The following is a 52,698-nucleotide window of genomic DNA, read 5'->3' on the forward strand; positions in this document are numbered from 1 at the left end:
TATCGCGTTTTTGCCGATCTTGAGCGTCACCGCGGCAGCTTTCCGCGCGCCACGCGACACACGGCGGACGGCCCGAAGGAAGTCACGGTCTGGTGCTCCAACGACTATCTCGGCATGGGCCAGCACCCCAAGGTGGTCGAGGCGATGAAGAATGCCATCGATCACTGTGGCGCGGGTGCGGGAGGCACCCGGAATATCTCTGGCACCACCCACTACCACGTTCTGCTCGAGCGCGAGCTGGCTGATCTTCACGGCAAGGAAGCGGCACTGATCTTCACCTCGGGCTACGTCTCCAACTGGGCGGCGCTCGGCACGCTTGGCGCCAAGATCCCCGGCCTCATCATCTTCTCCGACGCGCTGAACCATGCGTCGATGATTGAAGGCATTCGCTACGCCAAGTGCGAGAAGGTGATCTGGAAGCACAACGACATCCATGATCTCGAAGCCAAGCTGGCGGCTGCCGATCCGAAGGCGCCGAAGCTGATCGCCTTCGAATCGGTCTATTCGATGGATGGCGATATCGCCCCGATCAAGGAGATCTGTGACCTCGCCGACAAGTACGGCGCGATGACCTATCTCGACGAAGTGCATGCCGTCGGCATGTACGGGCCGCGCGGCGGCGGCATTGCCGAACGCGAAGGGCTGATGGACCGCCTGACTGTCATCGAGGGCACGCTCGGCAAGGCGTTCGGCGTCATGGGCGGCTATATCGCCGCCTCGACGGCGCTGTGCGACTTCATCCGCTCGTTTGCGTCTGGTTTTATCTTCACGACGGCGCTGCCGCCGGCGCTTGCTGCCGGTGCGGTTGCCTCGATCCAGCATCTGAAGGTCAGCCCGTTCGAGCGGGCACGCCACCAGGATCGGGTCCGCAAGCTGAGGGCGCTGCTCGATCAGCGCGGCATCCCGCATATGCCGAACCCGAGCCACATCGTGCCTGTCATGGTCGGCGATGCGGCCAAGTGCAAGTGGATCTCCGACCTGCTGCTCGACAATTGCGGTGTCTACGTGCAGCCGATCAACTACCCGACGGTGCCGAAGAAGACCGAGCGGCTGCGCATCACCCCGACGCCGCTGCACAGCGACACCGACATCGAACACCTCGTCGAAGCGCTGCATTCGCTCTGGTCGCGCTGCGCGCTCGCGCGGCACGTGGCTTAAACTACATTTCGGAAAAAGATTGGGCCGCCGTCAGGCGGCCTTTTCGTTGAGGGCTACCAGTTCGGCAGCGAGCCTGCGAGCTTCCGCATCGGCGGCAAAGACGTCATCCATCGTCTTCGCTTCCCCTGACGCGATCATCTTGTCCATCACCGCTTCGGCAATATCGGCCATGGCAAGGAAACCGATCCGCTCTTCGACAAACGCGTGAAACGCAATTTCCTCGGCCGCATTCATGATGGCGCCCTGTAGGCCGCCGCGTTCCAGCGCGGTGCGCGCCAGTCTCAGCGCCGGGAAACGCTCTTCATCCGGCGCCTCGAAGTCGAGGCGCGAGAGCTTGGCGAAATCCAGCCGCTCGACGTTTAGTGTCGGTCGGCGCGGATAGTCGAGCGCGTAACCGATCGCCGTCCGCATATCGGGGCTGCCGAGCTGGGCGATGATCGATCCATCCGTGTAGCCGACCATCGAGTGAATGATCGACTGCGGGTGGACGATCACTTCGATCTGGTCCGGGCGAACGCCGAAGAGATGCTTCGCCTCGATCATCTCCAGCGCCTTGTTGAACATCGAGGCACTTCCGACCGAGATCTTCAGCCCCATCGACCAGTTCGGGTGGGCTCGCGCCGTAGCCGCCGTCACATTCGCCATGTCGGCGCGCGACCAGGTGCGGAACGGACCGCCCGAAGCCGTCAGGATGATCCGTTCGACGGCGTGCCGCTGGTCTTCGTCGAGAGACTGAAAGATCGCGCTGTGTTCGCTGTCGACGGGGATCAGCCGTCCGCCGCCCTTTGCCACTGCATCGACGAACAAGTCGCCGGCCGACACCAGGCATTCCTTGTTGGCGAGTGCGATCGTTGCGCCCTTGCGGGCAGCGGCCAGTGTCGGCGCGAGGCCGGCCGTGCCGACGATGGCGGCCATCACCCAATCCGCCTCGAGGTCGGCGGCCTCCGCCAGGCCTGATACGCCAGCGGCAACCGCAATGCCGCTGCCGGACAGTTCTTCCTTCAGCGAGTGATATTTGCCGTCGCTCGCGGTGACCGCAAGCTTGGCGCCTGACGATTTCGCCTGCTGCGCCAGAAGCTGGACGTTCTCGTTGCCCGTTACGACCGAGATCTCATAGCAGTCCCGCCCGCCCAACTGCTCGACAACGTCGAGCGTATTTTGTCCGATCGAGCCAGTTGAGCCAAAAATACTGAGGCGCCTCGGCGCACTTTCGCCTGCCATCATCGATGATTTCGCCAAAACTCTTGCATTGGCTCTGGCTGTACAGGGGATTGAAATGAGCGGCAAGTGTGCGGCGCAGCAGAAATCCTGCGAATCCGGGAGAGGGCGGCCGCCCTCCCTTGCCATGTCTAAGAGGGTGGCGCGAAACCAATCGGCCAGTTGCTGCGTTTCGTAGTCGAGACAGGAGGAAGGCACATGGTTTTCAAGCAACCGACGTTCTATGGCGAACCCTTCGAACCCGAGACTGGAGCTAACCAGGATGCCGCGCTCGAGGAGGCCGTAGCGAATGCCTTGGCTGTCGCTGGTGGGATTGATGCGGCTGATGTGAAGGTGACGCTTGAAGGTCGTGCGGTCGTGCTAACCGGCATGGTTTCCACGGCAGCCGAGATCGAGCGTGCAACCGCCGTCGCGCGCGCTCTCGCGGGAACGCGGCCCGTGCGCAATGATATCAAGGCAGCGTAGTTATCCCTCAGCCGGCGAAGCGTTCCATCTGGAAGGCTGCGACCCGATCTGTCTTTGGCGTCGTGATCGGGCCTGCCGATTTATAGGTGGTTGCCAGCAACAGGCCGCTGACGACAAGATATGCGAATGCAAGCAACGTCAGTTTCATACGCATGGCGAGCACTCCCTCGTTTTCCGCGAAACGCGGAACGGGTCGGAAAGTTCCGCCTCCGAGCGTCGGAAGAAAATATGGTCCGGCAAGGCTTGCACTGGCTTGCTCGACCCCTCTTGTCGTAAAGAAGATCTGGCCGCTCTCGGCGGCCCAATGTGTTCGGCAAGGGAGGTGCTTATGCGCAAAGCGATCATCGTCTGGGGCGGTTGGAGCGGCCACGAGCCTGAAGCATGTGCCCACCGCGTCGCGGACGTGTTGCGCGAGGATGGCTTTGCCGTCGAGGTGACCGGCGACCTTGGCATCTTCGGGTCAGCTGCGATCGCGGGCGCCGATCTGCTCGTGCCTGTCATCACCGGCGAGAAAATCGAGAAGGCGCACGCAGACGCGCTGCTGGAGGCTGTACGCGGTGGTCTCGGCCTCGGGGGACATCACGGCGCGCTGGCGACGTCGTTCAAGGAGAGCGCACCGTTCCGGTATGTCTCTGGGGTGACCTGGGTCTCCCATCCCGGCAACATCATCGATTTCCGCGTCAACGTGACCCGTCAGCATGATCCTGTGATGGAGGGGATTCCCGACTTCGACTATCGGTCCGAGCAGTACTACCTCCACTACGATCCGTCGGTCGAAATCCTGGCGACGACGCGCTTTTCCGGAGAGTATGATTCGGCCGCCCGCAACGTGACAATGCCCGTTGCCTTCAAGCGCCAGTTCGGACAAGGGCGTGTCTTCTATTCCGCTCTCGGCCACGTCGCGAGCGAGTTCGACCACCCCTATATGCGCCTCATTCTTCGCCGCGGCCTGTCCTGGGCCGCACGGCGCTAAGGCCGAAGACGGGTCGCCGGCAGGGCTAGATGTTCTCCGAGGTATAGATATCGAAAGGCAGGAACGATTGTCCCGGAACCGCGTCGCCCTCTGATCCTATCGAGGCTGTCATCAAGGTGATCAGATCGTTGCAGAGGTTCCTGACGGGCGTCGCGATCGCCATGGTCACCACGTCGTCGGCGAGGGCCGAGCGCGAGTCCGGTGTCAGTTCGTTGACGACGACGAGAAGCTTGCCGGCGAGACCTTCTTCGCGAACGGCGGAGATCGCGCCTTCCATGCCGCCGCCGCAGACATAGAAGCCGACGAGATCAGGGTGCTGCTTGAGGAGATTGATGGTGGCTTCGTGCGTTATCTCCGGAGTTTCGAGGTTGATCAGCGTCTCGAGAACCTCGAAATCAGGGGCATTCTCTCGAAAATACGAGCGGAAGCCGATCTCGCGCAGTTCATGTCCATGATAGCGGTGGCTGCCGACGAAGCAGGCGACCTTGCCGGGTTTCTTGGCAGCCTTTGCGATCATCCAGGCGGCCGTGCGGCCGACCTTTCGATTGTTCAGCCCGATATAACCCTGTCGCACGCCACTGGCGAGATCGGACAGAATGGAAAAGGCAGGAATGCCCCTGGCCTTCAGATCTTCAACCTCGGCCGTGACGGCCGGATAGTCCGGACCGACCAATGCGATCGCCTGGTTGCGGCTGGCGAGAAGCTTCAGCTTTTCAATGATCGCAGCAGGCGTGGACGCCGTCGCATATTCGATCTGGGCGGTTATGCGAGACGATGTGTTGGCATGCGCTGCTTGCTCGATTTCCCTGGCGAGCGTTTGGTAGAACGACTGCGTCGGACGCTGCAGAAGAAAGCCCAGCCGATGATGCGGGAGGTCCTGGAATACCCGTTGCCGGAGCAGGCCGACCGCATGGTAGCCGATAGAGGCCGCCGCGTTATAGACCCGCCGTGCCGTCTCCTCCCTAACCCGATGCCGGCCGTTCAGCACACGATCGACCGTCGCGACGCTGACGCCCGAAGCATTCGCCAGATCCTGTATTGTCGGTCGCTTCACCATTCGGTCCTTGCAAGAATCCATCATTGTGATGTGGTCGCAATGATGTCTTTTGATAGAATACATCAAGGCTGCATTGTCGCTTGATGAAAGTCAACATATTCTCGTCTGCATAGGCCGGGAGGGATGGCATGCGGGAGGTTGAGATGGCTGATCAGACGAGGAAGCGCGACTACAGCCTGCTCGGTGAAAGCGGCCGCACAGCCGTTGACACGGGATTGGCCGCCGCCGAGTGGTATCACACCGAGGTTGCGCGCAAGGACATGAAAGCGCTGATGCAGCGCTCCGACGCTCCGGCTATCCGTGACACGATCATCTGGCTGGGCGCAATGATCCTCCTTGGCGGACTTGGCGTCTACTTCTGGGGCTCGTGGCTCTGCGTGCCCTTCTTTCTGGCATATGGGGTGCTTTACGGTTCGGCATCGGATAGCCGCTGGCACGAGTGTGGTCACGGCACGGCCTTCAAGACGCGCTGGATGAACGACGCAGTCTATCAGATCGCCTGTTTCATGATCATGCGCAATCCGGTGACCTGGCGCTGGAGCCATACGCGCCATCACACCGACACTGTCATCGTCGGCCGCGATCCCGAAATTGCGGTGATGCGTCCGCCGGATCTGCTGCGGCTGATCCTGAACTTCTTCGGCATTCTCGATGTCTGGCATGCGATGGTTGACATGCTGCGCAATGCCGTCGGCGTCATCAGCGCGGAGGAGAAGACCTTCATCCCCGAGATGGAGCAACCGCGCGCGATCTTTATCGCCCGCATCTGGCTTGCTATCTATGTCGCGACGATCGCTGTCGCGATTGCGATGGGGTCCATTCTGCCGGCGCTGCTGATTGGCCTGCCCAGGCTCTATGGCGCGTGGCACCACGTGCTGACTGGACTGTTGCAGCATGGGGGCCTCGCGGACAATGTCATCGACCATCGCCTGAACAGCCGCACGGTCCATATGAACCCCATCAGCCGCTTCATCTACTGGAACATGAACTATCACGTCGAGCACCACATGTTCCCGATGGTGCCTTACCATGCGCTGCCGCGCCTGCATGCGATGATCAAGCACGACCTGCCGGCGGCAAACCCGTCGATCTGGTCCGGCTATCGCGAGATGCTCCCGGCATTCCTGCGCCAGCTGCGCAATGAGGACTATTTCCTGAAGCGCGAACTGCCGGCGACGGCGCGTCCCTATCGCGAGGAATTCCACGGCGAGCTTGCGCCGGCTGCCCAATAAACAACGCCAAGCATAAGCCTGGGAGGACAAGATGAGCGGAAATTGGATCGAGGTCTGTGCCGTCGAGGACATCGACGAAGAGGACGTGATGCGGTTCGATCACCAGGGCAGGACGTTCGCGGTCTATCGCAGCCCCGACGACGAGTTCTTCGCAACGGACGGGTTGTGCACGCACGAGCAGGTCCATCTGGCCGACGGTCTGGTCATGGACGAGATCATCGAATGTCCCAAGCATAACGGCCGTTTCAACTACAAGACGGGGCAGGCGAAGGGGGCGCCGGTTTGCGTCAACCTCGGCACCTATCCCGTGAAGGTCGAAGACGGTGCTGTCTTCATCTCGATCTGAGGAAGCTGTCATGACCCATTTCGTGATCATCGGGGCAGGGGAATGCGGCGCCCGCGCGGCATTTGCGCTGCGCGAGAAGGGATTTGACGGCGAGATCACGCTGATTGGAAGCGAGGCGCTCGCGCCGTACGAGCGGCCGCCGCTTTCGAAGGCGTCCGACCAAGGGACTGCGGAACCGAAATTCATCGCGGAGCTGGAGAGATATGCCGCAGGCGGCATCAGTCTGCTGACCGGCCTGACGGTTCAGGATCTCGATCCTGAAGCAAAGTCCGTTACGCTTTCCGATGGCCGTACCATTGCCTATGACAAGCTGTTGCTCGCGACCGGCGCCCGTGCGCGGGTGCTTCCTGATATTGCCGAGGACAGCAAGCATATCCGCTCGCTGCGCACCCATGCCGATGCGGTCGCACTTCGCAAGGCAATGGTGCCGGGGAAGCATATCGTGATCATTGGCGGCGGCTTTATCGGCCTGGAGCTTGCCGCGACGGCGCGTGCGCTCGGAACTGCCGTAACGGTCCTCGAGGGCCTGGAACGCGTGCTGAAGCGCGGCGTCCCGGAGGAAGTTGCCGGGGTGATCTGCGAACGGCATTCGCTAGAGGGCGTCGATATCCGTTGCGGGGTGGCGATAACAGGTATTGCGGAAGACGACGAAAGCGCCAAGATCCACCTGGCTGACGGCAACATGATCGGCGCGGATCTCGTGCTTATCGGCATTGGCGCCACTCCCAATACGGAGCTTGCCGCTCGCGCTGGTCTCACAATCGACAACGGCATTGCCGTCGATGAATTCCTGCGCACCTCGGCGCCTGACATCTACGCAGCCGGCGACTGCTGCTCCTTCCCCCTCGCGATCTATGGCGGCCGGCGTGTGCGGCTCGAATCCTGGCGGAATGCCCAAGAGCAGGGCGCACTCGCCGCCGCCAACATGATGGGGCTTGGCACAGCCGTTTCCGCCGTCCCCTGGTTCTGGTCCGACCAGTATGACGTAACGCTGCAGATCGCCGGCCTGGCGGAGGGCGCCGTTCAGCATTTGCGCCGCGACCTCGGCGACGGCGCTTTCATTCTCTTTCATCTCGATGAAGCCGGCAGGCTGCTTGCGGCCAGCGGCATCGGTCGCGGCAACGTGGTCGCGCGCGATATCCGGCTTGCCGAAATGCTGATTGCGGCGCGCGCGCATCCGGATCCGGCAGCGCTTGTCGCAAGCAGCGTCAAACTGAAATCCCTCCTGGCCGCCTGACCGGCTGCCGCATTCTCAAGGTATCGGCGATGGGCAAACAACTGCGACCGACTGTGCATGACCTCCTAGCGATGAAGGGCAAGCGGCAACTCAGCATGCTGCGCGTCGTGTCGCTCGAAGAGGCGGAAGCGGCCGAGGCTGCCGGCATCGACCTGATTTCCGTGCCGCCGGAACTTCTTTTCGATCCGCGGTTCCGCGATGCCGCCCCGGGGCGTTTTGCCATTCCGGGTGGCGAATACGGCCAGAGCGGCGCCACCACCGATGAGATCCTGCGCTCGGCGGTAAAGATGCGGGCGGCCTCGGCCGATGCCATCTATTGCGCCGCCAGCCTGCAGACGATCCGGCGGCTGCGCGACGAGCATATTCCGGTCTGCGGACACACGGGGCTTATCCCGTCGCATGCCACATGGACGGGCGGCTTTCGCGCGGTCGGCAAGACGGCCGAAACGGCGGCTCTTGTCTACAAGCAAGTGAAGGATCTGGAGGCCGCGGGTGCCTTCAGCGCGGAGATCGAGGTCGTGCCGGCCGAGGTAGCGGCAGCGATTTCTGAACGCACCTCCATGCTCATGATCTCCATGGGCGCCGGCAGCGGATGCGACGCCCAGTATCTCTTCTCCGAGGACGTGCTCGGCCTAAACCGCGGGAAATATCCGCGCCATGCCAAGGTCTATCGCAACCTGGCGGCCGAATATGACCGCATCCAGGCTGAACGGATCGCGGCATTCCGCGAATACGCTACCGACATCGCCAGCGGCGCCTATCCGGAGGAACGGCATCGCGTGTCTGTCGATTCGGAGGAGTTGGAAGGTTTTTTGTCACGGCTTTAGGTAGCCGGAGACCAAAAGCGTTTCTCTCCTCGTCGCCTGACTACCTCGCTGGCACGTGGAAATGATCGCCGCCAAGTGGGTCGAGAAGGCGCGCGTGACCGCCGGCAAGGCAGATCGCTGTGGCGAACCGTTGTCTCGATTGCGTCAAAGTGCTTGTTGAAGCTGGCGCAGACGTCAACGCCATATGGGTGCGGGGAGATCCGGCTCGTCTGCCGGCCATCATCACGCCCTACCACCTTGCAAGGCGCGACAACCACCCCGAGATCGCAGCCTACCTGTTGGCTCATGGCGTCATTATTCAAAAACCCGAGCCGATTTCCGCCAAGCTGGCCAACGGTGATCCGACAAAGGGCGCGGCGTTCTTTGTCTCCAACTGCGCCACGTGCCATGCAACAAAGGCGCAGAGCGGGGCCACCAGGTGGCCGGAACCTCTGGAAGGTTGTCGGGCGCGACAAGGCATCGGCGAATTTCAACCGCTACTCCCAGACCCTGTTGGCGTGGGAGGGGACCTGGACGTTCGAGGACCTCACATTTTTCTCACCGGTCCAACCCTCACAACCCCAGGCGTAAACATGGAGATTCGTGGAGCGCCTGATGAAACTGATCGACTGAACGTGATCGCATATCTGCGAACGCTCGGCGACGCGCCGGTTCCGTTGCCCTGAACTCAGAGCGGAAGCGTGCAGTCCGACACGGTTACTGAAAATAATGGTGATCCCGACGCGATTCGAACGCGTGACCCTCAGATTAGGAATGTGTTAATAAGTCCAGCGTTTGCAGGTTTTGTATGTCACCGTGCGCCATTTATGCGCCATTCGCGAAAATCGACGATGCGATTGCGTCCATCGCCTGGCGGTGATCGTCGCTCGGAAACAGGTGGCCGTAACGGTCCATAGTGACGGCAAGCGAGGAGTGCCCGGCGAAGGTCTGAACCGTCTTCGGCGCGAGGCCGGCCTCTATCCAAGTCGAGATGGCGAAGTGGCGCAAGGCATGCCAGCCGAAGGGCTCAAAGAACTTGCCCTGCTGCTTCATCGCTTCAGCGGCGCGCTTCAGCGTGGGCGTCAGAACGCGCGTGCGCATGTTCTTATGGTTCTCGAATTTTCCCTTGGAGTTGGGGAATACGAGATCGTCATCCTTCTTGAACGCGGTTTTCAGTCGCCATTCCTTCATGACCTTGACGACATGTGCGCCCAGCGGAATTTCGCGAAGGCCGGCTTTGCTCTTCGTGGTGTCTTCCTGACGCTTGGAATCCACGCGGGTTTCGATCGTCGCGGTCCCGCTCTTCAGGTCAAGATGTCGCCAGCGAAGGGCGTGGAATTCGGAGGCGCGGACACCGGATGCCGCGGCGAAGGTGAGCTTCACGGTGAAGGTGTCATCTGCGGCCTTGATGACGGCGGCGATCGCGGCCTTCGACGGCGGCGTGATCTTTTTCGCGTCTTCGTTTCGCTTGCCGACAACGCGAATGCCCTTCGCGACGTTCGCGGCCAACAGGTCGCTGGCGATCGCGTGCTGAAGTACGCGTGACAGGGTTCCAAGGATCTGACGGGTTGTGACGACGCTTACACCGGATTTTCGCACCGCGTCGCGGAACTCACCGACGTTTCTGGCGCTCAGCTGCGCGAGCTTCTTGTCGCCGATCCCGGCTTTGAACAGATCAGGCCGGCGCTTGTTCTTGCCCTTCTGTTTCGCTCGCCGCTCCTCGTCCGGAGCGATGTAGTTCCACATGTGGCCAGTGACATTGTCGAAATATTCAGGGGTGACTTTCTCACCTCGATCCTTGCGGGTGCTCAGATCCTTCTCGTAGCTTTCGCAGGCGGCCCGAAGGGTGGTTGTTGCGGCGTCAGGCCGATAGGTGCCCTTGCCGATCTGCTCTTCGATCTCCTTGCGGCGTGCTTCTGCGTCCCGCTTCCTGTCGAATTGCTCGCGATGGCGCTTTCCGTTGGCGTCCATGTAATTGAGCAGCCACGCCTCGTGAGTGCCACTTTTGTTCGCCCATTGACGTTTCCGGATTGTCGCCATGCGTTGACCCTCACATTCGAGGGCGCACGCTAGCCGCCTACGCGCTTTCCTTCAAGATCCTCCATCCATTTGGTTAGGCTGGAGCGACGAGCGGCGACTGTGCCGCCGAGCTTGAACGATGGAATGATGTCGTCGTAGACGAGACGGTATGCCTGCCGACGTGTGATGCCAAGGAAGCCAGCGATTGCGTCGGCGCCCATGAGCAGATCCCCAGGCATTGCTGGCTGCGCGATGCTCACAGCTTCACCTCACGGATTGCCGCTGCGACGAGCCGCAGCGTCTCAGGCTCAAGATTGAAGAAGCCGAGCTGACCACGGCACTGGGTCAGCGGCAGGGGGAAGGAATCGCGCAGGACAAAGCCGAACTTGCCGAAGAACCACCGGCTATCAATCTCGCGGACGCAATCGACGATGCGGGCCATGCCGACGACGCCGCCACGTGGCATAGCCATCTGACGATCATCGTCCTTGTCCAGCTCGGATTTCGAAACGCCGGCATGCACGATGAACCAGCCCCGACTCTTCGTAGGCCAATCGCGGTTCTCGACGTCCTTGCCATCGTAGAAGATGTGATGGGGGTACGGCTGCTTGATGCTGAGAGACTTGATCTCTCCTGCTGCAACGCGATCGGCGAGCTTTTGTAGATCAATCATAGTCGTTCTCCGGGCCGTATTTTTTGAGGGTTTCCGGCAAATTGTTCGTGCCCTCGCGGTTGATCTCCGCGTCCTCTGCATCCCAGCAAGGCATGCAAAGCCGGTGATAGGAACCGTATAGGCTGCTTTCGCCATAGGAATTTTGGTTGAGGACCTTCAGCTTGCATCGAGGGCAATTCTGAAGGCGGACAGGGCGATCAAATCCGTAATGATAACGGCTCATCCATCCACCTCCACAGCGGCGAGGACGGTTCGGCCTTCCTTCGTGAGCCAAGCGGTGCTGGTGTCGAAGTCGCCATCGTGGCTATAATCCAACCAACCCTTCTCGATGCAGCGATTGTAGGTATCCGAGTGCCTGTCATGGACCTCGTCGCTAGAGAACCAGTTGATCCAAGCCCATGAGCTATCACTAACATCTGTCTTGCCGCCCATTGCGTCGATGATCCGCAAGAGGGTGACTTCCTTCTGTTCGTTCGTCAGATCAGCCGGCACCACACGCTGAACGGGAGTTTGACGAGCCGCAATCATCAGATCGTAACAACCGTTGATGATAATCGTGCGATCTTCCTGGCTGACGATTGAAGACGTGCCGTCAGAGTGACGGTTTCCTGCCAGCCTTGAGAGCGCTTGGATCAATTCAGTCATATCGCCTCCTCGTAGAAAATCGCGCGCTTCGCTTGCTCGCGCCGGATCGCGTTGCGTTTTCTGGTAACCATTTCCAGATGGGCGGGGTGCGGTCGCACGCAGAGCCGGTTACGGCAGACGTGGTCCAGTTCCTTCTTTCCGGGGATGTAGCCGTGCTCGTTGGTCCACATGACGATGTGAACCGCGACCGTTTGCCCCCCCAGTGACATGCGTGGATAGCCGGCGCCGCGACCTTCTGTTCCGGACGTCGGTCCGGTCCAGATCCAGCAACCTGTCTGCTCATCGACCTGGATGCGAGACAGGACCTTTTCGCGGATATTGTCGCGGCGGCTCATCAGACCCAAAACTCCAGCTCGTGCTTGAGGTCCGAATAGATCGATGAGTAACGTTTGACCGTCGTCGGCTTCCGTGAGGCATTCGATTGCGATCTTCGCGGCGTCCAGCAGCTTCTCGACAACCTCGATCTCGCCGAAGGTGCCGTTGATGTCGGCGCCCTCGCGGCTAAAGCGCAGAAGCTCTGTCACGGCTTCCGATGCCTGGTGAGCTGCGGCGACAGCATGTAACTGCCGATCGACGTCCGACATGTTGTAAATGTCGACGGTCATGGCTTCACCATCAACTGCTGGTACCGAGCCAAGAACGTCTGCGCGGCAACCTCTGGAGACCAAGGGATGATCTCCCAGTCATACGGCTGAGCGTAATCGTCGATCCCCCAACGCTCACCCTTCCATGGCAGCAGGTCGCGGCGTTCGGTAGCAAGCATCCGCAAATCGGCGCGCTTGATTTCTACCGGGTCCGTGACGGCTACCCCGAACTTTGCGAGGATCGCTGCCTCGCATTGTTTCTCAATCGACTTGAAGGAGGGGTTCAGGGATTTCAGGGGAGCGTTCATGTCACCGCAAACAGCCTCTCCGACCTCATGCATGAGGGCTTCGAGCGCTAGCTCATTGGGGACAGACCAGCTCATCCGAACGCAATGCTCTGCAACGGAGTAGAACACGCGCTTCTGCAGAATGCGGCTGTAGCACTGGCCTGAACACCGGCCTTCAAAGGCCAGGCCATAGGCGATATCCTCGATAGTAATCGAAGAGTTCCAAGGATCTTGGAAATCGAAATACGCGCCAGATCCAAGAAGGATCGTGGGCCCGATCGCGCGACGAATAGTGCTATCGCGCATTTTCTCAATAGTTGCGTCTTCGGTCATGCTACTTCCCTCATCCAAACTTCAAACTCGGCGCGCAGATCCAGCCAGCGCTTGCGGGCGCCTGCGTCGCGGTTCAACTCTGCGCGGCTGTCGACCTTCAGGAGGTATCGGACATGCGAGGTGACACGCACGGGGTCGCCAGCATCCGGCGCTTTCTTTTTCTCAAGGAGGAAACGACGGAACGCTTGGTCGGCGCACTTCATCGCGCACTCGGCGGCGTAATCAGGCTCGCTGCGCTTCTCGCTCTGCTGCTGCCGCTCGCCGCGAGCGGATTGATCCTGCTGCTGCGGGCGTAGGCGGCGGATCTCCGCGAATGCCATATCGAGCAGGAGAAGCAGCGCGCGAACCAAAACCGGCGCCTTGATCATCAGGCGTCGGTCATCATAGCTGCAGTCGCGCGTAATGATCGCGATCGGCATAACCTCGCCCGTTGTGCGGTCTATGACGCACAGCTCGGCGCGTTGATCCTTCATGTTGTAGGATTCTGACCACTCGTCGCTAACGAGGCCGGCTAGCTCGCGAGCTTCCGGCAGTAGGGATTTTGCCAAGGCGAGATTAATCATATCGCCTCCAGTGCATTTCGAAACATTATCGGCTGCTGGTCGCGCGGGATGCGGTTCCGGCCGCGCGACATCGGATGCTTGGGCGATCCGTCCTTGTTCCTGCCGAGGCAGATAAGGCTGACGGTGTGCAGGCGAGCACGCGACATGAACCACTCGTCACGGTCAAGGTGATCGCCGCCATTGCCCCACGCGACAAGAACCGGCGTTCCCTGGTGGCGGGAAAAGGTGAGGGCGGCCTCGATGAATTCGCCGTTCTTCGGACCGACGCACATTGGTTCCGCCATCATCACGCTTGGATGCGAGGCGCGGAAGGCGTTGAGGTTGACGACGATCAGGCCGCCATAGCCCCAACGTTTCGCGAAATAGGTCAGTTCGCGCAACGTCGGATCGTCCTTCTCGTCATCGGCCGTCGACGGATTGAGCATGCAGACGACGAGGAGGCGTTTGGCCGCATCCCATGTGCGGCGCAGCTCGTAGCGGTAGCGCTTGCAGTCGGAAATGACGGCGCTCTTCTGCATTGGCTGGCTGGCGGCGAAGTCGGCGAGAAGATCGGCCATCAATCGACGCTCCTTGCTCGCATCGGCGAAATGACGAATGTCTCATCAAGGTCTGCGATCGGCATGAAGACGACGTTTGGGGGTGTGCCGCCGAAACGGATACGCACGTCCTGCGTCTTGATGCTTGATAGCGTGTCGGCGAGGACCTTGCTGTTGAAGCCGGTCGTATAGCCTTCCTCGCCAGCATACTCGATCGGGAGATGATCGACCGCAGACTCGCCATCCTTGCTGTAGAGTTCGACGCGCATCTGGCCGTCGCCAAGCGTGACCTTGATGCCGTCCTTGTCTAGCTCCGTACCGACCAACGAAACGCGCGTGACGGCGGCATTGAGCGCGGCAACCGTGGTAATAGCTTCCTGCTCAGGGTTTGACGGAATGACCTCGCGGTAATTCGGCGGGAAGGTGCCATCGATCAGCCGGGAAAACAGCGAGATGCCGCCGCATTCGACGCGCATCATGTTCCGGCCGATCTCGATGCTGGCTGGCTCTTTAGCCTCGCCGAAAAGCTTCTGGATCGCCGCGGCTGTTTTCAGGGGAAGAATGATGCCGTCGAAGACGGCTTCCGTCGTCGTGTCGATCCGTACCAACGCCATGCCGCGACCATCGGCGGCAACGAAATCGATCTTCCGGCCCTCGTCTGTCGGTCGCACGTGAATGCCGGTCAGGTAAACACGGCCGGTATCGACCTTGAGCGCGGCATAGGAGACCTTGCCGAGCGCCTGCGCAAGCAGCGTCATATCCATCTTGAAGCTCGCGCCGGTCACGGCGCTGGCGATCGACGGAAAGTCCGCTTCTGGCAGACTGGCAATCGAAAAGCTGGAGCGGCCGGACTTGATCTGCACCTGGCCGTGAAACTTGCCGGTGGTCACATCTATTTCCGCCGTCTCCGGCAGATTGCGGACGATGTCATGCAGATCCTTGGCCTTGATCGTTATCGGCATGCCGTCGCCCTCGTCGAGAAGGTCGCATGTCGTTTCGATCTCGATGTCGAGATCCGTGCCGCGAAGTGTGAGCTGGCCGGCATCCGGCCTGAGCAGGACGTTGGCCAGAACCGGGATCTTTGAACCCTTGTCGACGGCGGCAAGAACGGCGCTGAGCGCGGGCAGGAGCTGGCTGCGATGGACGCGGAAGAAGAGGTCAGCCACGGGCGATACCCCCCCCCTGTACCCAATCTGGCGATAAGGTCCAGTTGGGCTTGTGGCGGGCGCAGCTGCGGGAACTCGCGATGAAGCAGATCCATCGCGGCGATCACGTCGCGTTCGGCTAGCAGGCGATAGAGCTGCGGCAGCCAACTGTTGCTGTCGACGACGATGCTCTCGCGGAAAAGCGCATCTATGTCGATGTCGCTGAGTTCATCGGCATAGATATGGAATGTGTGTGTGAACACCAGGTCATCGAGACCGTCTGTGTCCAGCCCCTCGCGACTGACCCAATTGAGGATATCATCGTCTTGCGTCTCAGCGAAATTGACGGTGACCCGTTCAGCGATTTGCGCCATGCGCGCCTCCAATGGTGGGTTTGGCGGCGATCGCAGCGACATGCATCGATACACGCGGCAGGGAGAGCTGACGAAGCTGGAAGGAGTTGCCTCCCATGTAGAAATCACGGATGAAGGTGGTTCGATCGTCGCGGAACCGGATGTCTCCATTGCGTGGCGTACGCGGTGGCGGGGCGCGGTTCAGCGCTTCGGCCAAGCGCGCGGCGCTGGTACGAACCTCGATCAGCCCATAGCGAGCGAGATGCATCCGGAGGGCACGGATACCGACCTCGTATGTCTCGGCAATGTGCTCGATGGTCATGCCTGCGGCCAGATGGGCGGCAAGTGTCTCCCGGTCGGGAACCTTTCGTCTGTGGTGCAGCATTGAATCAGTCTCCATTGACCTGCAGCCATTGGCGCACGGCGCGCGAGAGATCGCGGTCGCGGTTCGAACTGCAGAGATTGATGATGTTGAGGACGGCGGGGAGGAGATCGCGCAGCGTATCGCCATCCACGAGGGCGTCGCCTGGACCAAGGGCATCGTCGTTGACGATCCGCATTGCGGCATTCGTCAGCGCCTTGTTGACAACGGCCAGCCTGTCGGATGCCCCGAGAACCTGCCTGAGCTGGTAATCCGGCATCTCGCGGTTTTCCAGCTTGCTTGCCAGCCTGAGGCGCTGCGTATCGGGTGCGGGAAAGCGAGTGACCGTCATCGTCAGATCCTGCTCGCCAGTTCGGAGGCGCGCTCGGCTGCACACAGGACAGCCCAGACCGCCTGCAGGTTCCAGTAGACGAGCACAGCGATGATGATCTTCAGCCAGAAGATATCGCGACGACGGTTCGCCACGACTTCTTCAGCCGGTATGCACATTGCCTTGATCTTGAAATGTTGCATGGTACCGAAACTCCATCCGTTTCTGTTTCCGCTTGCCGCAAGGGGTGGCACGACAAGCGGAAACCGGAAGCGGATGTCAGGCCGCGACAGGCATCCCGCGCTGCTTAAGCTGCTCGGCGACCCACGGGGCGTTGCGTTCCTGGCTTTCCCTGCTGACGCCGGCGGCGACGAGCTGGATATCGGTCATCGCGCCGCGCTCTTCGGCGAGCCGCAGCATATGCAAGCGGTCGCGGCGATCGTCGGCGGTGATTTTGTTCTTCTGCATGACTTAGTCTCTCCTTCGCCTCCCGGCATACGCCGCTGCTCAGGGAGGAGGAGAGAGCAGCGGCGCGCGCCCGGACGGGCGATCCGGCTTTGGGAGGAGGAGTAGACCGGACGATGTACGGATAGCGGTAATTTTACCGATACGCAAGCCTATAGCGGTAAAAAAACCTATACGAACTATGCAATATGCAGTAGTCGGCGGACGCAGCTATGCCGCAGCGGTTGTTTCACCGCTTATTGGTAGCCTACTTATGAAGTTATTTTTCCGCGTTACCGCTCGCCGAGAATGGCGGTCAACTTAGAAAGCAACAGGAGAGCATCCCTGCGCTCGGTGTCGCTGAGAGACAAGACCGAGCGGAGGAGATTTTCGATTTCAAGCATGGGTGTAGGCGCGAAGGACGCCTCGAGCCTAGAAACGATCTCGCTGTTCATGCTACGACCACTATCCACACGCGAGTGTGCGAGCTTCTTGTAAAGCTCAGTTGTAAGGCGCAAATTGTGCCGGGGATCTTCGGACTGTGGCATTAATGCCTTATGGAGGAAATTACGAATTGTGAAAATGGAGCAAAAATGGTGCGAATGTGCCATGGATGTGCCATGATCACCCGCCGTTAATATTTACGGTTGACGAGCGCGGTGGGAATATGTTCCTATTATGTTCACCAAGTGAGGGTTGCAAAGCGAGCGATGCAGGAAAATAGTATGGGGGATTTCAGTGTCGATCGGCGGTCCCTGCTGAAGGGGATGGGGACGATGGTCGCCGTGGCAGCAGCCGGGAATGCGGTTGCTGCGCGGGAGATCGATGATCCGTTGAAACGGGTCGATCAGGCCGCGCAACTCCTGGCAAATTGTCTCGAGGATCTTCATGGCGGATCCTGGAGTGTGCAGATCAATCACGAGACGATGTTCGTGGCCGTCTCTCGGGACTTTTCATAGTTTCGTAATTGGAACTCGGCGAAGTCAGCTATGCGGAGTTGAACCTCGGGGCTGGCTTCTCTCGCGGCGACAAACATATCCCACAGACGGCGCATGGATGGCGGCAGTTCCTGCGTTCCACAGTCGGTGCCTTCAAGCAACCAGGCAGCTGTCGTCTGCAATACTGGCGCAAGTTGCTGAAGCGTGGAACTTGAAACGCCGGCATGCAGGTCGCCGCGCTTGACCGCACGCTGCAGGTTGCGGATCGCATCTTTGCTGAGCTTGGCCTGCAATGACGCATTTGTAGCGTCCAGTCCGACGACCTTCAGGCGGGCTTCAATTCTCTCTAAAATATCCTTTAACATGGGCGGTATTTTGACCGATATGGAAAATCTTGGCCAACGGTAAGAAAACCGTTGACTCTAGCGGTTAAATTACCGCTTATACGCTCATGTTTGAGATTCATCATCTTATCAATCTGGCTGAGATCTACGCCCGTTCGGAGGCTGTCGAGGAAAAGACGGTCAGTAACCGCGTGTTTGGTGACAGCAAGAAGCTGACGGCCATGCGGTCTGGTGGAGATATCACTGTTGGGCGCTTCAATGCTGCCGTCCGGTGGTTTTCGGCCAATTGGCCAGAGGGCGTGACCTGGCCGGACGGCATTCCCCGGCCAGAATGCGCCAAGGAGGCCGCATGACAGTTCCCCCGCGCAGCATGTGGAGTGTCTGCGCCACTTCGCGCCGGGCTGGCGGACCTCCACTGTCCGGCGCGTCTTCTCTTTGCAGTGCAGTTCGATCGTTCGTCCAGCCATGCGGCCCTCCGTGATTTGCTGACGAACCACCAATAGGGCGCGTCCGCGCGCCGATCATCGAATCCATTTCCGTTTTTGTTTCCTTGATTCTTCGAGGGGGTTTTCGTGCGCACTATTTCCGAGGTCGAGACACGGTCGATCAAATCCGCAACCGATGCGGCTTATACGTTGGGCGGCGGCGTCACCGCCTTTCCGGCACTGACGCGCGTCAACGTATCGACGCTGTCGAAATACGCATCGTTCAACGACGAGTTCGCTGACAGCGTCATTCCCTGCGATGTCGCCGTCGAGGCCGACCGCCGCGCCAAAAGCCCGGTGATCACATCAGCCATGGCGCGGGCTCTCGGCTTCCGCCTAGTGCCCGACGAAGAACGCCCTGCAGACCCTTCCCCGATCACGGAGATGGACGCGATCCGCGTGATGTCGGAAGCAAGCGACGTTCTGAAGGCGATCACCGAGGCGCGCGAGGACGGACGCGTTGATGCGCTCGAACGGAAGCGGATCGCCAAGGAGCTGCGCGAGCTGATCCGCGCCGCCGAGGGTGCCCTCGCCAAGGTGGAGGGGGGGCGATGATGGACGCCAAGATCGGAACAGAGGGCCGCGCCCTTCTTCGTCGTATCCGCATCCTCAGCGATCAGCACCTGGCCGCCGATGAAGCCAACCGTGAACTCTTGCTGTCGCTGATCGCACGCGGTCACGTCAGGCGCTGCGGTCCCGCTCATTCGCGGCTGACGCTCACCGCTAAGGGCAATACGCACCTCGACCGCCTCATGAGGTGCGAGTGATGAATATTCTCGTGCCGTCCACGCCACATCAGTGCATGCAGGCCTTCGACAACCTGCCAGAGCCGCTCCGGATCGCCATTGCCGGGGCGGCTTTCGCCTATGACCCGCGTGAGATCGCAGAGCGTATCGCCAAGGGTCGCCGTCCAGAAACCATCCTGCGCGGCATTGTCCGCTTTGAGCGGAGGGTAAACCGATGAGCGCACCGATGAAGTCTGGCGAGCGGGCGCGTGCGATCCTCGACGAAGCGCTCAGGGCCGGCGTGTATCGAAGCACCGTTGGCGCCGAGCGTCAGGCTTGCGCAGCGCTGAACGTCAAGCGCCTCCTGTCTCGCGACAAAGGTGATGCCGACACCTGGTATCCGACTGACCTCGCGAGAAAACAGGTGGCAAAAGCCAATCCGTCGCCAGACCAGAATGATCAGGCCGCGAAGCCAGGTGTAACCATTCGACGCATCGACAGCATCGATAGCGACGGTCGCCTGCGCATCGTCGATCGCGCAACGGTTGAGGTGATAAAGGCATCGATCCGGGAGCGCGGGCTGCAAACGCCGATAACCGTTCAGGGTACGATTGACGACGCACGCGTGAAACTAGGCGCCGGCAAGCATCGCCTTGAGGCAATGCGGGAACTTGGCGAGACGTGGATTGAATGCTTTCATCGGGACGTTGACGATCTCGATCGCGAGCTTTGGGAGATCGACGAAAATCTTTGCCGCGCTGAGCTGACGCCAGCCGATCGTGCACTGTTTGTAGCGCGTCGCAAGGAGATCTACCTGCTTAAGCATCCGGAGACGGGTGCTGGCGGAGATCGGAAATCAAAACGACAAGCTGTCGGTTTGATCGAGGCGCCGACAACGTTCGCCGTGGCGACTGCAGTAGCCACCGGTCGCGACCGCCGCACGGTGGAGCGCGACGCGTCGCGCGGCGAAAAGATCGTGGATATGGCGCTTCATCTCATTCGGGGCACGCGTCTCGACAGCGGCGCGTTTCTCGATCGCCTTAAGCATGTCGCCGAGGACAAGCAGGTCTTGTATGCCGAGGCTGCACTTGCCGATGAAAAGAGGAAGGCGGCGGAGGTAAAAGAGAACCGCCGCAGGCAGCAGGAAGTTCGGCACGCGGTTCGCCTTGCTCATATGGCGCACGTCGCGAGCAGCGGAGCTGCGACTGCAGGCAAGGTGGGCCACAAGTTCCCGATCATTTACGCTGATCCTCCATGGAAGTTTTCAACGCGTTCCGAAGTGACGGGTGGGGATCGGAGCGCATCGAATCACTATCCAACCATGACGACGCACGAGATCTGTGCGCTGTGGGAACAGATCGGATCGCCGGCAAAACAGGATGCCGTCCTTTTTCTATGGGCAACAAACCCAATGCTTCCTGATGGACTGCAGGTCATGTCGGCTTGGGGGTTCACCTATGTTCATCATTGGATCTGGGACAAGGAAATTGCCGGGAACGGATATTGGGGCAGGGATCGCCACGAACTGCTGTTGATCGGGCGTCGCGGCAATCCGGCAGCGCCCCTGCCTGGTAGTCAGCCACACACCGTCCATCGGGAGGCCAAAGGACGCCATAGCGCCAAGCCTGCGTTCTTCGCGGAGACGATCGAGCGGCTGTATCCGGATATGCCGCGCCTAGAAATGTTCTGCCGCGATCCTCGCCCAGGCTGGACCGCTTGGGGATTTGAGGCGGCGGCGGAAAGCGAGGTGGCTTGATGTTCGCCATCGCCACCCTGCCGTTCGTCGACCAAGCGATTCTGGCGGCATCGCCGGTTGCTGTCGGTGTATCCGGCGGCAAGGACAGCCAGGCGGCGGCACTCGCGACGTTCCGGCACCTCGATCAATGCGGACACGACGGCCCGAGGGTTCTCGTCCATGCCGATCTCGGAGTGGTCGAGTGGAAAAACAGCCTGCGCATCTGCGAGGAGCTTGCCGCCCATCTTGGTTGCGAGCTTCTGGTTGTCCGCCGAAAGGCCGGCGACCTGATGGATCGGTGGGAGGCGCGCTGGCGCTCCAGCATTGATCGGTACGCGGCGCTTGAAACCGTCACCCTGGTTCCTTGCTGGTCAACTCCACGCATGAGGTTCTGCACGTCGGAACTAAAGACGCACGTCATCCAAGCCGAGCTGAAGCGGCGCTACAAGGGCCAGACAGTTATCAACGTGACGGGTGTCCGTCGTGAGGAAAGCGCTACGCGATCCAAGGCGACGGTTGCTGACCAGGGCGCGGCCAACGACAATTTCATAAACTGGCGACCAATCGTCGATTGGTCCGTGCAGGAAGTTTTCAGCACCATCGATGCCAGCGGTCTCGCACCTCATCCCGCCTACCGCGATAACGGCATGAGCCGAGTGTCCTGCATGTTTTGCATCATGTCGAACATTGCGGACTTGACGGCAGCTGCTGCTCAATCCGAGAGCCATGATCTTTATCGGAGGATGGTGAGACTCGAATGCGACAGTAGCTTCGCGTTCCAAGGTTCGCGATGGCTCGGCGACGTGGCGCCGCAACTGCTGACGCCGGATCTCCGAGAGCGCCTTGTTGTGGCTAAATCCACGGCTCTGTGGCGCAAGCAGGCGGAGGACCGGATCACCGACGGGATGTTGTACGTCAAGGGGTGGCCAACCCGCATGCTTACCGATGCGGAGGCAATCATCCTGGCCGGCGTCAGATCGGAGATCGGCGCCCTCTTCGACATTGAGTGTTCCTTCCTCGATCGCGACAGCATCCATGATCGCTACGCGGACCTGATGCGTCAGAGGGAGGCGGCATGATCGATTTCCCGCCTGATATCGACGACTGCACCACGGACGCGGAGCGCGCTCGCTGGCTGCTTACGGCGTCGATCGATCAGCTGATACGCGATCAAAACTTTATCCGCTTCGCGCTTCGTGCCGCACGCTTTCAAGCGGGCCTTGCCTACCTCGATGCCGAGTTTTCGCACATGCGCGAGCCTCGGCGCGAGGACGGCTGGCCGCTGAATGGTGTTGCCATCGCGGTCGCGCGGGGACGGCTCAACCGAATTGCCAGCGGCCTGCCGCCGCTCAACATGGGGACATAGAGGGTGTTTCAGGAGCGAATATTCGAAGGGATGTCCGTCGACGACATCCACGCGTTCGCCGAAAGCAAGGGCTGGGGCGATCCGATTATCATTGATAGCTTCGCAGGCGGCGGCGGCGCGTCCACCGGTATCGAAATGGCGCTTGGCCGATCACCGGACTACGCGATCAACCACGACGCCGATGCGCTGGCGCTGCACGCGGCAAACCATCCCGACACGATCCACCTGTCGGAGAACGTCTACAGGATAGATCCGCTGGTTCACCTGCGCGGCAAGCACATAGGCCTCGCCTGGTTCTCTCCGGACTGCAAGCACTTCTCGAAGGCGAAGGGCGGAAAGCCGGTCGCGCGCAACATCCGCGATCTCTGCTGGATCATTCCCGGCTGGATCGAGCGCATCCAGAAGAGTGGCGGCAAAGTCGATATCGTCATCATGGAGAACGTCGAGGAGTTCAAGGACTACGGCCCTCTGATCCAGACCGATCGCGGCGAGATGCCGGACCCGGATCGCAAGGGCGAGACCTTCCAGAAGTGGTGCCGCACGTTGCGTCGCCTCGGCGCCAAGATCCAGATGCGCGAGCTGCGTGGCCGTGATTACGGCGCGCCGACGATCCGCAAGCGTCTCTTTATCATCATGCGCTTCGATGGACAGAAGATCGTCTGGCCAAAGCCGACGCATGGCGCGTCCGACGATCATGACGTGATTGCCGGCCGCAAGTTGCCTTGGCCGATCGTCGCCGACTGCATCGATTGGAGCATTCCATGCCCATCGATCTTCGATACGTCGGAGGAGATCTGGCAGAAGCACGGTGTTCGCGCTGTCCGGCCGTTGGCCCGCAACTCCCACGCTCGCATTGCGCGCGGAATGGATCGCTTCGTCATCCGGGCTAAGCGACCGTTCCTTGTGAGCCTCACGCACGGCGCGCGGATCGCACCGGTGTTGACCTATGCGCAACAGGGTGGCGCGAACCGCCCGATCCACGGGCAGGCGCGCACGATTACGGCCAGCGACAAGGATCAGAATTCCGTCATGTGTGCCTGGATGGCGCAGCATAACAACGATAACCGGCGCATCGGTGGGGTGAATCCCGGCCGGGCAGTCGACGAAGCTGCCTCGACGATCACGCAATCAGGCAGTCATCAGCAGGTGGTTTCTGCATACATCGCGCGGCAGTTCGGCACATCGACAGGGCACGGTGTCGATGTGCCGTCTGCGACGATCATGGCGGACGGTCAAGGCAAGAGCCAGCTGATTATGCCTTACCTGCAGTCCTACTATGGGACCGGCGAAGGTTCGCGCGAGGACGAGGCGATGCGCACGGCGACCGTAAAGGCGCGCCATGGTCATGTTGAGGCAATCATCGGCGTTCCGCCATTTACCGATGCTCAGGCGGCAAGGGCTCGCCAGGTCGCGGATTTCATGCGCGCTCACGGTCTCTGGGACGATCGCGAATTCGTCACCGTAGAGGTGGACGGCATGACCTTCGTCATCGTCGATATCGGCATGCGGATGCTGACGCCGCGCGAGCTTTACAACGCGCAGGGATTCCCGCCCGACTACAAGATAGACGGCCACTTCGACCAAGCGAGGATCGGCCATAACGGCGGGCCGAGGTGGGTGCCATTCTCGAAATCCGTGCAGGTCTCATGCGTTGGAAACAGCGTCTGTCCGCCTGTGGCGCGGGCACTCGTGGGCGCGAACTGCAATCACCTTGCGGTAACCGGAAGGAGGGTTGCGGCGTAATGGAATGGCAGCACGAGGTATACCGATCCGTCTACGTCTGCGGTGGCGTGAAGATCGGCGCGATTTATCCACCATGGCATGGCACCACGCAGTGGCGCTGGCGCGTCTGGATCGCAAGCAGCACGCATCCGCAGAATGGCAGGAGCGAGAGCAAAGAGCACGCCATGCGGCAGGTGGAAGGGCGCTTTAATGCGTTCCTGATGACGGCACGTCTGCGGCCGGAAGGCGGTGTGGCGTGAGTATCATGATCATGAGCCGCCTGTTCAAGATGAACCTTGGCGGCTGCAATCGAAAGCTGCTGGCGGTGCGCCTGGCTGACTTCGCCGATGACGAAGGACGCGGCATCTATCCCGGCATCAAGCGGCTTTCTGACGAGACGGAACTGTCGGAACGCACCATCCAGCGCCTCCTCGCGGAATTCGTGCAGGAAGGCATCCTCGTCGTTGTTCGCGAGGCTACGGGACGACCAGGCGTTACCACCGCCTACGACTTCGATCTTGCAAAGCTCTTCACCTACAAGGCCGGTTCGACGGGTGACGGCGTGTCACCCGTCACCGACGACAGAGGGGTGACAAATGAGCAGGAGACGGGTGACACCGGCGACGTAGACGGGTGTCAGGGTGTCACCCGAACCGTAATAGAACCACCATTAGAACCATCATCCGAGAGAGAGGGCGCGCGAGCTGGTTCGGGAGAAGGTCAATCGGCGGTCATCGAGGATCGTCGCAAGGTCGATCGCGATTTCAAGCTATGGTATCGCCACTGGCCAACGTCGCTCAGCGACAGCGAGCCTGCAGCCCGGAAGGCGTGGGATGCGCTCAGCGCCGATGAGCGTGCATCCTGCATCCAGCGCACGCCAGCGTTCATCAACGCGGTGAAGGCGATCAAGGGCAAGTTCACGTTCTCCAGCGTCTACCTGTCGTCAAAAGCATGGGAAAAGCTCGACGATCCGAAATCCGAAGTGGCGTTGCCGGCGGTCCATAATCCGTTCAGCCGAGCTTGGATGGCCGGGTTGCTGGCGGAGCTGCTGAAGGCACCGAGCCAGAATATGCCGGTTCCCACGACGTTCCAGCAGCAGCAGCTAAGGGCTGGCGGCGATGCTGCCGAGGCGGTGCGCCGGGATCGCCTGCAGAAATACGGCTGGCCTCGTGTGAACACGATGTTCACGCAGGCTTACGACCGCAAGGGCGTCACGGTGCGCCCCGATCTCGCCGCCCTCTCGGAGGCGTTTGGGCGAGTCGACACGGCTCTTCTGCAGCGTTGGCAAGCTGCCTTCGAGCGTCGTGGGTGGCCCTGGCTACCGAACACCGGTCACGAGTGGTTCTTCTTCCCGGCTGGTGAGCCGGAGCAGGCGATAACTGACTTCAACGACGCAATTGCAAGGGAACGGGGCAATGACGATGCAGCGTAAGATCACCGGAAAGAAGATCAGCTACCGCCCCATGATCGAGGCAGAGTTGTCTCCGGATGAGAAAGAGCGCGCCTACTGGCGATCGACCCGAGCAGATCGAGTCGCGCGAATCATATCGGCACGTCTGCATGCCGCATCGAGAATCATCATCAAAAGGAAGCCAAAAATGGCAAAGTGGTACTGCCTGCGTGTTGAAAGCGGCCGGGAAGAGGCTGTGGAAAAATATCTGCAGGATGCAAATGTTGAAGCGTTTATGCCGTCGGAAAAGATCATTCGCGTTCACAAGGGGCAGAAATCCGAGGTCACGCGCCCCTTCTTTCCATCCTATATGCTGGTGAGGATCGTTCCCTCCGGAGAAGCTTTTCACGGCTTGAAGAGTGTCAAGCATGTGATCGATATCGTCGGGAATGATAAAGGCTACCATGTGGTCCGCGACCAACATGTTGAGGTTTTGAAAGCACTTAAGTCTGAAGCTGATATCCCTCGCGTTGCGACGGACAAGACCATGCAGGAGGGCGATAGAGCAGAGATTATCTTTGGACCGTTCGCTGGTTTTGATTGCACTCTTCTGGCGGTCAAGTGGTGCCTGAAGGCCAGAGCAAGAGTACTGATCAATACGGACGGGCGATCCTTCGAGATCGACAGCATGCCCCTTGCGTTTCTCAAGAAGCTGTGAGAGTCATTCTGTCACTGGACGAGCCAGATCAGCGGACCCTCCGATCCCCGGCACCTTGATGTCGGGCAGAGCAGGCCAAGAGCCTCAGGGAACACCGCTACCGGCCCCAGCCTTGATTGCCTCACTGTCGAGGCGCTGATTCAGGGCAAGTGCTACCGCTATGAGATGAGGCGACCGATTGGTCGCCTTTTTGCTTCTAGGGTTATGATGTCGACGAGGAGAGCGAAATGTTTGATCGGCTGATCAAGGCGGCAGTTGATGTCGCCACTATTCCTGTCTCCGTTGCGGTAGACGTAGTAACCCTCGGCGGTGCGCTTATAGACAGGCCAGAGCCATATACAGTTTCAAAGGCGAAGAGGCTGGTAAAAGACGCGGGAGAAGTCGTTAAGGCCCTGGCCGAATGACTGCAGAACTTCGTTTCGACGCGAACGAAATTCTCAACCTGTCACGTGCAATCCGGGCATTGCCGGAAGGCATCAAGACGAAGGCCATGGCGAGCGCCATGCGGCGCATGCGGGAGATGGCTCGCAGCCGCATCGTTAAGCGATCGGCAGAGCACACGAGACTTCCACAAGGCGTCGTTCGAAAGGCGACAACGGCGCGGTTCAATGCCGGTGGCAATACGCAGGACGTCATCGTCAAATCCGGTTGGGTGCCGCTCTACAAGCTCGGAGCTACCCAAACCTCGCGCGGTGTCAGAGTTCGAGCGCGAGGCTCATATGCTGGCGCCTTCCTCGCTGAAATGGACAGCGGGCATAGAGCAGTGGCGATGAGGGTTTCGGACAGGCGCTTGCCGATACGTGAGCTGTTCGGCCCGAACCCTGCACATGCCATCACAAACAATCCAGACGTCTACCTCGACGTATTGGTTGAGATCATACAGGAGCACCTTGCTCCTCGCGTGCTGCACGAGATCGATCGTCTGCTCCCTCGGTAAGGACCGGTCGCGCGGGTCGGCCCTTCGAACCACCCCCCCCGACCCCACCCCCTCACGGGTCCTCCCTCGGGCCTGCCCCTTAGCGGGCCGGGACGACCCCGAAATTTCGCTAGTCACGCAGGTCAAAAAACTGACCTGACAACCCTGACTCGGCCTGACAAGACCTGACGAACCATGACCGATCTCTTCGAACCAATGGCAGCGACAGCGTCGGGAAGCGATGGCGTCTGGCTGACGATCGCCGAGCTGGCGAAGCGCAAAGGCATCAGCCGTCAGTCTGCGTCAGAGCGGATCAATCGGCTTGAGCAAGATGGCCTGATCGCAACCCGCCATGTCGGACGATCCAGAATGGTCGAACTGGCGACCTTTGATCGCGTCGTTGGCCAGACCGGAAATGCATTTCGCGAGCAAGGGGTGCAGACGAAGCGGGAAACGACTGAGCCGCAATCATCTGCCTCGGCGCCGCCCGTCAGTGCCGCGCTGCGCGATGCCCAGACAGAGCGCGCGCAGTATGAGTCGAAGCTGAAGGCGCTCGACTATGCCGAACGGACCGGTGCCTTAGTGCCGATCAAGGGGGAGCATGGTGTCGAGACGGCTTTGGTGAAAGCCACGGAGGCAATCCTCCGCGAGATGAATGCGCCTCTCAACTGGGTCAACGAGATCCTTGAGACGGTGCGCGAGGGTGAGCCTGCGTTGCGTCGGCTTCTGCGCCGGAAGATCCATGAGCAGCGCGAAGCGATCGCCGCCAGGCTGACCGCCGTTGCCGGTGAGGCAGCGGAAGGGGAGCGGTCGGGCGTGCAGGTGGATCTCGACTTCGGGGGCGAGGAATGAAGGTCACGATGAAGCGGTCGGCGGTTGCAATCGTCGCCGGCATCCTCGCGAGCGGTATCGTGCCTCCGCCTCAGTTGTCGGCAGCAGAGTGGGCACGGAAGAACCTGGTCGTTCCAGATGGGCCACGGGCTGGTGAATTGTGGGACGACAGTCTAACGCCCTACATCGCCGAACCGTTGGAAATGTGCGCGACCGAAAGCGGCGTCAACGAGATTGCTGTTCGCAAATCGGCACAGACTGGCTTCACCACGTTGATGATCGCCGCGATAGGTCATCTGATCGCGACAGATCCATGCCGCGCCATGATCGTCCAGCCGACGTCTGGCGCGCTGAAGGAATTCAACGCTGAAAAGCTTGATGTCGCTATTACCGGTTCTGCGGCGCTCAACAAGCTCGTCAAGGAGCAGGCATCCCGTTCTGGGGATGGTTCGACTGCTGTTCGAAAGAAGTTTCGGGGCGGCTCCCTAAAGCTTGCGATAGCCAGCTCGGCCGCCGACCTGCGTTCCTCGACGATCAAGAAAGCCTTTCTTGACGAGATCGACGAATACCCTGACGATCTTGACGGACAGGGCGACCCGTTCGGGATGGTCGAAGCACGTCAGGAATCCTTCCTGATGTCAGGTGAGTGGCTGCGGGTCTACGTCTCGACGCCGACCATAAAGGGCGGATCGAAGATCGACGGCTACTTTGAGGGCGGCGATCAGCGTTACTGGTATATGCCGTGCCCTGGCTGCGGCGAGAAATTCAAGTTCGTCTTCGACCGGAAGTACTTCCGCTTTAATGACGAGTTTCCGCATGAGCCCCACTACGCGACGCCCTGCTGCGGCGCGATTGTCGAGGCTTACGAAAAGGTCTCGCTCATGAAAAGGGGAGGGTGGGTTCCGGAGGCTTCGCGACCAGGCGCTTATCCTTCCTATCATTTTGATGCCCTGACATCGCCGTTCGTGCCGTGGGAGAAGATCGCTGCTCGTTTCGTTGAGGCGAACCAAGATCCGCTGAAGCTGAAGACCTTCAACAATCTCACACTCGGGCTTTCGTTCGATATGAAGGGCGACGCACCCGACCATGTTCGTTTGATGGAGCGGCGTGAGGAGGACGTAGTTCGTGGCCGTATTCCGGCGATGGGCCTCGTCTTCGTAGGCACTGCTGACGTGCAGCTCAACGGCATCTACTATCTGTTCAAGGCCTACGGCCCCGATAGGCAATCATGGCGCGTTGATGCTGGGTTCATCGAGGGTGCGACCGACGATCCGCATGCTGGCGCGTTCCTCAAGCTTGAGGAGCTGCGCACGAAGCAATGGCCAGACGCCTACGGCCGGCGCCGTGCCGTCGATCTGTTTGGCATCGACTCCGGCTATCGCAGCCACGTTGTGTACACATGGGTTCGCGGCAAGGCCGCCACCTTTGCGCTTAAGGGTCTCGATGGTTGGTCGAGGCCACCAATTGGCCAGCCGTCATCTGTCGATATCGACTTCAATGGCCAGCGCATTCGCAATGGCGCGATGGTGTGGGGTGTCGGCACATGGTCGCTGAAGGGCGGCTTCTACGCCAACCTTCACAAGCAGGGGATTGCTGCCGGTCAGCCGGCTGACCCGCCTGGTTACTGTCACTTCGGAAGCTGGATGGACGAGGTCTATTTCCGCCAGATAACCTCGGAATATCTGGGGACGGAAAAGATCAAGGGGCGAACCCGCCGGATCTGGATGCCACGAGCAGGCGAGCAGAACCATTTCCTTGACTGCGAGATCTATGGCGATGCCCTTGGCGACTATCTGGGCATCTCCCGCATGACGCCTGACGAATGGCGTGAACTCGCAAGTATGAGGGGGCTCCCGGATGGCGTAGTAGATGCGGACATGTTCGCACCCGCACCGCTGCTGGCTGCAAAGCATGTGGCGATCCAGCAAGAGCACGTGCAGATATCTGAAGCAGTCGATCGCCGCACACCTCCGCCAGAGACTGAGGGCGGTTGGTACAACTCCAATGACTCCTTCTGGGATCGGTAAATATGGCGTGGACGCAAACAGATCTGGACACCATCAACGCCGCTATCGCGACGGGCGCCAAGCGCGTTCGGTTCCAGACACACGAAGTCGAATATCAGAGCCTGAAGGACATGCTGACAGCGCGCGATCTCATCAAGGCAGAGGTCTTGGGGGCCGACGATCGCGGCGGTGCGATCTTTGTTGAGTATGGGGGCGGCTACTGATGAACGTCCTCGACAAGGTCATATCGTTTTTCGATCCGGTTTCGGGTGTTAATCGTGCTGCGGCTCGTCAGCTGCTGCGATCGTCTGAAAAGCGCGAATACGCGGCTGCTCAGTTCGGTCGGCGCAACAAGGCGTGGCGCGGTCGCGGCACGTCAGCAACGACCGAGGTGGCAGGTGCACTCACTACATTGCGCGATCGCGCTCGCGACTTCGTACGCAACGGATGGGCCGGACAGCGAATCCTCGATGTTCTGACGTCTCATGTTATCGGCACGGGAATAATGACTGTCCCTAATACCGGGAACGATCGTGCCGACAATCGCTATCGACTCCTTCGAGAGGAGTGGGAGGAGCGTTCGGATATCGAGGGCGTCCTTGATTATGGTGGTCAGCAGTCGCTCGTTTTGAGGTCCATGGCCGAAGGCGGTGACAGCGTCTTGCGGATGTTGCCAATCAGTCTCGCGGATGCAGGCTCCAGCATTCCATTGCGACTTCAGGGACTCGAAGGCGACCTTATCGATACGTCGCGGGATAGCCTGCTTGGCCGGGAAAGCAATGTCCGGTTAGGTGTCCAGATTGGCGATTGGAACTTGCGAGAAGGCCTCTACCTCCACTCAACGCATCCCGGAGACGGGGGAGTCCCGTTCGGAAGTGAAGGATCGAAGCTCGTAGCGTGGAATGACCTTTGCCACCTGTATCGCCCTCTGCGCCTCGGCCAGCTGCGCGGTATTTCTTGGTTCGCACCCATCCTTCTGAACGCGAAAGAAATTCAGGATCTGATGGAGGCCGCCATCGTTCAGCAGCGAACGCAGGCGAGCTTTGCTGGCTTTCTCAGGCGCGCTGCAGGTGCAAGCAATCCGCTGGTACCGAAGAGGGAAGAGGATGGAACGAAGGTCACTCGCATCGAGCCAGGCCAGATACAGGATATTGGCGAGTCCGAAATCACATTTGCCAATCCCTCCTCACAGTCAGTCTTTGGCGAAGCCTATAAAGCAGGACTGTGGGCAATGGCTGCGGGCGCAGGCATTTCGTATGACCAGCTGACCGGCGACCTTACTCAAGCGAACTACTCCTCGCTGCGGGCGGGAAAGATCGAGTTTCGGCGACTAGTCGAGCAAATCCAGTGGCAGATCTTCGTTCCGATGGTTTGTCGAAAGGTTGATCGACGCTTCGCCGAGTACGCTCTCATGTCTGGCAAGCTGCCTTCCCGCAAGGAAGGCTACCGAGTCGACCATGTGATGCCGGCAGTTGAACCGATCGATCCGAAGAAGGATCTGGAAGCTGACATTCTTGCCGTGCGTGCGGGGCGCATGTCGCCACAGACTTTCATCTCGGCCTGGGGTCATGACTGGCGAAAGGTCGTCAGCGACTTCGACGCCTTCTTCAAGTTCGCGGATGCGAACAACGTACCTCTAGATATCGACCCAAGGCGGCCGGCGAACGGCGCCAGAACCAACGCCGCACCAACGGCGGAAGGAGCGCAGAGTGACTAACATCATCCGCCTGCCGCAGCTCAGCCGCAATGCCGAGGTGAGGGCCGCATCGTTCAACGAGGCTGATAACACGATCGATGTTGTGTGGACGACGGGTGCTGCGGTTCGCCGTGTCAACTGGATCGATGGCGAGTTCGACGAAGAGCTTGTCGTCTCGCCGTCGGCCATCCGCCTCGATCGTCTTAATGCTGGCGCGCCGTTTCTCGACACGCATGGCACATGGAGCCTTGCCGATGTCATCGGCTCGGTAGTGAAGGGTTCTGCCCGAATCGAGGGTGGCGTTGGCGTCGCCAAGATCCGGCTTTCCACCGCAGCCGACGCGATCGACCGCGTGGCGAAAATCAAGGAAGGCAGCGTCACCAACATCTCGGTCGGCTACCGCATCCATGCGGTCGAAAAGACCGAGCGCGAAGGCCGCATCCCGGTGCATCGGGTGATCGATTGGGAGCCGTGGGAAATCTCCGCCGTTCCAATCCCTGCCGATCCCGGGGCGCAGATCCGGAGCGGCAAGGATGAAGGCGCGCTCTTCGCCTGCCGTGTAGATCCCGATCTTTCGACAGCAAACAGAATTCGCCGCATGCGCATGGAGATGCAGATGCGGCAACAGCAATTGGCAGGCTAGCGCAGGCTACCGCCATAAACCGCCTCGGCGGTCGCCCATCTGACGCCTTTGGGCAAGGCCCTTTCAAGGAAAATATCCATGAAGATGAAAACCGTACTGGCGGTAGCCTGCACGCTCGCTACCGCATTTGTGATGAGCTTCGGGCTCGTCTCCGAAGCCTTTGCAGCAATGCCACACGCTCCCGTCCATCTGGCCGCGTCGTTGGTCGACGCGGTTCGGGAATTTGGCCCGCACCTGGCGATCCCGCTCGTTGTCATGCGAGCCAATCTCGCCGATCTGCAGAAGCGCGCGACGGACAAGATCGCGGAGCTGAAGGACGATACGGCGCCCGATGCTGCCCGAACTATTCAGGCGGATCACAAGAAACTGCTCGACGAAATCGATGCGCTGCAAGGCGATATCCGCAAGGCCGAGCAGGACGAAGCTGTAACGCCTCCTGCCAATCCGACCGCCAACGTGGATGGTGCTCGCGCAGCTGACATCTACGACATCGGAACGCGTGCCGGAATGACCAATGAGGCCATCCAAGCTGCCCTCCGCAATGGCACTGCTGTTGACGCCTTCCGCGCACAGGCCTTCGACCACATGACCGCGCAGTCTGCCCGCACACCGACCAGCGGCGTTCACGTTATTCGGGACGAAGCCGAGACCCGTCGTTCCGGTTTGACGACGGCCCTGGCATTCCGTCTTGGCGGCATTGATCAGCCGACCGGCGACCAGGCTGCGCAGGCCCGTGGCTTCATGGACAACCATGACGTCGTCGAATTTGCAGCTGCGGCCATGGGCTATCGCGGTATGCTTCGCACCGTACGCGAGCGGGAAGAAATGCTGGAGCGCGCATTCCACGCGACCAGCGATTTCCCGGCAATCTTCTCCAGCGCCATCAACACGCTCCTTGAGCGTCGCTATGCGCTGGCACAGCCGACCTATCGCCGCATCTCCCGTCGGCGCGACTTCGTCGACTTCCGTCCGCACTACGCCGTATCAGTCGGTGAATTCCCGATGCTCGAAAAGATGACCGAGTCGGGCGAGATCAAGTTCGGCACGTTTGGCGAAGGCAAGGAAACGATTGCCGTCCTGCCATATGCGAAGGGCATTCGGGTTAGCCGTCAGATGATGGTCAATGACCGCCTGAACGCGATCGGCGAACTGCTCGGCGGATATGGACGGACCGTGGCGCGGTTCGAGGAAATCACCTTCTATGCGATGATGCTTTCCGCGAATACGAAGCTGTCCGACGGGCAGGTCGTGTTCCATGCAAGCCATAACAACCTGGCAGCTTCCGGTTCGGCGATCACCGTCGCTAGCATCGGCGTCGGCAAGGCCGCCATGCGCAAGCAGAAGAACCTCGACGGCGCGACGATGAATGTCCAGCCTTCTATCCTGCTGGTCTCCCCAGACAAGGAAACCGAGGCGCTTCAGTACCTGTCGCCGATCAATGCCAACGACTCCATCAAGGTCAACCCGCATGTCGGCACGCTTGAGCCAGTCGTCGCGGCCGAACTGAGCGGAAACGCCTGGTATCTGTTCGCCAGCCCAGACGAAGCCGCCGTCTACCAGTGGGGTCTCCTGGATGGCTATAGCGCGCCCCGCATTCGCTTCGACGAACCGTTCGGTACTCAGGGACAGGCTATGACTGTCGAGCACGACTTCGGTGTTGGCGCGATCGAATTCCGAGGCGCTTACAAGGATCCGGGCGCTTGAGGCCGGATCAAACCTAAGCTTCTCCTTCATCGCCTCATCGAGGCATCCCTGAAATCAAGAGGATTCAGACATGAAGAACTTCGTCCAGCCGGGGAAGTCTATCGACGTCGCCGCGCCCGCCGGTGGCGTTATTTCCGGCAACATCGTCATCATCGGTTCGTTGATCGGCGTTGCTGCAGCCACAGCAGCTCAAGGCGAATCGGTGGCACTCTCCACCGAGGGCGTCTTTGATCTGGCGAAGGTTTCGGCCCTCGCCATCTCAGTTGGCGACAAGGTGTATTGGGACGCTGCTGCAAAGAACGTCAACAAGACGGCCTCCGGCAATACGCTCGTCGGCATTGCCGTCGCGGATGCAGCAAACCCGTCTGCAACCGTAAAGATCAAGCTCGGCGCGACCACGGTCTAAGCCGATGTCCAACATCTTCGAGCGGCTGGCGAAGGTCAGCCGCTCCACGGTCGAGCGCGTCCACGGAAAAGACGTGACGATCTTTCCCACTGCGGCGAAAGATCCGAACGCCTCCCGGCGCCTCTCGACCTCCGAGGCTTCCTATCTCTCGTCCGCCTGTTTCTATGAAAACACGCTGATCGAGAACGATGCCAAGGCACAGCCCTTGACCGGCATGGGAAGGCTCGCCAACCGAGCGCTACAGATACAGGCGTCCATTCGCCTGATTGAAGGTGCGCCGTTAAAACCCGGCTTTTTCCTCCGACGAGAGGAGGATGGAGCGATCTTTTCAATAACTCGGTTTGACCCTGATGGGCTTGGGACGGTTCTTGCCGTTCTTGCGACCGAGCAAAATTTGCCCGAGGCGTGACGTGCTGGCAGCGGAAGCTCTGAGACTTGCAGCGATCGAGATCCTGCGACCGACAGCAGCGGTCGAAGCGGGCACGGGGTTCCCAACCCTTGCTGGCCTCAACGTTCTCGATAGCCGGGAGACGGCGGTCGAGGACATCGATCGCAGCAAGCCATACACGCCGATCCTCGCCCTGCACACGACAGAGGCCGGTGTAGCGCTTCGCGGGCCGCTGTCTTCAGCGAATGACGTGAGCGCGGACACTGTCCTCGATGTCGTCGCGGAGCTGGCCGTTGTCGAGCAGGATGGTCAAGGCGAGTTTGCCTTTGCGGCTGCGACAACAGACCCAGAGGCGCGGCTCGTACTTGCCGCACTCTGTGCGCAGGTTCGTTATCTCCTCGAACGCAGCCAGTCGGGCGGCATGTGGCGCTACCTCGTGCAGCGGATCGTCAATATCGAATACCAATCGTTTGCGGCCCCCGAAATCGGTGTGCGCATCCAGCGAACGACGATGCGCTTTCACTGTGAGATCCGCGATGACGATTTCGAGGTTGTCGGTTTGCCGGAACCTCTGGCGACCATCTATGCGAAGCTGCCGGCTCAATCCTATGCGAAGGCGAAGCTTGCGGCGCTCGCCAGTCATTTTTCCCCTGACGTGCTTCCGTCGCTGGATCGCGTCACCATAGACACCGGTCCCAATTTCCCCGGTGCTCAAGTCAATTTCCCCTGATCCATCGGAGGGCGTGATGACCACTCTCTACAAGCCACGCGAGGCGGGCTTGCGCATTCCCATGCCTGGCCGCCAGGGCGACTGGCCGGCCGATGGACACCCCGTCAATTTCGCCAATCCTTACGAAGCGCGGCTCGTGAGAGATGGCGATCTAGTCCAAGTCAAAACCAAACCCGCGCCGAAGAATCCGGCCGGCGAAACCGGAGGCTCGAAATAAATGGCATCCAACATTCCTGCCAACCTGACGGCGCCGCTCTTCACCTTCGACGTGCAGAGCGGCGGTAACTTCGAAGCCGAAAACCGGCTGATCCTGCTGGGTCACGGTCTCGCTGCCGGCTTGCTCGCCGCGGACGGCATCGCGCTTTGCAATACCAAGGAAGATGCGCGCCGGCTTGCAGGTGTCGGGTCGATGCTCGAATCGATGTTCATCGCCACGCGCCGCAATGCGCCGGCGCAGGAGATCTGGATCGGGCGTGTCGCTGATACCGGCACTGCCGAAATTCGCACCATCACCGTTGGCGCTGTTCCAGCAGCTGGCGGCCAGGGTGTTCTGCAGATTGCCGGTGAAAGCATTTCGGTAGAGATCCCGGCCGGGGCGACCGCAAACGCTGTTGCTGCCTCGCTCTCCGCTGCGATCAACGCTTACTACAACCGTTTCACCGGTCGCTCCCTGCCGTTCACCGCTACGGTCACCACGAATGTGGTCACCATCACGGCCCGGCACAAAGGTACCTATGCGACTGGACTTGATATCTTTGTTCCGGTGCTCGACAGCGCGAATGCCTTTACCGGCCTCTTCACTTTCGCGACGACGACGCCAGGTGCCGGCACGCCTTCGCTCGCCAACGTGCTTGCCGCGATGAACGACGATGCGTTCGAAGTCATTGTCTCGGCTTTCGGGGACGCGACGAACCTCGCATTGCTCGACGCCTTCCTTGGCCCGGTCTCCGGTCGCTGGTCTTATGCTCAGCAGCTCTACGGGCACGCGTTCTATCCAAAGACAGATACCACTGCGAACCTTGCCACCTTCGCACTTGCTCGTGACACCTGGCATCTCACCATGGTTCCCGAGTTGGCAGGGGGCGGGAACGGTACGCCTGAATACCAGTGGGTTGCCGCGTTCGTTGGGCGCATCGCACCTTGGCTCGGCGGTGGCGCCAATGGCGACGTGTCGCGCAATCAGTCCGGCTTGGTCGTTCTGGATGTGCTTGCGCCTCGCGACCGCAATTACTGGATGGACTATGGCACGCGCGATAGCATGTTGAAGAGCGGCGTCTCGACCTGGTCAGTCAACCGCAATGGCGAGGTGATGATCGACAAGATTATCACGCACCAGCAGACCACAAATGGCGCACCGGACACGACGTTCCGTGACATTCAGGCTGTCTATCAGGTAACTTATGCCCTGAAGAAGTTCCGCGCTGATCTCGCCTACGAGCATTCGAACAAGGCATTGGCGCAGGACAATCCATCGAACCTCGACGCCATCACGACGCCGAAGGATATTCGCGCGACGCTGTTCCACTCCTACCAGTCGATGCCGGGCGTTCTCAAGAACTCAACCTCGGTACTTCCCTATATCGTCGTTTCGATCGACCAGGACAATCCGAACCGGGTCAATGCGCAGTTGCCGATGGACCGGGTCAACGCGCTCGACATCTTCGCGGGCCTCGCGAACGTCTACAGCCAGTTCACGACCTCGGCAGCGACGGCGTCACTCTGACGCCGTCTTCTCCTTCGCATCTTTCCTCAACACGTCCTTTTAGGAGGCATTCCCCATGGGTCAGAATTTCGGCGGGCGCATTACGATGCGTCTTTCCACCGGCGAGACGTTCGCACTTCGCGGCGCTCTCAACTTGAATACGGCCGGCCAGACCAACGAAGCCGTTACGAACCAGGATGGCTCGGTCGACCGAGTTGGAACGGTCAAGGATCGTCGTGCCGAGATCTCCTTCGCTGACAAGGGCATCGATTACGACGCGCTTATGAAGGCAGATCGCTTTAACGTGACCCTCATCGAGGAGTTCACCGGTGTCACGCACTATCTGACTGATTCCTTCGTGGTCGGCGATCCGCAGCAGAATCGCGTCAACGGTGAGGTTACCGGTCTGTCGGTCTCGGCCGAGAAATATAACCGGAGCAACGCCTGATGGCCGAGCGGGTTACAGTGCAGCTGTCGAAGACATACACGGTCCACGACAAGCAATTCGCCTCGATCGTCATTCGTGAGCCTCGCTACGCTGAGATCTTCATGGAGGGGCGAGGCAAGCCGCGGGAGTGGCAGCCGAGCCCGCATGGGCCGGTGCTTGTCAGCTATCCCGGCGTGGTCGACTCCTATTTGCAGAAGTTGATCGTCGAGCCTGGCTACGATTGCATCGGCGAGCTTTCAACCGTCGACGCGCTGACACTGGAAAAGGCGGTTCTCGATTTTTTTCCAGTCTAGGCGACGTCGATCAGGTCGCCGACGTTTTTGTCTTTCGTCTCGGCTGGTCGGCCGAGCGCATTGAAACAATGACGCCGAGCCAGTTGTTCTACTGGGCGCGGCGCCTCCTGGACTTCAAGGGAAGGAACAAGGCGTGACGCGTACTGTCGAAGCGCAGCTGCGGATCTCGGCCGTCGATAAGACCGGGCAGGTGTTCAAGTCTGTCGCCGGCAAGATGGGTGAGATCAATCGCCGAGCGGACGCACTCAATCGCCAGCAAGGTGCGCTCGCCAAGGGGTCGCAGGCAGCCTACGGGGCGATATTGCGATATGCCGCTCCGGCGGCGCTTGCCTACGGGGCGAAGCGAGCCGTCACGGATTTTGCAGCTGTTGAACGGCAGATGACGCGCATTGGCATCACGGCCAATGCCAGTGTTGCGGAAACCAATGCTGCCTTCACGCGGCTGCAGGATATTTCCAAGCAGGTTTCCTTGCCGGTCGACGATGCAATCACAGCCCTCGATACGCTGGTCGCCTCGGGCCTTGACCTGAAAGAAGCGATGGATTTCCTGCCGTCCGTCCTGAAGACGGCTCAGGCGTCGGGTGCGGCGACAGAGGATATTGCCAATACCGCCATCAAGGCGGCGTCTGCGCTGAAGCTCCAAACCGGGCAGATGCAGCATGCCTTCGACATCATGGTGGCGGGTGGCAAGGCCGGTCAGTTCGAATTGAAGGACATGGCGACCTATATCCCGGATCTCGCCAACTCGTTTTCATCTCTCGGCTACACGGGGGAGGATGGTCTCAAGAAGCTGGTCGCCCTCCTGCAGACGATCCGCGAAGACACGGGCTCCGCCTCGTCGGCTGCAACCTATGCGCAGAACGTTTTTGGCAAGATCTACTCGCAGGACACCGCGACGAAGTTCTCGAAGATGGGGGTCGATCTTCGGAAGGAACTCGATGCGGCGCGCAAGAACGGTGAGGATACGGTCGCGGCCTTCGTCCGGATCTCGAAGGAAGCAATCAACGGTGATCTGAGCAAGCTGCCATTGCTCTTCACCGATGAACAGTTCCGCCTCGGCATGCAGTCGTTGATGACCAGTGCCGACAGCTACGAGAAATTTCTCAAGACGGTGAACGACTCGGAGGTCGACGGAACTGTGTTTCGTGACCTGGCTCGCGTCACCGGCGATACCCAGTCGAGCATCGACAAGCTGTCGAGCAGCTGGGACAAACTGATGAACAGCATCGGCAAGGGTGTCTCCAGACCTGCCGTGCCAGTCATGGACGCCGTGTCCAAGGACGTGGACTACGGCGATGCCATTCGCTCGTCTCTTCAGCAGCAAGGGAAGGGATATTGGGCAATCGAAACGTGGATGGCCCGTAACCTGCCATTCGGATCGTTTTCTCAAAGCCGAGAAGCAGACAAACAGGCCCTTGCCGGCGGCTATGCTGACCCAGAGTTCATTCATCGGATGACGCAAGGGCCGAACGTGCCGCAGGGGCCACAGCTACCCGAGTTCCCGGGCGGAGATCGGAACATTGATCCTCGCAATCTGCCAGCGACTGGACCGGTGCCTGGTACGCGCCCTACAGCTTCGAAGCCAGCGCCGCCGTCATTGACGGAGATCTACGGGCAGTATGCGCAGAGCCGCATTGCCGGAGAGCAGGCAATCGCCAGCAACGCCAAGGCCGCGGGCATGCCAATCGGCGCATCCGGCCTCACGTCGACGCTATCGGAATTCTTCCGTATGCCGTCGAAGGACGAGCTTCGGGACGCGCTGAAGATCGACGCAACCGGTCTGAAAGAATCCGGCGACGAGGCTGCACAGAAGGTGGCGGACGGTGGCCGCGAGGCCGGTGCTTCCATCAAGGAATCGGCGGCATCGCTGACGCAAGCTGGCAACAGCGTCAGTTCGGCGATCCTGTCGGCAGTCGATCAACTGAAGGCGGCGGCATCAGCCTTCAATCGGGCGAGCAGCGTCCGTGTGCCTGTCAATGCAGACACCGGCCGCTCAATGCCTTCTCAGGCTGGCGCGCCTGGCGGCGGCGGTGGCGGCTATTAAGGAGACGAGATGCGCGATTGGGCAAAGACGTTACGGCGGGCGAGCTATCGCGGCGTCGAGTTCTGGGTCGATTACGAGGATCTGTCCCGTGGCAAGCGCCTGGCCTTGCACGAATACGCTGGCGGGCAGCAGCCGGTCGTCGAAGAGCTTGGTCTTGCCGCGTCTGCCTATGGGGTGACGATCTATCTTGTCAGCGATCTCGCGGACGTGCAGGCGAAAACGCTAGAGGCGGCTATGCTCGCCGCTGGCCCCGGATATCTAATCCTGCCGATCGATGGCGGATTGCTTGCGACGGCACAAGACTTCCGGCGTTCGCGGCGGAAGGATCAACATGGGTACATCGGGTTTGATGTGACATTCATCCCGGTCCTCGATGCCAGCGGCATCATCCTGTCGATTGGCGACGTTGCAGCCACGGTCGCCAGTTCTTTCACGGCAGCTGCTGCGCAGTTTGCGAAATTCTTCTAATAGGCGAGGCTTACGATGGCGGCGGATAGAGCAACGATCCTCTCGTGGCTGGCGGACCTTTCCGCCGCCATCGTGACTGATGCCGACGATCTCTCTGATGTCTCTGCGCGCATTGCAACCGCGCCGGATCTCGAAGCTGCAGCCTTTGCTAGCGAGGTCCTGTCTCTGATGCGGATCATCGCGGAGAGCGCGGATGAGCCAGATGATTTCGACAAGCTCGCGCAGGGCCTCTCGGTGGCTGGCGATACTGCGGACGCGGTCTCGATCATGCTGGGAATGGGGCTTGCGATTGCCGGAAGCCGTATCGAGTGGCCATCCCGGCCTTCGGCTCGCCGCGTGCGATCGAGGGTTTCTGTTGCCGGTGACACCGCGTCCTCGGCGATCGATAAGCTCGGAGGCGACGGCGCGGATCTCTACGCCTGGTCGACTTCTGTCACCGCGATTGCCTGTCGGCTGATCTCGGATATCGCCGCGAACGCCGCGCCGATCATCAAGGTTTCGACCGGCGTATCCATGCCATCCACGGTGCTTGCCTATCAGCTCTATGGCGATGCTACCCGCGCTGCCGGTCTGGTCGACATTGCAAATTCCGCAACGCCACTTGTCATGCCAACGCTTTTTGACGCTCTGGCCTCCTGATGCTCGAACACATCACGATCGACGGCTTCCCGCTGTTCAAGTCCATCACCGTCAACATGTCGGCGGAGGAGGCTGTCCGGACGGCGGAAGTCTTATTGGTGCCGCAGGGCGATGGCGTTCCTGTCGTGCCAGGGCAGTCGACATCAATCAAGGCCGGCAGGGACCTGCTGTTGACCGGCTATGTCCGGGACGTGCGGCCCTCGCATGATGCGGGCGATCGCGCTCTCAGCGTCACGATTTGCTCGCGGACCGTGGACGCAACGGAATGTTCCGTTGAGCATCCGACGGGGGAGGTTCTGAATAAGGACCTCGCTGCGATTGCGAGGGAGTTCGACAGCCTTGGTATTGGCGTCGAGAGCGACGGTTCGTTCCCCGTTGAGCCGCGGCACAAGCTTCATGTCGGCGAGACCTTGTTCTCGACGATCGAGCGCCGCTCGCGCGGCCGGGGAATTCTGATCTACGACACCCCGAAGGGAAAACTGAAGCTCGCGTCAAAGCCCGAAGGTACCCATAGGGGCGGCCTCTATTGGGGCGTCAATATCGAGCAAGCGTCTTCAGAGCTGACCGAGCGTGGCCGCTATAGCGCCGTAAAAGTGCGCGGGCAGGCGAGCGAGGGAACAAGCAAGCAACAGTTGCGAGCCGAGGCAACCGCCCGAGATGCAGGCGTTTCCCGTTCGCGGCCATTGATCCTGCCGCACGAGGGCGAAACGACGGTCGATCGTCTGAAGAAGCGCGCGGACTGGGGTGTAAAGCGTGGCACCGGTTTTGCCGCTACTGCCTCGATCACCGTCACGGGATGGCGCGATGCAGGCGGGATGATCTGGAATAGAAATTGGCTAGTCCCGGTGAAGGATAGCTGGATCGGGATCGACGGCATGATGATCATCAAGGGCGTGTCGCTTACGCAGGATAGCGAAGGGCAGGGCACTTTTGCGGTCCTGTCTCTGGCTGATCCTCGCGCCCTTGGTGGTGAGAACCCGCGCGGCAAGACGGCTGGCGCCTATTCTGCGCCTGGTGCTATCTCGGTGGAGTACGAAGACGAATGATCGGCAAGCGGATCGAACTCGACGGCAACAACGTGGAGAAGGGCGGACAGCAGTTCGTGACCGGCCGCGCCCTGAAGTCTGATGGCTACACGAACATTCATCGGATTGAGCCGCATGGCTTTTCGTCGATGCCCGTCAAGGGAGCCAAAGCGCTCCTGATTTCTCCAAACAGCGAGGCAGACCAGGCTTTCGTAGTCGGCGGGGAGCACCCCGGGTTGCGGCCGGCGGATCTACCTGGTGGTGCGACAGCCATCTATGACTCGAGCGGAAATATCATAAAGCTCATTGGAGCGGGGATCGTTGTCCAGTCGGGGGGCGTGAAGATGGTCATATCGCCGGATGGCGTGGCCATCACTGGGGGCTCGATCACCCATAACGGAAAGAACATTGGCGACACGCATATCCATGGCGGGGTCGTTGAAGGCGACAACACGACGGACGTTCCCGTCTAGGGCGGACCTTACACATGCTCAAGATCATTCCGGTGGACGACGCCGAGGAGCCCTACCGCGCGCCCGATCTCGGATGGGACGGTGTGGTTGGTGACCTTATCGTCAATCCACTTACGCACCCCGATGCCCCTGGCGACTTTCGGTCGGAGCAGGGGCTCGCCACGCAAGTCCTGATCTGCCTGATGACCGATCGGCGGGTGGAGCAAAGCGAGCTGCGAGACGGTGACGAGAACCGGGGTTGGTTCGGCGACAGTTTCGACGTCATGGATGGCGAGACACCCCTCGGCTCTCGCCTTTGGCTCCTTCGCCGCTCGGCGCTCTACCCCGGCATAGAGGTCAAGGCCGAGGACTATGCAAGGGAAGCTTTGCAGCCGCTCATCGATCAGGGCGCAGCCACAAGGGTGGACGTGACTGCCACCCCCGGTGACAACCGCCTGGATCTGTCCGTCTCGCTCTACGGGCAGAACGGATCACGGATCTACAGCTCGCAATTCGAACTACTCTGGAGACAGATTGATGGCGTGGCAAATCCGCTCGCTTCCTGAAGCTTCTGCTCGTGCGCGAGGTGCGTTCCGGAAATACATGTCGGGGACGGACTCCGCGCTCCTCAATAACTTTGTGACCGTCGTCGGCAAGGTCCTTGCCGGTATGGCTCACGAGTTTGAACTTCGCATGGCATGGCTCGCCAAACAGATGTTTCTTTCGACGGCGACGTCGGATCAATTCATCATCCAGCTTTGCTCTGACGTGGGCATCTATCGCAAGGCTGCTTCCAAGGCGATGGGGCTGTCCGTGATCGGTACCGGCGCGCCGGAGGTGACCTACCCAGCGGGCATTCGGTTCATCTCGGGCAGCAACACCTATCTTTCATCCAATCCGGCGACAGCCGATGCGCTTGGCAATGTCAGTTTCCCTGTCGTCTCGGAAGCGGTCGGAGGCGCTGCCAACCGCGACGCCGGCGGTTTGCTAGCCTTGGCGGACCCGGTGCTGTATCCGGAGCTTTCCACCGTCTGGACGGTTGGCGACGCCGGGATCGGCGGCGGAGCCGATGCCGAGAGCATCGACGAAATGAAGGCCCGTGGGCTCTACCGCAAGCAAAACCCCCCAGGCGGTGGCAAGCTGACGGACTATGAGGACATCGTTCTTTCGGTGGCCGGCGTCCTCAAGGCCTGGGCTTTTCGTGATCCCTACGCCCCAGGGTTCCTTGTCGTCCTCTTCTTGTTCAAGGGGCGGCCCAATCTGATCCCGACAGCCGGTGACGTCCTGGTCGTGCAGGCGGCGATCGACGCGAAGCGGCTTATCAGGGTCGACGACAGTGTTGCCGCAGCGCCTGTCGCCTTACCGATCGACATCACTATCAATGGCCTCAGCAGCGATACGGCTGACGTGCGTGCGGCGATTTCTGCCGGAGTGACCGACATGCTTTACGAGAGGGGCAAGCCCGGCATCGCTGGTGACACCTTCACCGTGTCCCTGTCATGGATCGATGAAGCGATCTCGGCCGCGACCGGTGAGGATCGCCACGTTCTCGCCTGGCCACTCGACGATATCACATTGACCAATGGCCAGTATCCGGTCCTCGGGGTGATCACCTATGGTGCGTGACAGTTATCAGAACGTCGTCACCACAGTCGGCGCGTCACAGGCCGGAGCGGTTGCGCTACCCGAACCCTATGATGGGCTGGCAAACCCTGAAAACGATGATCTGCTCGGCGCAACGTTGGCGATGTGGCCGACTGGCCCGGCCTGGGGCTCACCCGACGCACAGGCGATGTCGCTTTCGTCCGAGCTCGCCCTGCTGACGCGCGTCATGGTCGATAGCTTTGTCTGGCTCTATGGACGAGCTTGGCAGCTTGCGCGTCAAGCAACAGTGTCCGGCGTTGGTGAGACCTTGCCCGGCTGGGAGAAGGACTATGGGCTTCCGGAGCCTTGCTTCGTGGGCACGCAAACGACCGCGCAGCGGCTGCAAGCGCTCGCCCGCAAGGTTTCCGGCATACCGACACTGCACCCGACTGAGTTCGTGAAACTGGCGGCGGACTACGGCTTCACCATCGAGATCGAGGAGCCGGCGCTCTTCCGCTGCGGTTTTTCCGAATGTGCCAGCGGCCAGCATGTCGGAGGTTACACCGACGAAACCTATTGGATCGTCCGTGTTCCGGGGCAGGGCATCTCCTATTTCGAGGCAGGCGCCGGCCGGTGTGGCGATGACCTCCTCTTCTCTTTGGGGGAAACGGCAGAACTCCTCTGCCTGCTGCGCAAATACGCTCCCGCCTGGACCTTGCCGGTGCTCGGCGAATGGATCGGAACGGCTCCGCTCGTCGATGAGAACGGCACACCGCTGGTCGATGAATACGGCAATGAAATTCTTGTCACCCTCTAATCGCTGAGGAAACTCTCGCATGCAGTACATCCAGCCTTTCGGCAATCCAGACACCAACGCGTCCTATATCGACCGCAACAGCTCCTCCGGTCAGGCGGGCTCAGCCGTGCCGGCCGCCGCGATCGAACATCCAATGCGGGAAATTGCTGCAGTGATCGCGGCGGGCGGCTTGACCCCGTCCCGCGCCGACCTGACACAACTGTTGCAGGCGATCCAGCACCTGATCTCGGCGGCGACTGGCGGCGGCGATACCAGCAATTTCGTGCTGATGCCGCAGGCCCGTGCGCGTTTGCCGATCTTCCCTGAGGTGCTCACCTCGAACGGCATCATTCCGGTCATCTCGCCGGCGACCGGCGCGGTTCGCGTGCCCGCGGGCTATGACTTCCTGCATCGCGGCATTTATGTCACCACGACTGCGCAGACCGATTTCGCGACAGTCGCCAGCAAAACTTATCATCTGCGTTGGCGGCCATCGGACGGCTTCGTCCTCAAGGATCTGGCGGACGTGGCCTACAATCCTTCCGCGACTGCGGAAACGGCGGTCACGTTCGACTCGACCTACGATGACATGCTGGTGGCGCGTGTGGTCACCTCTGCCGGCAACGTGCCGACGATCACCAACCTGGTCAACAAGAACGTCATGACGGCGAGTGGCGAGGTATTGGGACCCGGTACATTTGGGGCAGGTGGCATCGGATGGGAAGATGCAACGATGCCATCCGCGATCGCGAACTTCACGTCGGTTCAGATCAACTTCGCCCGGAAGCCGGACGCCTATTTGTCAGCGTTCAACGACTTCTGGGTCAAGGATACGACAGTCACGGCCGATGAGCGAAATGTCGGCGTTCGTGCTCGCCACCGATACCAGGTCGAGCTGTGGGCGCAGGGGGATGTTGACATGCGCATTAGCTGGGCAGCGAGGGCTTGATCCATGGGTCTTAAGATCTCCGAACTCAATCCTACAGTGTTTCAGACGCGAGAGCACGAGCTGCCCTCCATGCATGACGGGGGAACCGTCAAGCTGACGGTCGCACAGATCCTCGATCTCATTGCCAAGGGAGATTTCATTTCGAAGTTTGGTGCCTCGGATGTGGTGTTTACTCCCGTTGGCACGATCTCAGCGGGCGATGTGCAGGCAGCATTGGCAGAGCTTGATAGTGAGAAGTTCGCGAAGGCCGGCGGCACGATGGCAGGCCCCGTCAACTACGCCAACTTCGCCATTACAAACCCTGCTGGCAAATGGCTTCGTGGCTACCTCTCGCCAGGCTTCAACCTGGCGAACAACGCGACCGACGCCACCAACGATATCGACTTCCCTGCCGGGCAGGTTGCCAGCGACGAGACGACGCCAATCCTGATGGATCATGCCGCTGGCACGGCTCAACTGGATGTCGTCTATGGCACCGGCAATGGCGGACGGTTCAGCAGCGCGGCTATCTCGGATGGAACGTGGCATTGCTTCGTTGCCTCGAACGGTTCCGCCGTCATCAGAGGCTTCTCCAAGAATCTCGACCCGACCACTGATTCAAATTATCCGGCCGGCTATACACACTACAGGCGTGTTGGCTCGGTTATCCGTTCGAGCGGGGCAATCCTGGCTTTCCGGCAGTTCGGCAACCGGTTCATGCTAACGTCATCGGTTACAGCACGTTCAAGCACGGCTGCATTCGCAGACGCAGTTTTGGCCGTAACGGCTCCAGCAGGCATCAGAACGAGGCCTATTCTAACAAATGTTGTCGCCGCAAGTACAAGCTCTGTTGTACAAATTTCGCTTGGTGACGGGGACGCGTCAGCAACTCAAATAATTTCTCAGACGACAGGTAACATATCGGCAGGCTCTTTCAACAACACTATTCTAGTTGATTGTTTCTATACGAACACATCTTCGCAAATTAGATATTTCGTCACCATAACCGGCACCGCTCTTGCCAACACTCTAAACTGCACAGGCTGGTACGACGACCGAGGGATAAATGGATGATTACTGTTTTTGTTGAGCGAGATGGCGACGGGGCCATTTGCGGCGTCTACGCATACTTTTGCGAAGGCGTCGCTGAAGAAGAGATGTGGGCTGAAGACGCGGACGTCGTTTCCTTTCTCAAGGAAACCGATCCCGGTATAACGTTCCGCTTTCCAGGCGCATCGTCCAATTAGGCGCATACGTATACACGATCGGGGCGCTGTATGATTTCTCTACGGCGTCCCTCCATCCGCTTCCAGTTCCAACCCATACGCGAGCAACGCCACTGTAAATGCTCGATCCGGCAATGATAGCGACTACCAAAGCGCCAGCCGCTTTTGAAACATTTGATGGGTCTCGAATGGCCAGAAAGCCGACAAGCAGCAGGAGAACGCTCTGCACGTACCAGTAGCGTTGAGCGCCAAGGTCGGTGATGAAAAGGTCCGTCTGCGTCTTGAACTTCGCAATGACCATGATGGTTAGCAGAAGCGATGCGCCGATGAGGAGGGATCGCTGAACGCGGTCTTTCCCGAAGAAGACGGAAGCACAGATCAGCGCGCCGACCGCCAAAGCTGCAAGGCTCCCACCTGCAGATAACTCGATAAGGCGCCCAAATAGCCACGTCACATGGTCGCCGCTAGGTTCCCTCGGGTTGGCAGGGTTCATAAGCACTTCAGCCAATTGGATTGTCCCGCCGATGATCGCTATTAAGGCGACAACGTTAATCTGTCGTTCTTTGACGAAGCTTCGAATGAGGACAAAGAGATAAATCGGCGCGAATGCGGTTGCGAACGGCCCGGAAGTTGAGGCAATCGCAGCAAAGATGCCACCTTCTATTCTCGTCACCCCATTTGGCCGGACCGCGAGCAAGAGGAGCGTGGGGGCAAGCAACCACTGAAGGTTTGTCACGCTCCCAACTGGCTCCATCCATCCGTTAGCGAGAACGAGAGATGCCCCGGCAAGAACCCCGGCAAATCCTCCGATGCCCCGCGCGATGATGGATGCCGCCCATCCAGTAAAAAACAGGACGAAAAACAGGAAGACTTCCGGTGCGTACTTCATGGGGAGCCACGACGCCACAAGGCTTATCAGCCTAGGAACGGTGTGCAGATAGCCAGCATAAGAGTCGACAAGACTATGAACGCCGTCGATCTGGGCCCGCATCAGAAATTCGTAAAGATCCTCTGCCCAGAACCGTGCCGGCCAGATATCCGGCGCACGAACGTAGAGAAGTGCAAGCGTGATAATGATTGATGCGATCCAAACCATAGAGCCGCTCTTATCAAGACACGGGTAACGGGCAAGCTCGCCGGGTTCTCCGGCCCATTCTTCCTGCGCAGTCTTCAGCATCTCATCCCTAATCCCCGTGGGTTGAGCAGGAATAGATCAGTCAACGCCAGACCGCAATCCTGCGTGGTGGCAACGATATTGGGACTCCACAATGTTCTGGAAAATCATCCGGCTCGCGCCCCTATCGTGCGCGGCCTATCCCCTCCTTGCGCCCATAGCGATGCTGGCAACGCTGCTCGCGTGGGTGCTGTCGCCGCTGATCGCCGGGATATCCATGGTGACGGGCAGCAACCAGGTTCTCTGGCTCCGGTGGTTTTACACCCACGACGCCAGCCTAGACGGCGGTATCGAGCAAGCACACGACGGCTACGACCCAAACGCCAAGGGGCTCAAGCTCTGGTGGCAGCGGGTTTGTTGGGTATGTAGAAATCCAGCCTCGAGCTTTGATGCATACGTGCTCGGCTACCCCGCTGATGGCTCCAAGGTCATTTTCGAGAGCGGCGTCTCTTACCCTCCCGTTCGCTATTGGGCCGTGATTGAACTCAAGAGCGGTCGCCGGATCTTCGGCTATCGTCACAAGGGCATCTGGTGGGGCTGGAAGCACGAGCCGATTGAAGGCCTGTACCAGATCAAGGCAAAGCCGTTCTGATCCACCCCTCCGTATTGGTGTCCCATGAAACTTATCGACCGACCATGGCGGGTGCTCACCCGCTCGCTTGCACTTTGGTGCGTTTATCTGAGCGGCCTATTGGAGATGGCTCCGTCCATTCTCCCATACCTCGATGGCTATATCCCTCGCTGGCTTTCGCTTGCCTTCCTCATGGCGGCGCCGATCGCTCGCGTCATTGATCAAGGAAATCTCAATGCCAATAAATAAGATCGTGCCGTCGAAGCGCGGCAAGGCGGCGATTTCTGCCGCGATGCTGACTGTCATCATGTCTGGATCGGCCGGCTATTTCGCCACCAAGGATCAGCCGCCTCCGCCTGCCGTGGTGCTGGCAGTCGATCATCTGATCAAGCCGTGGGAAGGCCTGGTGCTCAAGTCGCACTGGGACCCGTACGCGAAGATCTACGACATCTGCTACGGGGAGACGCAGATCAACGGCAAGCCTGTCACCGCTGGCATGTCCTTCAGCAAGGCTGAATGCGACGCCATGCTCTCGGCGCGCGTCAGCCGCGATTACTACGAGCCGCTGACAAAGTGCATTCCTGACTTTGCGATGAAGCCGGTCAGCCTGCAGGCGTCGCTTACTTCCGGAGCGTATAATTTCGGGACGTCTGCCGCATGCCGGTCGACGGCTGCCAACCTCGCTCGGGCAAACCAGTATCGCGCCGCTTGCGAGGCGCAGACGGCTTTCAACAAGGCAGGGGGCAAGATCGTCAACGGCCTCGTCAATCGGCGCGAGATGGGCGATGCGCAGCGCATCGGTGAAGCGGAACTGTGCGTTTCGGGGTTAAACTGATGGGTGCTCTTTCCAAGAAGCTCCGCAGCGCCCAGGGCGGCGGCATTCTGTTTTGGTGCCCCGGTTGCGATGGCGCCCATCGGGTGCAGGTTGGTGAAGGGCCGGGGCCACGATGGGGCTACAACAGCAACCCGGAGGCCCCGACCTTCTCACCGTCCGTTCTGGTGACCGGTCACCAACTGGTCATGGAAAATGGTCGATGGACTGGCGAATGGGTCCGCGATGCCGCCGGGAAACCGGTTCTGTCGATTTGTCATTCGTTCGTCGTCGATGGCCGAATTCAGTTCCTCGGCGATTGCACCCATGCGCTTGCTGGCCAGACGGTCGACCTGCCTGATTTCGACGGTGACTGATGGACAAGATCATCACCTACACAGCGATCGTGCTCGGCATTGTCGCCCTCGTCCTCGTCGTCATGTTGCGTATCAGCTGGAGCAACAATGACACCCTGAAGGCGGAGAAGGCTGCTATCCAACGCAAGCTGGATGAGAGCGAAGCAGACCTGAAGGTCTCGGTCGAAAACCACAACCGCATCATCTCTGAAAAGAACCGCCAGATGGCGAGCGAGCGCGAGCGCGCCGAGGCCGAGCAACGCGATGCGGTAGCGCATGCGCAGATCCTCAAGGATGTAGAATATGCAACGGACGGCACCGAATGCACTCGCAGTGATCCTGTTAGGCGCGCTCTGCGTGGGTTGTATGACTTCGAACACGATCAGGGTGGCAAAGCCCTCGATCGATTACCAGGCGCAGGACAATCCGGAAACGCAGCTGGAATGCCCGGATCCACCAGCGTCGCCAAACCCTGAGACGGCAACCGATCGCCAGACGGCTGCCTACATCGTCGGACTAAGGAGGGGCTACGGTACCTGCCATCGCTCAGTGAAGGCATACAAAGCATTCCGCAAAGGGGATTCCGTGAATGACGCCGACCGAATTTGATCCTCGTTTGCATCAGCAAATGGGGGAAGTGCTTGCAGAAGTTCGAAATCTTCGTGACGCGTTTAGGGATTCCGAGATCAAATCAGACAGAAGCCGTGCATCCATGCATCAGCGCATGGATCTCCTTGTTGACCGGGTCGGAAAAGTCGAGGGCAGCGTAGCCGCGGTGCAGGAGGACATATCCGAGATGCGGCCGGTGACCGACGACGTGAAGCGCTGGAAGCTCATGGGGCTAGGCGCGCTTGGCGTGATCGGCGTCGGAGGCATGGCCATGGGCGTGACATTTGCCGATGCTATTCGACGGGTCGCGATGGTTATTTTCGGACGATGAAGCGCGAATGGCTTGGCAAATCTTCTATTCATAGTTGATTTGTTTAGATCAACTAGAGCAGTATGGGGGCCGCATCGTAAGGGGGTTTAGATGTTCCGTACTATTCCGCTGGCGGCAGCCGTTATTCTTGCAACAACTTTTCCCAGCCAAGCAGGTCTTCAGAGTTGGTCAGTCGACAAGGAATCTGACCCGTTCTCGGGAGGCGAGAGCGTTTCTGTAAACTTCATGACGACATTTCGTTCGGGTGTTCTCGTGCTTTGCGATAGCGCCAAGAATGGTCTGAGGGTTCGTGCAATTCCGGGATTTGACTACGATCAGCGTCTAGCCGATTTCAAGCCGACGTTAAAATTTGCGTTCGATGGAAAGCTGTTGTTCACCGCTGAAGGCGAAACGGGCTCGGTCGGCAACAATCTCGCTGCCTCCGAAGTTCAGCTGGAAGGTGACCAGGCGAAGCAGTTCGTCGAGGCATTCGCTTCGGCGAAGAAGCAGATCGCGATTGATGACGGCATTGCCGACAAGCCCCATCTTCTCACCGCTAGGGGTTCCACGACCTCAGGGGCAGCGATCGTCGCATGTATCAGCAAGCAGGGCGGGCAATCCTGAATTCGCAAGACCTTGCGATGCTCCGTATACGACCATTATAAAAATGAAGAAAGGCGCGGCTCCCGGTCCGCGCCTTTCTCTGTTTTTAAGCCGCCTCGAAGAACCGAAACGACGATGGTTTTACCTAATGCCTATCCGGCTGGCTTCAGCGCTTCTTCTTCGGATTCTCTCGCTTTGGGGGAGGCTCGAACAAGTCTGGATTCCCGTTAACGTGGACCCCAGCGTCTTCGGCTGCCATGATGAAGGCGGCTCTGGCAGCCTCACCATTGGTTTGCGTTTCCAATGCTCTCAGGCATGCCTCAAGCGCACCGCGCCACGCATCGCCCTGCTGATCCTCCGGCCATCGCTGCGTCAGGATCTCGCCCAAGCCCTCGACAGTAGTCACGACGCGGTAGACACCTGGCCGCACGTCGATGTCTATCCCAAGCGCTCTGATCGGCATATCCGTAGGCGCTGGCATGGCGCACTACTCCTCAACGCTCCCGAACATCATTTCCCCGCCCTTGGCTCCGCATGTCTTGCATTTTAGCCGAGGTTGGATTTCGTCGATATACGCATGTCGCAAACTTGGCGGCAGGCTGCGCCGATCGAACTGGCGCTCCTCGCCGCAGGCATGGCACTTGACCACGATGTCGACGTGGTGCGGGACGTAGTGGATGGAGCCGGGGCTCCAGTTTGGGGTTCGCAAGAATCGCATGCGTGTGTCCTCGTAAGGATCGACAGCCGCATGTCGATTGTTATTGTTTGGTGTGCCTAACGGCTTTCATATGATGCGCGTGACGACTTCCGTCAACACATCACTATTTTGGTTGCCTTGCTCGGATGATGCGCCTCTTCACGCGTTCAATGTCGGCAACAATGTCGACCAGCTCAGTGTCTTGCGGATCTACGTCGTCACTTGAAAACGCGGGACGTGGGGGCCGGTCTAATCTAGATCTCTCTCGTCGACCTAAGCGCATTGGCGCGCCCCTTTCAAAACAAAAGCCCCGCTCGATGGCGGGGCTCATTGATGGGACATGCGTGCGTAGCGATCAGCCTACTATTTTGGATCGCTCAATGAGTGTGACTTGAGCCGCCTTAAACGGCGAATTCACGCGAACGGTGGAGTCCCGCATGATCGCGGCGACGT

At 59.9% G+C, this 52,698-nt stretch carries 72 protein-coding genes; 51 read left to right on the top strand and 21 right to left on the bottom strand.

The genetic code is table 11. The annotated features are described in order from the left end of the window. Nucleotides 1-1,158: 5-aminolevulinate synthase (hemA, locus tag AS026_RS32895; protein ID WP_062374682.1), on the top strand; the 1,158-nt coding region annotated here is incomplete at its 5' end. A gap of 30 nt (nt 1,159-1,188) precedes the next feature. Here the strand turns inward: hemA and dxr are convergent. Beyond that, entirely contained in the window at nt 1,189-2,382 is a 1,194-nt protein-coding gene (gene dxr / locus AS026_RS32900; protein WP_062374684.1) for a 1-deoxy-D-xylulose-5-phosphate reductoisomerase, read from the bottom strand. 192 nt (nt 2,383-2,574) lie between these two features. Between dxr and AS026_RS32905 the strand changes: the two genes are divergently transcribed. Beyond that, the gene (locus AS026_RS32905; protein WP_025661856.1) at nt 2,575-2,841 is read left to right on the top strand and encodes a BON domain-containing protein; all 267 of its coding nucleotides are present in this window, start codon (nt 2,575-2,577) and stop codon (nt 2,839-2,841) included. A gap of 7 nt (nt 2,842-2,848) precedes the next feature. Here AS026_RS32905 and AS026_RS42545 read toward each other — a convergent pair whose 3' ends face one another. Then, entirely contained in the window at nt 2,849-2,995 is a 147-nt protein-coding gene (locus AS026_RS42545; RefSeq protein WP_167354926.1) for a hypothetical protein, read from the bottom strand. Nucleotides 2,996-3,169: 174 nt separating this feature from the next. Here AS026_RS42545 and AS026_RS32910 point away from each other — a divergent pair, with 174 nt between their 5' ends. After that, nucleotides 3,170-3,814 (top strand): ThuA domain-containing protein, encoded by a 645-nt coding sequence (locus AS026_RS32910; protein WP_062374685.1) that lies wholly within the window; start codon nt 3,170-3,172, stop codon nt 3,812-3,814. 25 nt (nt 3,815-3,839) lie between these two features. On the opposite strand, the gene AS026_RS32915 is transcribed toward AS026_RS32910, so the two are convergent. Continuing rightward, complete coding sequence (locus AS026_RS32915; protein ID WP_082728647.1) at nt 3,840-4,871, bottom strand: LacI family DNA-binding transcriptional regulator; 1,032 nt, start codon at nt 4,869-4,871, stop codon at nt 3,840-3,842. Nucleotides 4,872-5,014: 143 nt separating this feature from the next. On the opposite strand from AS026_RS32915, the gene AS026_RS32920 reads away from it, so the two are divergent. From AS026_RS32920 to AS026_RS44320, 5 genes are all read left to right on the top strand, one after another. Then, complete coding sequence (locus tag AS026_RS32920) at nt 5,015-6,103, top strand: fatty acid desaturase family protein (protein ID WP_062374838.1); 1,089 nt, start codon at nt 5,015-5,017, stop codon at nt 6,101-6,103. Between the two features lie 31 nt (nt 6,104-6,134). Further along, nucleotides 6,135-6,449: a MocE family 2Fe-2S type ferredoxin gene (locus AS026_RS32925; protein ID WP_018857747.1), complete on the top strand. Its 315-nt coding sequence runs from the start codon at nt 6,135-6,137 to the stop codon at nt 6,447-6,449. A gap of 10 nt (nt 6,450-6,459) precedes the next feature. Beyond that, nucleotides 6,460-7,686, top strand: a complete 1,227-nt coding sequence (locus AS026_RS32930) for an NAD(P)/FAD-dependent oxidoreductase (protein ID WP_025661860.1) — start codon at nt 6,460-6,462, stop codon at nt 7,684-7,686. A 29-nt stretch (nt 7,687-7,715) separates the two neighbouring features. After that, nucleotides 7,716-8,513, top strand: a complete 798-nt coding sequence (locus tag AS026_RS32935; protein WP_062374688.1) for a 3-methyl-2-oxobutanoate hydroxymethyltransferase — start codon at nt 7,716-7,718, stop codon at nt 8,511-8,513. Nucleotides 8,514-8,632: 119 nt separating this feature from the next. Further along, nucleotides 8,633-9,178, top strand: coding sequence for a c-type cytochrome (locus AS026_RS44320; RefSeq protein ID WP_342587580.1), 546 nt, complete (start codon nt 8,633-8,635; stop codon nt 9,176-9,178). 139 nt (nt 9,179-9,317) lie between these two features. Here the strand turns inward: AS026_RS44320 and AS026_RS32945 are convergent, their stop codons facing one another. From AS026_RS32945 to AS026_RS44705, 15 genes are all read right to left on the bottom strand, one after another. Continuing rightward, nucleotides 9,318-10,532 (bottom strand): tyrosine-type recombinase/integrase, encoded by a 1,215-nt coding sequence (locus tag AS026_RS32945; protein ID WP_062374690.1) that lies wholly within the window; start codon nt 10,530-10,532, stop codon nt 9,318-9,320. A 29-nt stretch (nt 10,533-10,561) separates the two neighbouring features. Next, the gene (locus AS026_RS32950; protein ID WP_062374840.1) at nt 10,562-10,750 is read right to left on the bottom strand and encodes a helix-turn-helix transcriptional regulator; all 189 of its coding nucleotides are present in this window, start codon (nt 10,748-10,750) and stop codon (nt 10,562-10,564) included. A gap of 17 nt (nt 10,751-10,767) precedes the next feature. After that, entirely contained in the window at nt 10,768-11,184 is a 417-nt protein-coding gene (locus tag AS026_RS32955; protein WP_062374692.1) for an ASCH domain-containing protein, read from the bottom strand. Next, a complete protein-coding gene (locus tag AS026_RS32960) occupies nt 11,177-11,407 on the bottom strand; it encodes a hypothetical protein (RefSeq protein WP_062374695.1) in 231 nt (76 codons plus the stop codon). The genes AS026_RS32955 and AS026_RS32960 overlap by 8 nt, the downstream gene beginning before the upstream one ends. After that, entirely contained in the window at nt 11,404-11,829 is a 426-nt protein-coding gene (locus AS026_RS32965; protein ID WP_062374697.1) for a hypothetical protein, read from the bottom strand. The genes AS026_RS32960 and AS026_RS32965 overlap by 4 nt, the downstream gene beginning before the upstream one ends. Then, nucleotides 11,826-12,167, bottom strand: coding sequence for an HNH endonuclease signature motif containing protein (locus tag AS026_RS32970; RefSeq protein WP_062374842.1), 342 nt, complete (start codon nt 12,165-12,167; stop codon nt 11,826-11,828). Before AS026_RS32970 ends, AS026_RS32965 begins: the two co-directional genes overlap by 4 nt. Nucleotides 12,168-12,430: 263 nt before the next feature. Continuing rightward, nucleotides 12,431-13,033 carry an HD domain-containing protein gene (locus AS026_RS32975; protein WP_062374699.1) on the bottom strand — a complete coding sequence of 201 codons (603 nt, stop codon included), beginning with the start codon at nt 13,031-13,033 and terminating at the stop codon, nt 12,431-12,433. Then, the gene (locus AS026_RS32980) at nt 13,030-13,596 is read right to left on the bottom strand and encodes a hypothetical protein (protein WP_062374702.1); all 567 of its coding nucleotides are present in this window, start codon (nt 13,594-13,596) and stop codon (nt 13,030-13,032) included. The genes AS026_RS32975 and AS026_RS32980 overlap by 4 nt, the downstream gene beginning before the upstream one ends. Beyond that, entirely contained in the window at nt 13,593-14,153 is a 561-nt protein-coding gene (locus tag AS026_RS32985; RefSeq protein ID WP_062374705.1) for a DUF1643 domain-containing protein, read from the bottom strand. The genes AS026_RS32980 and AS026_RS32985 overlap by 4 nt, the downstream gene beginning before the upstream one ends. After that, entirely contained in the window at nt 14,153-15,298 is a 1,146-nt protein-coding gene (gene dnaN, locus AS026_RS32990) for a DNA polymerase III subunit beta (RefSeq protein WP_062374708.1), read from the bottom strand. Before dnaN ends, AS026_RS32985 begins: the two co-directional genes overlap by 1 nt. Nucleotides 15,299-15,634: 336 nt before the next feature. Beyond that, nucleotides 15,635-16,015, bottom strand: coding sequence for a hypothetical protein (locus AS026_RS32995; protein ID WP_062374711.1), 381 nt, complete (start codon nt 16,013-16,015; stop codon nt 15,635-15,637). A gap of 4 nt (nt 16,016-16,019) precedes the next feature. Further along, a complete protein-coding gene (locus AS026_RS33000; RefSeq protein ID WP_062374713.1) occupies nt 16,020-16,343 on the bottom strand; it encodes a hypothetical protein in 324 nt (107 codons plus the stop codon). Between the two features lie 2 nt (nt 16,344-16,345). Next, the gene (locus AS026_RS33005; protein ID WP_062374716.1) at nt 16,346-16,525 is read right to left on the bottom strand and encodes a hypothetical protein; all 180 of its coding nucleotides are present in this window, start codon (nt 16,523-16,525) and stop codon (nt 16,346-16,348) included. Between the two features lie 76 nt (nt 16,526-16,601). Further along, nucleotides 16,602-16,790: a hypothetical protein gene (locus tag AS026_RS33010; protein ID WP_062374718.1), complete on the bottom strand. Its 189-nt coding sequence runs from the start codon at nt 16,788-16,790 to the stop codon at nt 16,602-16,604. A gap of 269 nt (nt 16,791-17,059) precedes the next feature. After that, entirely contained in the window at nt 17,060-17,377 is a 318-nt protein-coding gene (locus tag AS026_RS44705) for an Arc family DNA-binding protein (protein WP_062374721.1), read from the bottom strand. A gap of 114 nt (nt 17,378-17,491) precedes the next feature. Between AS026_RS44705 and AS026_RS41820 the strand changes: the two genes are divergently transcribed. After that, complete coding sequence (locus AS026_RS41820) at nt 17,492-17,725, top strand: hypothetical protein (RefSeq protein WP_131815369.1); 234 nt, start codon at nt 17,492-17,494, stop codon at nt 17,723-17,725. Here AS026_RS41820 and AS026_RS33020 read toward each other — a convergent pair. Continuing rightward, a complete protein-coding gene (locus AS026_RS33020; protein ID WP_062374723.1) occupies nt 17,683-18,069 on the bottom strand; it encodes a hypothetical protein in 387 nt (128 codons plus the stop codon). The genes AS026_RS41820 and AS026_RS33020 overlap by 43 nt on opposite strands. 86 nt (nt 18,070-18,155) lie before the next feature. On the opposite strand from AS026_RS33020, the gene AS026_RS33025 reads away from it, so the two are divergent. The 36 genes from AS026_RS33025 to AS026_RS33195 all read left to right on the top strand — a co-directional run bounded on the left by AS026_RS33025 (nt 18,156) and on the right by AS026_RS33195 (nt 46,962). Continuing rightward, entirely contained in the window at nt 18,156-18,401 is a 246-nt protein-coding gene (locus AS026_RS33025; RefSeq protein WP_062374725.1) for a hypothetical protein, read from the top strand. Nucleotides 18,402-18,620: 219 nt separating this feature from the next. Further along, nucleotides 18,621-19,088: a phage regulatory CII family protein gene (locus tag AS026_RS33030; RefSeq protein ID WP_062374728.1), complete on the top strand. Its 468-nt coding sequence runs from the start codon at nt 18,621-18,623 to the stop codon at nt 19,086-19,088. Further along, nucleotides 19,085-19,300, top strand: a complete 216-nt coding sequence (locus AS026_RS33035) for a hypothetical protein (RefSeq protein WP_062374731.1) — start codon at nt 19,085-19,087, stop codon at nt 19,298-19,300. Before AS026_RS33030 ends, AS026_RS33035 begins: the two co-directional genes overlap by 4 nt. Beyond that, complete coding sequence (locus tag AS026_RS33040; RefSeq protein WP_062374733.1) at nt 19,300-19,497, top strand: hypothetical protein; 198 nt, start codon at nt 19,300-19,302, stop codon at nt 19,495-19,497. Before AS026_RS33035 ends, AS026_RS33040 begins: the two co-directional genes overlap by 1 nt. Beyond that, entirely contained in the window at nt 19,494-21,014 is a 1,521-nt protein-coding gene (locus AS026_RS41490) for an MT-A70 family methyltransferase (protein WP_063805959.1), read from the top strand. Before AS026_RS33040 ends, AS026_RS41490 begins: the two co-directional genes overlap by 4 nt. Then, entirely contained in the window at nt 21,014-22,072 is a 1,059-nt protein-coding gene (locus tag AS026_RS33050) for a phosphoadenosine phosphosulfate reductase domain-containing protein (protein ID WP_062374735.1), read from the top strand. Before AS026_RS41490 ends, AS026_RS33050 begins: the two co-directional genes overlap by 1 nt. Beyond that, on the top strand, nt 22,069-22,359 hold the full coding sequence (locus AS026_RS33055; protein ID WP_062374736.1) for a hypothetical protein: 291 nt from the start codon (nt 22,069-22,071) through the stop codon (nt 22,357-22,359). Before AS026_RS33050 ends, AS026_RS33055 begins: the two co-directional genes overlap by 4 nt. 30 nt (nt 22,360-22,389) lie before the next feature. Beyond that, complete coding sequence (locus AS026_RS33060) at nt 22,390-24,102, top strand: DNA cytosine methyltransferase (protein WP_100248220.1); 1,713 nt, start codon at nt 22,390-22,392, stop codon at nt 24,100-24,102. Then, complete coding sequence (locus AS026_RS33065; RefSeq protein ID WP_062374740.1) at nt 24,102-24,341, top strand: hypothetical protein; 240 nt, start codon at nt 24,102-24,104, stop codon at nt 24,339-24,341. The genes AS026_RS33060 and AS026_RS33065 overlap by 1 nt, the downstream gene beginning before the upstream one ends. Nucleotides 24,342-24,346: 5 nt before the next feature. Further along, nucleotides 24,347-25,513: a helix-turn-helix domain-containing protein gene (locus AS026_RS33070; protein ID WP_062374741.1), complete on the top strand. Its 1,167-nt coding sequence runs from the start codon at nt 24,347-24,349 to the stop codon at nt 25,511-25,513. Next, the gene (nusG, locus tag AS026_RS33075) at nt 25,497-26,189 is read left to right on the top strand and encodes a transcription termination/antitermination protein NusG (RefSeq protein ID WP_245307708.1); all 693 of its coding nucleotides are present in this window, start codon (nt 25,497-25,499) and stop codon (nt 26,187-26,189) included. The genes AS026_RS33070 and nusG overlap by 17 nt, the downstream gene beginning before the upstream one ends. 227 nt (nt 26,190-26,416) lie before the next feature. Continuing rightward, a complete protein-coding gene (locus tag AS026_RS42145; protein ID WP_160330132.1) occupies nt 26,417-26,593 on the top strand; it encodes a hypothetical protein in 177 nt (58 codons plus the stop codon). Beyond that, a complete protein-coding gene (locus AS026_RS33080; protein ID WP_062374743.1) occupies nt 26,590-27,126 on the top strand; it encodes a phage tail protein in 537 nt (178 codons plus the stop codon). Before AS026_RS42145 ends, AS026_RS33080 begins: the two co-directional genes overlap by 4 nt. Before the next feature lie 174 nt (nt 27,127-27,300). Continuing rightward, entirely contained in the window at nt 27,301-27,957 is a 657-nt protein-coding gene (locus tag AS026_RS33085; protein ID WP_062374745.1) for a winged helix-turn-helix domain-containing protein, read from the top strand. Next, nucleotides 27,954-29,963: a phage terminase large subunit family protein gene (locus AS026_RS33090; protein WP_062374748.1), complete on the top strand. Its 2,010-nt coding sequence runs from the start codon at nt 27,954-27,956 to the stop codon at nt 29,961-29,963. The genes AS026_RS33085 and AS026_RS33090 overlap by 4 nt, the downstream gene beginning before the upstream one ends. A gap of 2 nt (nt 29,964-29,965) precedes the next feature. Continuing rightward, the gene (locus AS026_RS33095) at nt 29,966-30,166 is read left to right on the top strand and encodes a phage head-tail joining protein (protein ID WP_062374750.1); all 201 of its coding nucleotides are present in this window, start codon (nt 29,966-29,968) and stop codon (nt 30,164-30,166) included. Beyond that, nucleotides 30,166-31,659 carry a phage portal protein gene (locus AS026_RS33100; RefSeq protein WP_062374752.1) on the top strand — a complete coding sequence of 498 codons (1,494 nt, stop codon included), beginning with the start codon at nt 30,166-30,168 and terminating at the stop codon, nt 31,657-31,659. Before AS026_RS33095 ends, AS026_RS33100 begins: the two co-directional genes overlap by 1 nt. After that, nucleotides 31,652-32,281, top strand: a complete 630-nt coding sequence (locus AS026_RS33105) for an HK97 family phage prohead protease (RefSeq protein WP_062374755.1) — start codon at nt 31,652-31,654, stop codon at nt 32,279-32,281. Before AS026_RS33100 ends, AS026_RS33105 begins: the two co-directional genes overlap by 8 nt. A gap of 78 nt (nt 32,282-32,359) precedes the next feature. Further along, nucleotides 32,360-33,985 carry a phage major capsid protein gene (locus tag AS026_RS33110; protein WP_062374757.1) on the top strand — a complete coding sequence of 542 codons (1,626 nt, stop codon included), beginning with the start codon at nt 32,360-32,362 and terminating at the stop codon, nt 33,983-33,985. Between the two features lie 70 nt (nt 33,986-34,055). Further along, a complete protein-coding gene (locus AS026_RS33115) occupies nt 34,056-34,391 on the top strand; it encodes a DUF2190 family protein (protein ID WP_062374760.1) in 336 nt (111 codons plus the stop codon). Between the two features lie 4 nt (nt 34,392-34,395). After that, the gene (locus AS026_RS33120) at nt 34,396-34,800 is read left to right on the top strand and encodes a hypothetical protein (protein WP_062374762.1); all 405 of its coding nucleotides are present in this window, start codon (nt 34,396-34,398) and stop codon (nt 34,798-34,800) included. A gap of 1 nt (nt 34,801) precedes the next feature. Next, nucleotides 34,802-35,509, top strand: coding sequence for a hypothetical protein (locus AS026_RS33125; RefSeq protein ID WP_062374764.1), 708 nt, complete (start codon nt 34,802-34,804; stop codon nt 35,507-35,509). Nucleotides 35,510-35,525: 16 nt separating this feature from the next. Then, nucleotides 35,526-35,726 (top strand): hypothetical protein, encoded by a 201-nt coding sequence (locus tag AS026_RS33130; RefSeq protein WP_062374767.1) that lies wholly within the window; start codon nt 35,526-35,528, stop codon nt 35,724-35,726. Further along, nucleotides 35,727-37,232 carry a hypothetical protein gene (locus AS026_RS33135; RefSeq protein ID WP_062374769.1) on the top strand — a complete coding sequence of 502 codons (1,506 nt, stop codon included), beginning with the start codon at nt 35,727-35,729 and terminating at the stop codon, nt 37,230-37,232. It abuts the gene before it with no gap. A 55-nt stretch (nt 37,233-37,287) separates the two neighbouring features. Beyond that, nucleotides 37,288-37,659, top strand: coding sequence for a phage tail tube protein (locus AS026_RS33140; protein ID WP_062374772.1), 372 nt, complete (start codon nt 37,288-37,290; stop codon nt 37,657-37,659). Continuing rightward, nucleotides 37,659-37,952, top strand: coding sequence for a hypothetical protein (locus AS026_RS33145; protein WP_062374775.1), 294 nt, complete (start codon nt 37,659-37,661; stop codon nt 37,950-37,952). The genes AS026_RS33140 and AS026_RS33145 overlap by 1 nt, the downstream gene beginning before the upstream one ends. Nucleotides 37,953-38,085: 133 nt before the next feature. Further along, nucleotides 38,086-39,996, top strand: a complete 1,911-nt coding sequence (locus AS026_RS33150) for a phage tail tape measure protein (RefSeq protein WP_062374777.1) — start codon at nt 38,086-38,088, stop codon at nt 39,994-39,996. 9 nt (nt 39,997-40,005) lie between these two features. Next, nucleotides 40,006-40,464, top strand: a complete 459-nt coding sequence (locus tag AS026_RS33155) for a DNA circularization N-terminal domain-containing protein (RefSeq protein ID WP_062374780.1) — start codon at nt 40,006-40,008, stop codon at nt 40,462-40,464. A 15-nt stretch (nt 40,465-40,479) separates the two neighbouring features. Then, complete coding sequence (locus AS026_RS33160) at nt 40,480-41,103, top strand: hypothetical protein (protein WP_062374782.1); 624 nt, start codon at nt 40,480-40,482, stop codon at nt 41,101-41,103. Further along, a complete protein-coding gene (locus AS026_RS33165) occupies nt 41,103-42,149 on the top strand; it encodes a phage baseplate assembly protein (protein WP_062374784.1) in 1,047 nt (348 codons plus the stop codon). Before AS026_RS33160 ends, AS026_RS33165 begins: the two co-directional genes overlap by 1 nt. Next, on the top strand, nt 42,146-42,601 hold the full coding sequence (locus tag AS026_RS33170) for a phage baseplate assembly protein domain-containing protein (protein ID WP_062374787.1): 456 nt from the start codon (nt 42,146-42,148) through the stop codon (nt 42,599-42,601). The genes AS026_RS33165 and AS026_RS33170 overlap by 4 nt, the downstream gene beginning before the upstream one ends. Nucleotides 42,602-42,615: 14 nt before the next feature. Beyond that, entirely contained in the window at nt 42,616-43,146 is a 531-nt protein-coding gene (locus AS026_RS33175) for a phage GP46 family protein (protein ID WP_062374789.1), read from the top strand. Then, nucleotides 43,118-44,206: a baseplate J/gp47 family protein gene (locus tag AS026_RS33180; protein ID WP_062374791.1), complete on the top strand. Its 1,089-nt coding sequence runs from the start codon at nt 43,118-43,120 to the stop codon at nt 44,204-44,206. The genes AS026_RS33175 and AS026_RS33180 overlap by 29 nt, the downstream gene beginning before the upstream one ends. Continuing rightward, nucleotides 44,196-44,981, top strand: a complete 786-nt coding sequence (locus tag AS026_RS33185; protein ID WP_062374794.1) for a putative phage tail protein — start codon at nt 44,196-44,198, stop codon at nt 44,979-44,981. The genes AS026_RS33180 and AS026_RS33185 overlap by 11 nt, the downstream gene beginning before the upstream one ends. A gap of 19 nt (nt 44,982-45,000) precedes the next feature. Continuing rightward, on the top strand, nt 45,001-45,909 hold the full coding sequence (locus AS026_RS33190) for a hypothetical protein (protein ID WP_062374796.1): 909 nt from the start codon (nt 45,001-45,003) through the stop codon (nt 45,907-45,909). 3 nt (nt 45,910-45,912) lie between these two features. Then, nucleotides 45,913-46,962 carry a hypothetical protein gene (locus AS026_RS33195; RefSeq protein ID WP_062374798.1) on the top strand — a complete coding sequence of 350 codons (1,050 nt, stop codon included), beginning with the start codon at nt 45,913-45,915 and terminating at the stop codon, nt 46,960-46,962. Nucleotides 46,963-47,079: 117 nt separating this feature from the next. On the opposite strand, the gene AS026_RS33200 is transcribed toward AS026_RS33195, so the two are convergent. Beyond that, nucleotides 47,080-48,291: a hypothetical protein gene (locus AS026_RS33200; protein ID WP_062374801.1), complete on the bottom strand. Its 1,212-nt coding sequence runs from the start codon at nt 48,289-48,291 to the stop codon at nt 47,080-47,082. A 91-nt stretch (nt 48,292-48,382) separates the two neighbouring features. Between AS026_RS33200 and AS026_RS33205 the strand changes: the two genes are divergently transcribed. The 6 genes from AS026_RS33205 to AS026_RS33235 all read left to right on the top strand — a co-directional run bounded on the left by AS026_RS33205 (nt 48,383) and on the right by AS026_RS33235 (nt 51,569). Continuing rightward, complete coding sequence (locus AS026_RS33205) at nt 48,383-48,880, top strand: DUF7338 family protein (RefSeq protein WP_062374803.1); 498 nt, start codon at nt 48,383-48,385, stop codon at nt 48,878-48,880. A 214-nt stretch (nt 48,881-49,094) separates the two neighbouring features. Beyond that, nucleotides 49,095-49,694 (top strand): lysozyme, encoded by a 600-nt coding sequence (locus tag AS026_RS33215; RefSeq protein ID WP_062374806.1) that lies wholly within the window; start codon nt 49,095-49,097, stop codon nt 49,692-49,694. Continuing rightward, entirely contained in the window at nt 49,694-50,047 is a 354-nt protein-coding gene (locus AS026_RS33220) for a ubiquitination-like system serine protease family protein (RefSeq protein ID WP_062374808.1), read from the top strand. The genes AS026_RS33215 and AS026_RS33220 overlap by 1 nt, the downstream gene beginning before the upstream one ends. Then, nucleotides 50,047-50,502: a hypothetical protein gene (locus tag AS026_RS33225; RefSeq protein WP_062374810.1), complete on the top strand. Its 456-nt coding sequence runs from the start codon at nt 50,047-50,049 to the stop codon at nt 50,500-50,502. The genes AS026_RS33220 and AS026_RS33225 overlap by 1 nt, the downstream gene beginning before the upstream one ends. Nucleotides 50,503-50,615: 113 nt before the next feature. Further along, nucleotides 50,616-50,966, top strand: coding sequence for a DUF1515 family protein (locus AS026_RS33230; RefSeq protein WP_062374812.1), 351 nt, complete (start codon nt 50,616-50,618; stop codon nt 50,964-50,966). 90 nt (nt 50,967-51,056) lie between these two features. After that, the gene (locus AS026_RS33235; protein ID WP_131815370.1) at nt 51,057-51,569 is read left to right on the top strand and encodes a hypothetical protein; all 513 of its coding nucleotides are present in this window, start codon (nt 51,057-51,059) and stop codon (nt 51,567-51,569) included. 145 nt (nt 51,570-51,714) lie between these two features. On the opposite strand, the gene AS026_RS33240 is transcribed toward AS026_RS33235, so the two are convergent. Beyond that, entirely contained in the window at nt 51,715-52,029 is a 315-nt protein-coding gene (locus tag AS026_RS33240) for a DUF982 domain-containing protein (RefSeq protein ID WP_062374816.1), read from the bottom strand. Nucleotides 52,030-52,698: the final 669 nt, after the last annotated feature.

This window comes from Rhizobium altiplani (assembly GCF_001542405.1).
GTDB classification, from domain to species: domain Bacteria; phylum Pseudomonadota; class Alphaproteobacteria; order Rhizobiales; family Rhizobiaceae; genus Rhizobium; species Rhizobium altiplani.

What these genes read in the sequence shown, in the direction of transcription:
- AS026_RS33240 (WP_062374816.1), bottom strand. Translation starts at nt 52,029, where the DNA reads ATGCCAGCGCCTACGGATATGCCGATCAGAGCGCTTGGGATAGACATC.
- AS026_RS33110 (WP_062374757.1), top strand. Translation starts at nt 32,360, where the DNA reads ATGAAGATGAAAACCGTACTGGCGGTAGCCTGCACGCTCGCTACCGCA.
- AS026_RS33215 (WP_062374806.1), top strand. Translation starts at nt 49,095, where the DNA reads ATGCCAATAAATAAGATCGTGCCGTCGAAGCGCGGCAAGGCGGCGATT.
- AS026_RS33000 (WP_062374713.1), bottom strand. Translation starts at nt 16,343, where the DNA reads ATGACGGTCACTCGCTTTCCCGCACCCGATACGCAGCGCCTCAGGCTG.
- AS026_RS32915 (WP_082728647.1), bottom strand. Translation starts at nt 4,871, where the DNA reads ATGGTGAAGCGACCGACAATACAGGATCTGGCGAATGCTTCGGGCGTC.
- AS026_RS33065 (WP_062374740.1), top strand. Translation starts at nt 24,102, where the DNA reads ATGGAATGGCAGCACGAGGTATACCGATCCGTCTACGTCTGCGGTGGC.
- AS026_RS33220 (WP_062374808.1), top strand. Translation starts at nt 49,694, where the DNA reads ATGGGTGCTCTTTCCAAGAAGCTCCGCAGCGCCCAGGGCGGCGGCATT.
- AS026_RS32925 (WP_018857747.1), top strand. Translation starts at nt 6,135, where the DNA reads ATGAGCGGAAATTGGATCGAGGTCTGTGCCGTCGAGGACATCGACGAA.
- AS026_RS33135 (WP_062374769.1), top strand. Translation starts at nt 35,727, where the DNA reads ATGGCATCCAACATTCCTGCCAACCTGACGGCGCCGCTCTTCACCTTC.
- AS026_RS33185 (WP_062374794.1), top strand. Translation starts at nt 44,196, where the DNA reads ATGGTGCGTGACAGTTATCAGAACGTCGTCACCACAGTCGGCGCGTCA.
- AS026_RS33155 (WP_062374780.1), top strand. Translation starts at nt 40,006, where the DNA reads ATGCGCGATTGGGCAAAGACGTTACGGCGGGCGAGCTATCGCGGCGTC.
- AS026_RS33020 (WP_062374723.1), bottom strand. Translation starts at nt 18,069, where the DNA reads ATGTTAAAGGATATTTTAGAGAGAATTGAAGCCCGCCTGAAGGTCGTC.
- AS026_RS32965 (WP_062374697.1), bottom strand. Translation starts at nt 11,829, where the DNA reads ATGACTGAATTGATCCAAGCGCTCTCAAGGCTGGCAGGAAACCGTCAC.
- AS026_RS32995 (WP_062374711.1), bottom strand. Translation starts at nt 16,015, where the DNA reads ATGCTGCACCACAGACGAAAGGTTCCCGACCGGGAGACACTTGCCGCC.
- AS026_RS33115 (WP_062374760.1), top strand. Translation starts at nt 34,056, where the DNA reads ATGAAGAACTTCGTCCAGCCGGGGAAGTCTATCGACGTCGCCGCGCCC.
- AS026_RS33050 (WP_062374735.1), top strand. Translation starts at nt 21,014, where the DNA reads ATGTTCGCCATCGCCACCCTGCCGTTCGTCGACCAAGCGATTCTGGCG.
- AS026_RS32910 (WP_062374685.1), top strand. Translation starts at nt 3,170, where the DNA reads ATGCGCAAAGCGATCATCGTCTGGGGCGGTTGGAGCGGCCACGAGCCT.
- AS026_RS33010 (WP_062374718.1), bottom strand. Translation starts at nt 16,790, where the DNA reads ATGCAGAAGAACAAAATCACCGCCGACGATCGCCGCGACCGCTTGCAT.
- AS026_RS33145 (WP_062374775.1), top strand. Translation starts at nt 37,659, where the DNA reads ATGGCCGAGCGGGTTACAGTGCAGCTGTCGAAGACATACACGGTCCAC.
- AS026_RS32920 (WP_062374838.1), top strand. Translation starts at nt 5,015, where the DNA reads ATGGCTGATCAGACGAGGAAGCGCGACTACAGCCTGCTCGGTGAAAGC.
- AS026_RS32955 (WP_062374692.1), bottom strand. Translation starts at nt 11,184, where the DNA reads ATGATTGATCTACAAAAGCTCGCCGATCGCGTTGCAGCAGGAGAGATC.
- AS026_RS32960 (WP_062374695.1), bottom strand. Translation starts at nt 11,407, where the DNA reads ATGAGCCGTTATCATTACGGATTTGATCGCCCTGTCCGCCTTCAGAAT.
- AS026_RS33225 (WP_062374810.1), top strand. Translation starts at nt 50,047, where the DNA reads ATGGACAAGATCATCACCTACACAGCGATCGTGCTCGGCATTGTCGCC.
- AS026_RS32980 (WP_062374702.1), bottom strand. Translation starts at nt 13,596, where the DNA reads ATGATTAATCTCGCCTTGGCAAAATCCCTACTGCCGGAAGCTCGCGAG.
- AS026_RS32905 (WP_025661856.1), top strand. Translation starts at nt 2,575, where the DNA reads ATGGTTTTCAAGCAACCGACGTTCTATGGCGAACCCTTCGAACCCGAG.
- AS026_RS33130 (WP_062374767.1), top strand. Translation starts at nt 35,526, where the DNA reads ATGACCACTCTCTACAAGCCACGCGAGGCGGGCTTGCGCATTCCCATG.
- dxr (WP_062374684.1), bottom strand. Translation starts at nt 2,382, where the DNA reads ATGATGGCAGGCGAAAGTGCGCCGAGGCGCCTCAGTATTTTTGGCTCA.
- AS026_RS33180 (WP_062374791.1), top strand. Translation starts at nt 43,118, where the DNA reads ATGGCGTGGCAAATCCGCTCGCTTCCTGAAGCTTCTGCTCGTGCGCGA.
- AS026_RS33025 (WP_062374725.1), top strand. Translation starts at nt 18,156, where the DNA reads ATGTTTGAGATTCATCATCTTATCAATCTGGCTGAGATCTACGCCCGT.
- AS026_RS33190 (WP_062374796.1), top strand. Translation starts at nt 45,001, where the DNA reads ATGCAGTACATCCAGCCTTTCGGCAATCCAGACACCAACGCGTCCTAT.
- AS026_RS32950 (WP_062374840.1), bottom strand. Translation starts at nt 10,750, where the DNA reads ATGCCTGGGGATCTGCTCATGGGCGCCGACGCAATCGCTGGCTTCCTT.
- AS026_RS33160 (WP_062374782.1), top strand. Translation starts at nt 40,480, where the DNA reads ATGGCGGCGGATAGAGCAACGATCCTCTCGTGGCTGGCGGACCTTTCC.
- nusG (WP_245307708.1), top strand. Translation starts at nt 25,497, where the DNA reads ATGACGATGCAGCGTAAGATCACCGGAAAGAAGATCAGCTACCGCCCC.
- AS026_RS32985 (WP_062374705.1), bottom strand. Translation starts at nt 14,153, where the DNA reads ATGGCCGATCTTCTCGCCGACTTCGCCGCCAGCCAGCCAATGCAGAAG.
- AS026_RS33165 (WP_062374784.1), top strand. Translation starts at nt 41,103, where the DNA reads ATGCTCGAACACATCACGATCGACGGCTTCCCGCTGTTCAAGTCCATC.
- AS026_RS32930 (WP_025661860.1), top strand. Translation starts at nt 6,460, where the DNA reads ATGACCCATTTCGTGATCATCGGGGCAGGGGAATGCGGCGCCCGCGCG.
- AS026_RS33140 (WP_062374772.1), top strand. Translation starts at nt 37,288, where the DNA reads ATGGGTCAGAATTTCGGCGGGCGCATTACGATGCGTCTTTCCACCGGC.
- AS026_RS33080 (WP_062374743.1), top strand. Translation starts at nt 26,590, where the DNA reads ATGACTGCAGAACTTCGTTTCGACGCGAACGAAATTCTCAACCTGTCA.
- AS026_RS42545 (WP_167354926.1), bottom strand. Translation starts at nt 2,995, where the DNA reads ATGCGTATGAAACTGACGTTGCTTGCATTCGCATATCTTGTCGTCAGC.
- AS026_RS32935 (WP_062374688.1), top strand. Translation starts at nt 7,716, where the DNA reads ATGGGCAAACAACTGCGACCGACTGTGCATGACCTCCTAGCGATGAAG.
- AS026_RS33195 (WP_062374798.1), top strand. Translation starts at nt 45,913, where the DNA reads ATGGGTCTTAAGATCTCCGAACTCAATCCTACAGTGTTTCAGACGCGA.
- AS026_RS41820 (WP_131815369.1), top strand. Translation starts at nt 17,492, where the DNA reads ATGGGGGATTTCAGTGTCGATCGGCGGTCCCTGCTGAAGGGGATGGGG.
- AS026_RS33005 (WP_062374716.1), bottom strand. Translation starts at nt 16,525, where the DNA reads ATGCAACATTTCAAGATCAAGGCAATGTGCATACCGGCTGAAGAAGTC.
- AS026_RS33170 (WP_062374787.1), top strand. Translation starts at nt 42,146, where the DNA reads ATGATCGGCAAGCGGATCGAACTCGACGGCAACAACGTGGAGAAGGGC.
- AS026_RS32945 (WP_062374690.1), bottom strand. Translation starts at nt 10,532, where the DNA reads ATGGCGACAATCCGGAAACGTCAATGGGCGAACAAAAGTGGCACTCAC.
- AS026_RS33205 (WP_062374803.1), top strand. Translation starts at nt 48,383, where the DNA reads ATGTTCTGGAAAATCATCCGGCTCGCGCCCCTATCGTGCGCGGCCTAT.
- AS026_RS33040 (WP_062374733.1), top strand. Translation starts at nt 19,300, where the DNA reads ATGAATATTCTCGTGCCGTCCACGCCACATCAGTGCATGCAGGCCTTC.
- AS026_RS32975 (WP_062374699.1), bottom strand. Translation starts at nt 13,033, where the DNA reads ATGACCGAAGACGCAACTATTGAGAAAATGCGCGATAGCACTATTCGT.
- AS026_RS33085 (WP_062374745.1), top strand. Translation starts at nt 27,301, where the DNA reads ATGACCGATCTCTTCGAACCAATGGCAGCGACAGCGTCGGGAAGCGAT.
- AS026_RS33070 (WP_062374741.1), top strand. Translation starts at nt 24,347, where the DNA reads ATGATCATGAGCCGCCTGTTCAAGATGAACCTTGGCGGCTGCAATCGA.
- AS026_RS41490 (WP_063805959.1), top strand. Translation starts at nt 19,494, where the DNA reads ATGAGCGCACCGATGAAGTCTGGCGAGCGGGCGCGTGCGATCCTCGAC.
- AS026_RS33230 (WP_062374812.1), top strand. Translation starts at nt 50,616, where the DNA reads ATGACGCCGACCGAATTTGATCCTCGTTTGCATCAGCAAATGGGGGAA.
- AS026_RS33055 (WP_062374736.1), top strand. Translation starts at nt 22,069, where the DNA reads ATGATCGATTTCCCGCCTGATATCGACGACTGCACCACGGACGCGGAG.
- AS026_RS33090 (WP_062374748.1), top strand. Translation starts at nt 27,954, where the DNA reads ATGAAGGTCACGATGAAGCGGTCGGCGGTTGCAATCGTCGCCGGCATC.
- AS026_RS33100 (WP_062374752.1), top strand. Translation starts at nt 30,166, where the DNA reads ATGAACGTCCTCGACAAGGTCATATCGTTTTTCGATCCGGTTTCGGGT.
- AS026_RS44705 (WP_062374721.1), bottom strand. Translation starts at nt 17,377, where the DNA reads ATGGCACATTCGCACCATTTTTGCTCCATTTTCACAATTCGTAATTTC.
- AS026_RS33095 (WP_062374750.1), top strand. Translation starts at nt 29,966, where the DNA reads ATGGCGTGGACGCAAACAGATCTGGACACCATCAACGCCGCTATCGCG.
- AS026_RS33175 (WP_062374789.1), top strand. Translation starts at nt 42,616, where the DNA reads ATGCTCAAGATCATTCCGGTGGACGACGCCGAGGAGCCCTACCGCGCG.
- AS026_RS33235 (WP_131815370.1), top strand. Translation starts at nt 51,057, where the DNA reads ATGTTCCGTACTATTCCGCTGGCGGCAGCCGTTATTCTTGCAACAACT.
- AS026_RS33035 (WP_062374731.1), top strand. Translation starts at nt 19,085, where the DNA reads ATGATGGACGCCAAGATCGGAACAGAGGGCCGCGCCCTTCTTCGTCGT.
- AS026_RS33200 (WP_062374801.1), bottom strand. Translation starts at nt 48,291, where the DNA reads ATGCTGAAGACTGCGCAGGAAGAATGGGCCGGAGAACCCGGCGAGCTT.
- AS026_RS42145 (WP_160330132.1), top strand. Translation starts at nt 26,417, where the DNA reads ATGTTTGATCGGCTGATCAAGGCGGCAGTTGATGTCGCCACTATTCCT.
- AS026_RS33120 (WP_062374762.1), top strand. Translation starts at nt 34,396, where the DNA reads ATGTCCAACATCTTCGAGCGGCTGGCGAAGGTCAGCCGCTCCACGGTC.
- AS026_RS33060 (WP_100248220.1), top strand. Translation starts at nt 22,390, where the DNA reads ATGTCCGTCGACGACATCCACGCGTTCGCCGAAAGCAAGGGCTGGGGC.